We start from the raw sequence: 52,444 nt of genomic DNA, 5'->3' as shown, positions 1-52,444 counted from the left end.
TGGTAGTAATCCGTACTGAACATATTATACATTATTTTCAGTATAGTTGAGCTTATTATTGACTAGAGTCATGCTCTGCCGGGATCCCTTCTTCGTCGAGTATTTTATCTGCTTGGATCCCACTAGGGCTGAGCTGGGTCGGCTGGCCCCCAAATGCGAATTGAGCCATCGGCGCCACCACTGAGAAGGGTCTGCCCATATCGCTGCGCGACGCTTCCGCGACCGGGGCCAAACAGCAAGACGCTCACCATCCAAGTCTGGCCGCCCAGGGTGCGCAACTGTTCTCCGCTGCGCAGATCCCAGAGTTTGATCTGGTGGGCACGGTAATCGGTGCCGCTGGCGAGCAAGCGGCCATCAGGGCTGAGGGCAAGGGCGGCCAAGCCGGACAAAGTCTGGGGCAAGGTGCGCTCCAAGGATCCCGTGCCCAAGTTCCAGACCAAGATGCCACCGGTACTGCCGGCAAGCAAATAGCGGCCATCTGGACTCAGAAGCACCTGCTCGATGGGGTAGTCGGCCTTTAGGGTTTCCAGCAAGGCCCCGCTGCCAGGATCCCAAAGGTGAACGGTGGGATCTCCATTGGCGGCCACCAAGATCCAAGGGGGGATCCCTTCAGATTGGTGGGAAGTATTCATACGGGTAGGTCTTGGGCCAAAGGCCACTGCTGTAATGCCTGCCCTCTGAGGGGTCTCCTGGGCGGCGGCAGTGGGAGGCGCCAGGGTGCGGATCAACTGGCCGTTGTCGGCCTGCCAAAGGCGGATGGTGCGGTCGGCGCTGCCACTGGCAATCCAACGACCATCGGGGCTAATGGCGACACTGTTGATCAACCCGGTGTGCCCTTGCAACTGCAGCCGCGCCAGCACATCCCCAGGCGAGAGAGCCGGATCCCCCAGGGTCGCCAGATCCCAGACCCGTACCGTCTTGTCTGCCCCACCACTCACCAAAAAGGTACCATCTGGGCTGATTGCCAGTGCCTCAACGGATCCCTCGTGGCCTGCCCAGCTCTGGAGCAGTTGGCCAGCCTGGGGATCCCAAAGCCGGATCACGCCGTCGTCTCCCCCGGCAGCAAGGAGATTTCCATCCGGGCTGATGGCCAGAGCAGTGACGGCGACAGGGCCTTCCAGCGTAGCCTTGAGCTGCAAAGACTTGGCCCAGTCTGCCGGGTCGTTATCGCTACGCGACGCTTCCGCGACCGTGACGGCGGTGGGGACGGAGGCATGAGAACCGTTCTCGCGAGTAGGACGGAGTCCCAGGCCGTTGCGCTTTGCCGGGCCAGAGGATCCCGTTCTCGTGAGGGGGACAGAATCCTTGGGCTCCCCCCGCAGGCCAAGGTTCGCCCTCATCTGCCATACCCCTGCCACCGTCAACGCCAGCAAGGCCGCCAAGCTGCCTCCTGCCCAAACCAGTGGGATCCGGGGACGCGCCCGCAGCGATACCGGAGAACGCGGTGGGGTGGTTGGCTCCTGTAAGGGCTCGGCGGCGACAGGGCTGGGCTGGGACAGGAGTTCGGCGGCAGGGGGGCTCTCGGCGGGGGGCAAAGCCTGCAAAGCGGCCAGAGCTGCTGTTGCTGAAGGAAAGCACTGTTGTGGGTTGCAGCTCACCAAACGATCCAGAAAAGCAGCAAAAGGAGCGCTAGTAGAGGCCAGATCGTGCCAGCGCAACTCCCCCGTCAACGGGTCGCGAAACAGCTTCTGGGGCGGGATCCCGCAGAGGGCCTGCAGGGCAATCAGCCCAAGAGCATAGAGGTCGCTGCAATGCCTGGGGCCATAGGGGTTCCCGAAGCCAGAGCCGGAAAAAGCCAGACCCTGTTCCTCACCCCCCCACTTCAACAACACCCATCGGCCATCCGCCTGACGGTAGATCAAGCGAGAGGGCTGCAGGTTGCAGCAGCTCACCCCTTCCCCATTCAGGAAGGCCAAGGTTTGCAGCACATCCTGCAACAAGGCTCGTACCTCAGCCTCTGTCCAGTCGTGCCCCCAATGGCAGTGCATTTGGCGGGACGGAGTCGTTAGCTGGCCCCTCTCGGTTGCGTTACCTAGCAATAGAGCTTGTTCCAGGGTGGGCCCTTCAACCCATTCTTCCACCCAATAAAACTCCCCCTCTTGCTCAAAGCAGGCCAACAGGCGGGGGATACCCTCGTGGGATCCCAGGTGCTCCCGCAGCGCCACTTCTTGCTGAAAGAGATGCCGTAGCGAGGCGGAGTCCTCACTGTGTTCGCGGTGCGGAGCATTTTGGCCGGCCTGCCAGCGTTTGAGCACCACCCGAAGCCGCTCAGGATGATGGCCATCCTGTGCCAAGTAGGTTTGTCCGCTGGATCCCAGTGCTTCCAAGATCTGATAGCGGCCACCCAGGGTCTGCCCTACCATGGGGAGAGTGCGAACCTTTTCCTTCCGACCCATCATGCCATAGCGACGTGAGACTCAGGCTAACCGTTCACCCTTGCGTTCACGGTGCGGAGCGCCTGGGTGGGATAGAGTCCTCGCCGCATCAGTCCTCCACCGCCATGGCTGAGGTGAGCAGAGCAAAAAGCGAAAGGGGATCCCGACAGCCGCTTTCGGTCAACTTTCTCCCTGGAGCAGGCTGAGTTGCTCAGCGACCTGGGGGATGTTGTTGCAAAACCTGCTTCAAATATCGCCCTGTATGGGATCCGGGGTGCTCAGCCACCTGTTCTGGAGTGCCAACGGCGATGATCTGGCCGCCGCGGTCGCCGCCCTCTGGCCCCAAGTCAATAATCCAATCAGCACAGCGGAGAATGTCCAGGTTATGCTCGATCACCAGCACGGTGTTGCCTGTATCCACCAGCCGTTGCAGGACGTTCAAGAGCTTGTGGACATCGTAAAAAGACAAGCCGGTGGAGGGCTCATCCAGCAGATAGAGGGTTTTGCCGGTGGAGCGGCGGGCCAGTTCTGCGGCCAGCTTGACCCGTTGCGCTTCCCCACCGGAGAGGGTAGGAGCTGGCTGGCCCAGCTTGATGTAATCGAGGCCCACATCGGCCAAGGTCTGCAGGATCTTGGCGGCAGGAGGCAGGGCAGCGAAAAACTCCAGCGCCTCCCCCACCGTCATATCCAGGACTTCGGCGATGTTCTTGCCCTTGTACCTGATCTGCAGGGTTTCGCGGCTGTAGCGGCTGCCCCCACAGACTTCACAGGTGACGTACACATCGGGCAGAAAGTTCATTTCAATCACGTTCACCCCCTGCCCTTTGCAGGCTTCACAGCGCCCCCCCTTGACGTTGAAGGAAAAGTGGCCGGATGGGTAGCCTCTGGCCTTGGCATCCAAGGTTTGGGCAAAGGTTTGGCGGATGGGATCAAACAAACCCGTGTAGGTGGCAGGGTTGGAGCGGGGGGTACGGCCAATGGGAGATTGGTCGATCACGATCACCTTGTCGATGTGTTCGATGCCCTCAAGTTCTCCCATCTCCGCGGGTTGGGGCACCTTGTGTCCAAGATGGTGCTGCAGGGCAGGGTAGAGCAATTCGTTGACCAAGGTGGATTTGCCGGAGCCGGAGACGCCTGTAACACAGACCAACTTGCCCAGAGGGATCTCCACATCGATGTGCTTGAGGTTGTTTTTGTGGGCATTGGTGAGCTTGAGGGCAACCGCTTTCCCAGCCCGCCGCTGCGCAGGGGTAGGGATCCGCAGCCGCCCCGAAAGATAAGCTCCGGTGATGGAGCGCTCGCAGGCCATGATGTCCGCCAGGGATCCCTGGGCCACCACTTCCCCCCCGTGGATGCCGGCCCCAGGGCCGATATCGACGATGTGGTCGGCGGCACGGATGGTTTCTTCGTCGTGTTCCACCACGATCAGCGTGTTGCCCAGATCTCGCAGGCGAAACAGGGTTTGCAACAGGCGCTCGTTGTCCCGCTGGTGGAGGCCAATCGAGGGTTCGTCCAACACGTAGAGCACCCCCGTCAAGCCGGAGCCCATCTGGCTGGCCAGCCGGATCCGCTGTGCCTCGCCCCCGGAGAGGGTCATGGCCGGGCGGGCCAGCGTTAGGTAGTCCAGGCCCACATCCACCAAAAACTGCAGCCGGGTTTTGATCTCCCGCAGCACCAGCTCGCCGATCTGCACTTGTCGCGGGGTAAGTTTCAACTGCTCCAGGCGGTGCAGGCAGTCGCGGATGGAGATCTCGGTGAGATCGGTAATGCGGTAGCCGCCGATGCGCACGGCCAGAGCTTCCGGCTTGAGACGGGATCCCCCACAGGCGGAACAGGGACGGTAGGTGAGGTAGGCTTCCAGCTTTTGCCGATAGATTTCGGAAGTGGTTTCCTGGTAGTGCCGCTGCAATTGGGGAATCACCCCCTCATAGCGGCGATAGTACCCCCGGCCTCGGTACTGAGATTCTACCTCGGCGATGTAGACCTCCTGGTCGGCGCCGTAGAGGATGATCTGCTGTTGCTGGGGGGTGAGATCACACCAGCGGCTGCTGAGGTCAAAGCCAAAAGCCTTGGCGGCTCCCGCCAACAAAGCCAGATAGTAGGGGTTCTCCCGCTCTGCCCAAGGGGCGATGGCCGCGTACAAGGGGAGCTTGGGATCGGGCACGATCCGCTCGGGGTCGAAGATGGGCTCAAAACCCAGCCCGTGGCAGACAGGACAGGCCCCAATCGGCGAGTTGAAGGAAAACAGGCGCGGCGACAGCTCGCCCATCACCGAACCGTGCTCCGGGCAGGCAAATTGCTCAGAAAAGATCAGCTCCGTTGGCTTGCTGTTCAGGTATTGCCCCGCCGACTCGGCCACCTTTTGCAGCAGCTGTTCTCGCTCCTCTTCCCGCGGCAGCAGCTCCACCACCGCAATTCCTCCCGACTGGCGCAGGCAGGTTGCCAGAGAATCGGCCAGTCGCTCCGCTATGTCGGGGCTCTTGACCAGCCGATCCACCACAACCTCAAGGGTGTGGGTTTTGTTTTTGGCTAACTCGATCTCCTCGCTCAGATCCCGCACCTGGCCGTCGATGCGCACGCGCACAAACCCTTGCTGGCGCAAGCTTTGCAACAGGTTGGCATGGGTGCCCTTTTTCCCCTTCACCACCGGCGAGAGCAACTGAAACCGCGTCCGATCCGGCAGAGCCATGATCTGATCCACAATTTGATCCACCGTCTGGGGGGCGATCACCCGGTTGCAATGGGGGCAGTGCGGGATCCCAGCTCGCCCATACAGAAGCCGCAGGTAGTCGTAGATTTCGGTAACGGTGCCAACCGTCGAGCGGGGGTTGTGGCTGGTGGACTTTTGATCGATGGAGATGGCCGGACTCAGCCCTTCGATGCGATCCACATCCGGCTTGTCCAGTTGCCCCAAAAACTGCCGCGCATAGGCACTGAGGGATTCCACATAGCGCCGCTGCCCTTCGGCAAAGATGGTGTCGAAAGCCAAGGAGGACTTGCCCGATCCGGAGACGCCCGTGAATACCACCAGGCGATCGCGCGGGATCCGCAGCTCGACATTCTTGAGGTTGTGCTGCCGCGCCCCCACCACGTGAATTTCGTTTTGGCTGGACATCTCACCACCTTTTCGCGCAGCGTGTCACAGGTATCCCGTCGAGACCGGCGAGTAACAAAATCTTAACGATTCTTAGTTAACGATTCTAATGCTCTTCGCTTTGTCCAAAAGGGGATCCCAGGGAGGGCAAACCGGTAGCAAAAAAGACTTGGCTATGCTGGAAAGGATTGAATCCCAAGGGCCATGACCTGGACACTGCCATCCGTTCAAAAGGTGTTTGTTTACCTGTTGGTGGGGATCGCCTTCACGGCCCTTTGTCTGGGGGATCAGGCTCTGTCGCCACCGGTCATTGCCGTTTGCTTGGCCGCAGGGGCCTGCAGTTGGTTTTGGGAGCCGCCAAGGATTGCTTTTGCCCGCTATGCCCCCCTGTGGATGCCCCTGACGGTGGCGGTGTTGCTTAGCCTGCTGGCTTTGGTTATCTTTGGGATCCTTCCCTTTTCCGATGGGGCCATTGGCTTGGTGCTTTACCTAACGGGGGCCAAGCTGTTTCAGCGGGAACGGGCAGCCGATCACATCCAGTTGGCGGTGCTGTCTCTGCTGCTGATGGCCATTGCCACCCTGTTCAACGAAGACATCAGCTTTGGGCTGCTGTTTTTGCTGTACGTGGGGGTGGGACTGATCAACCTCACCCTTTACCACCTGCGCCTGCAAGCAGAGCAGCACCCGCAGGCAGCCAGCCAAACCCGTGGCATCAACCTCAACTTTTTGGGCTTTCTCGGATCCCTGGCTTTGCTGGCGGTGATCCTGTCCGTGGCTTTGTTTTTCTTGTTCCCGCGGGTCAGTTTAGGAATTCTGGGTCGCCAGGCCCGCTCGCCGGTGATGACCACTGGCTTTGCCGAGGAAGTCAGCCTGGGAGCATTCGGCACCCTCAAAACCGATAACACCGTTGTCATGCGGGTGGAATTTCCGGCAGGGGTGCCGCCCCGTGTGGAGTCCCTCTACTGGCGCGGGATCAGCTTCGATCGCTACGATGGACGGGCCTGGTCGCGAACGCTAGACCGCTTCATCCCCATTTTCCCCAACGCAGCAGGGGTATTTGATCTCTCTGCCTCCAGCTTGATCCCCACTGCTCCCGACCTGCTGCTTCTCCCCTTGGAGCAGCTTATCTATCTGGAGCCGCTGGTCACCAACACCGTTTTTGGGGTGGCCCCGCTGGTGGAGATGGAATGGCTGGAGCGGGGCGGAGCAGCGACGGTGCAACAAGCTTGGCAACGGCAGAATCGCCGCCTCATCCTGAGCGAGACCGGAGATGTTGGCCATTCTCTGCCTCGGCAGGTGCCCCATCTTTACCGCGCCCGGAGCCGGATCTCAAGGGAGTTAAGCCCGCGCTTGCGCCGGCTAGGCCACGCGGAGCTGTTCAGTGCTCTCGACCCAGTCCAACAGGCAGCCTATCTGCAGTTGCCAGCAGACCTGGATCCGCGCATTCCCGCCTTGGCTGAAGACGTTACCGCTGGGATCCCTGACGTTTTCAGCAAGATGACCGCCTTGCAGAATTACCTGCTGGAGAACTACGCCTATACCACCGATCTGCCGGATCCCGGCCCTGAACCGCCTTTGGAAGCCTTTCTGTTCACCCATCGGCGGGGCCACTGCGAATATTTCGCCACAGCCCTGACGATACTGGCCCGCAGCATTGGCATCCCGGCCCGGATGGTGAATGGCTTTTTGGGCGGGCGCTGGGTGGCGCAGGAAAATTATCTGGCAGTACGCAATGCCGACGCCCATTCCTGGACGGAGATCCCCTTTGGCTCCTACGGGTGGATCATTTTCGATGCCACACCGGCAGAGGCCAATGTCAGCCGGCGGGAAACCTGGTGGGATCCCCTTCAAGATTTCTACGACAGCTTGCGCTTCCGCTGGTTTAAGTACGTCATCCAGTACGACCTATCCACCCAGCGGCAGATCTGGCGGCAGATCCAGGAGCTGGCCAGCGCTGTAGCCGCCTCTCCGGATCGAGAGGATGCCGGTGCTGGCTTCCGTCGCAGCCTGGTTGCCTTGGGGCAAACGTTGCAGCAGAATGGCCTGCCGGTGTTGGGGGTGGTTTTGATCACCGGATCCATGGCCTATTGGGGTCGCCGCCGCCGCTATCGGGCTTTGCGCTGGCAGGATGGGGGGTGGATTCTGTTGGCCACTGCCGGCAATGGGGTTTTGCTGGGATCCCTGTGGCAGCCGCCCCCTGCATGGCCTACCTGGATGGTAGGGATCCTGCTGCCAGGGCTGACCTTTGCTCTGGTGCGCTGGAGTCCGGCAGCTCTGCCCAGATCCCAGCACCGGCGACAGGCGATCTCAAAGCTGTACCTGCAACTGCGGGAGGCTTCGACAGCAGTGGGGATCCCGGAGCACTTGGGGCCAGCGCAACGGGTTGAGCACCTGCGCCACTCCGATTTGCCACAAGCCCAGTTGGCCATCCGGTTCTTGGAGCGCTACATGGAGGTGCGCTTCGGTGGGATCCCGTTGGAGGTGGGGGAACTGCAGCGCTGGCAGCAGCAACTCAGACAGCTTAGGCAAGCATGGCAGCCACTGGCCAAAAACCCCGCCATCACCTCCAGAAGAGCCACTTGACCAGAGGGACGGCTGCGCCTTAGAACAGGTACCCCAAAAGCCCTGCGAGAAGCCTTGACAGTTATGAGACAGTTAAGAGATAGTTAACGTTAGTTATAGACCCCGTAAGCTGCACTGTCAGACGGGGAAATCGCTCAGTGGCGCACTCGCTTCAGGCACGTTTCGCGCTGCTGCATTGCTATGCCCTTGCAAACTCATCTGAAGCTGTGTTACGTTTTTTAACGTTCAGCTTCGAACGAGCAAGGGCGTGTTAGCTATGCGTAGCTATTCTTTGAGGGCGGCTTTGGCTGCAACTTTGTGTCTGCTGTCCTCGTCAGTTTTTTCCTCTAGTGTGGCTCAAGCGGCGCCTAAGCCAACCGGCAACGGTGCAATCTTCTTTCACCCAGATGGAACCTCAGCTTCCCACTGGGACATTACGCGCATTCTCCACTACGGCCCTGATGGCTTTCTGAACTGGGATCGTCTCCCCGTGATTGCCCCCTATCGCGGGCACCTTCTTGACCAGCTTGGAGGAACTTCCAACGCCGGAGCGGTGATCCATGCCACGGGAACCCGTGCCCACGCCAAGAGCTTTGGGTTGGATCCGGACGGCAAGGAGTATCCTTCTGCCAACGGTACCCTGAACACGATCATGGAAGATGCCGTGGCGGCAGGCTTGGGTACGGCTCTGGTGCAAACGGGATCCATCATTGAGCCGGGGACGGCTGCCTTCGTTGCCAAAGCTGCCAAGCGCAGCGACTATGAGGAGATTGCCCTGCAGGTGGTGGAGTCAGGGGTAGACATCATCCTCGGCGCTGGCGAGGAATGGCTGCTGCCGGAAGGTGTCCAGGGCCGCTTTGGCCAAGGGAAGCGCAAGGATGGCCGCAACCTGATTGAGGAGGCCAAGAAAAAAGGGTACGCCGTTGTCTACACCCGCGACGAGCTGCTGAAGCTGCCGGCTGATGTTTCCAAAGTTTTGGGGGTGTTCAACGTGGAGGACACCTTCTACGACAAGCCAGAGGAAGAGCTGCGCGCCCAAAACCTGCCCAACTACATTGCCAGCGCCCCCACCATTGCCGAGATGACCGAATTTGCCCTGGCGCGGATCTCCCGCAATCCTAAGGGCTTCTTCGCCGTCATCGAAGAAGAGGGCACTGATAACATGTGCAACAACCTCAATGCCTCTGGCTGCCTGGAGGCCATGAAGCGGGCCGACGATGCCATCGGGGTGATTCTCAACTTTATCGAGAAGAATCCCAAGACCTTCATGATTACCACCAGCGACAGCAACGCCGGCGGGATGCAGTTGGTGGATATCGAATCCGCCGAGGAGCCGCTGCCCCCTACTGACCCCGAAGGCAGTGGTGCCCCCATTGACGGAGTTGACGGCACGGGCACAAAGCCGTTTATTTCTGCTCCTGACAAGAATGGCAAGCGCTATCCCTTTGCCGTGGCTTGGGCTACCGGAGATGACGTCGGCAGTGGAGTCATTGCTCGCGCTGCGGGCTTGAACGCCCAAGAGTTGGTGCCGACCACCGGGATCCTGAACACGGACATTTATCGGATTCTCTACTTCGTGCTCTTCGGGGAGCGCATCCCCAGCGAGCTGAAGCCCTAGTGCTGCAGTTACCTGCTTTGGACGGGCATTTGCCTTAAGCTCTGGTAGCCACGGGGGATCCATTGGATCCCCTTTTTTTACGAGACTACACAACGCTTGGATTTCTATGATCGTTTGATCGTTGAACAGACTTGGAGTACCCCTGCTGCACCGCCTGGTAGCGCCGTTTGAACTCCTGCTGCTGCACCTTGTGATCCACGATGGGATCCGGATAGCCACAGCTTCGCCGTTCCCGCAAAGCCCAGGATCCCTTGGGGTCATCCCCCACCCACAGCAGAGCAGGCGTATCCAGCCCTGCCAGCTCCGGCAGATAGCGGCGGATGTACTCTCCTTCCGGGTCATAGCGGGCTGCTTGCGTGGCCGGGTTGAAAATGCGCAGGGGCTTGGGATCCGTTCCCACACCGGCGCTCCACTGCCAACCGCCGTTATTGGCCGCCAGATCCCCATCCACCAGCTTTTGCATAAAGTAGCGTTCTCCCCAGCGCCAATCGATGAGCAGATCCTTGGTTAAAAAGCTGGCTACAATCATGCGGCAGCGGTTGTGCATCCAGCCGGTTTCGTTCAGTTGGCGCATGGCCGCATCCACAATGGGGTATCCCGTCTGCCCCGCACACCAAGCCTGAAACCAGTCCTGCCGATTGTCCCACTCCAGTGCATCAAAGGCTCGTCGATAGGCTCCGGTTTCCACGTGGGGCCAGTGGGCCAAGACATGCTTGTAAAACTCTCGCCAGCACAGCTCCTGCCGCCAAGTTTGCAAGCTGCTTTCGGCTTCTTCGCTGCGCACCTCGGCCTCTACTTCTCGCGTGGCCTGCCAAACCTGGCGAATGCCGAGGGTTCCCCAACACAAGTGGGGGCTGAGCAGAGAAGTGCCCGGCTCAGCCGGGAAGTTGCGGGCTCGCTCGTAGTCCAAAATGCGCAAACCCTGACAAAAGTCTTCCAAAAGGGCTTGAGCCGCTGCTTCCCCCGCTGCTGGGATCCGCTGGTCGCAGACAAAGCCCAAATCTGCCAAAGTCGGTAGAGGCTGCGCTTTTAGTCCCGATACCGGCTGCAGACCCTCGGGGGTTGGGTAGGGATCCCGCTTGGGCAAGCTCGACCACCTGCGCCAGAAGGGAGTGAAAACCGAATAGGGCTCTCCAGCTTGGGTCAGCACTTCCCCCGGCCCATGCAGCAGCATGTCTTGGTAAGAGAAGGACTGGATCCCGGCTTCGGCCAAACCGGCCCGCACCCAACTGTCCTGCTGCAGGGCAAACAGCTCCACATCGGCATTCCAAAATACGGCCTTGGCTCCCAGGTCAATGGCCAAGCATCGCAACTCCACCAGGGGATCCCCCAGCCGCCAGATCAGCGGGATCCCCATCTGGGCGTAGCGCTCTTGGAGCTCTTGCAGAGCCTGAAGCAAAAAGGCCACCCTAGCTGGGGCCATGTCCGACCGTCTCAGCATCTGCGGGTCGAAAATGAAGACAGGCACCACCTGAGCGCTGCGCTGGGCTGCCTCATGCAGGGCTGTGTTGTCCTCTAACCGCAGATCGCGACGATGCCAAAGCAAAACGGGGGAAGTCATAGGCTGCCAAGCAATGGGATCCCATCTTGGCTGGTTTCCACCGCCTCTTTCAACTCACCCCCCCCAAGGCCGGGATCCTGGGCAGCCAGAAGCTACACTGCGTTGTAAAGAACCTTGAAGAACCCTATCAAAGCTCTAGACTGTCGAACACCCGACTGGGACAATAGCGGCAGCGCTCATCCGGCTTTTGCTGGCCATCGCTGTATCCCATCGCGTAAGCTGTATCCCCCAACATCACCACAAGCTGAGTCAGCTTCAGCGAGAGCAACGGGTCAAGCGGCTCCGTCACATTCAGCATGAACTGCTCAATGGAGCGCCGCAGCGCCTCTGGCATCTTGATCATCACGTCTCCATCCATCCATCGATGGCTTTAGGTATTCATACTCAAGGCAAGATGGACATGGACTCAGGATAAAGGTGGAAGGAAGAGATGCTCGTAGCATTGGCTACTGTTCTTGGGGCCAAGCTGGCGGGGGCTATGCTTCACACCGACCAGAGCAGGCTTGCGGATGATGTTAGCCTAGGTATCCAAAAATGGCGACAGCGCGACGAGTGGCACGGGTAGCAGAACTGATCAAACGAGAGGTCAGCCAAATCCTGCTCTCGGAGATCAAAGATGACCGGGTCGGGGCAGGGATGGTCAGCATTGTGGATGTCGAGGTTTCCAATGACCTGCAAAATGCTCGCATCTTCGTCAGCATTTATGGGGATGAGACAGCTCAACACCGGGCCATGGAAGGGTTAGCGGCGGCCACACCCTTTGTGCGGCGGGAAATCGGCCAGCGCCTCAGCCTGCGACGGGTGCCAACAGTGGTGTTTTTGCAGGATCGCTCTTTGGAGCGGGGATCCCGCGTTTTGGCTCTGCTTAACCAACTGAGACAGACCTCTGAGGCCCAGGAACCGGAGGGATCCCAAGCTGGGGTTGAGGACACCGCCGAGGGCGAAGAAAACGAATCGAGCGGCGAATAGTTGCACCATTTCGAGGGATCCGCGCTGGAGCTCAGCCTGCTTTGCACGAGAGAGCAAAGGATCTGCCTTGATGGCCACTAGATAGAGGGGCCTTTGCTTTGCAGCAATGCGGACAACATCCAAGAAAAGTTTTTGACGTTCGCGTAAGCGGGCCGGAGGCCCTGAAGTTCTTGGATTTGTTAGGCTTAAGGGAGCCATACAGCCCTTCCTCTGGTCATCCATCTGTACAGGACTCAATGTCTGCGGCACGCTTGCGCAAACCAGAGCGCTCTGCTCCAATGGGCAGCGGCGTTGTTGTGGTCAACCTGCGAAAGGGCTGTAAAGTTGCTGTTCATGCCTTTTCTGCCTTTTCATGGATGTTCAAAGCCCACTGCAACCGGATCCCTCTTTAGCGGGTGCTACTCCACTCCAAGCTCTGCAGGCCCTCAACCAGAGTGTTGCCGAAGCTCTGGTTTCCTGCTTGAAAGGGCAACCCCAACAGGCCACTCAGCACCTTTTGCTGGCTCTGCCGCAGCTCATGGCAGCTCTGGGGGCCTTGAGGCAAAAATCTTCCGTTCGCGTAAGCGGGCCGGAGGTCTTGGCCGAGCCTGCAGGCTGCCCTTCAGAAGCCCAGCCCAAGCGCATCCTTCACATCGAAGGCAACCGCGTGGAAGTGTGGGTGGATAACCAAATTCGCAGCAGTTGGAGCATTTGGTCGGTGGGAGATCTCAAGGAAGTCTGCCGGCTGGCAGAAGAGTTTGACTGTGGCCTCAGCTATTCTCTAGGAGAAAACTCAGAGTCTCAGTCGGAAATGCTGCTGTTGCCCCCCAATTCTGCTGGTGTGTCCGACCGACTCTCCAACCCCGTTCGCGCAAGCGGGCCAGACGCCTCAGGCTCCGCCGCCTAGTACCCTCAGCTTCGGTTGCTGCTTTTGCTGCTCAAATCCCCATGGCAGAACCCCAACGGCTACAGAAGCTCTTGGCTCAGCAGGGATTGGCCTCGCGTCGCCAGGTGGAAGCTTGGATCCTGGCCGGGCGCATTCGAGTGAACGGGAAGGTGGTCACTGAGCTGGGCTCCAAAGCCGATCCAGAGCGGGATCGCATCGAGGTGGATGGTCAGGTGATCCCTTTGACCAAGGATCTGGCGCGCCATGTTTTGCTCCTGCACAAGCCGGTGGGGGTTTTGTCAACCTGTGCAGATCCTTGGGGACGCAAGACGGTGTTGGATCTGCTCCCCCCACTCTGGAAACGGCAAACCCGCCTCTACCCGGTGGGCCGGCTGGATGCGGACAGCAGTGGCGCTTTGCTGCTCACCAATGATGGCGACTTGACCTTGAAGCTGACCCATCCGCGCTATCATCTGCCCAAAACCTACCGGGTACAGGTACAAGGGCATCCGAGTCAGGCCACTCTGCAACATTGGCGAGACGGAGTAGACTTAGAGGGGTACACCACTCTGCCGGCGGAGGTGGAGTTTTGTCCTGCCCCGGATTTCCGGCAAAGGGAGCATCCCAATTGCTCCTGGCTGAGGGTGGTGTTGTTTGAGGGACGCAACCGGCAAATTCGGCGGGTGGCGGAGCGTCTTGGGCATCCGGTGCTCAGCTTACATCGGGAAGCCATTGGCCCACTGGGCTTGGGCAACCTGAAAGCAGGCCAGTTCCGCCAGTTGGATCCCCATGAGCTCCAAGCTTTGCTGGCCCCTCTCACCGGGCACAGCAGCTCATCCTCGCTCGGGAAGCGCCCTCTAAGGCCTCCGGCCCGCTCACGCGATTAGCTCGTCAGAGTCTCTAACTGAGTGCAAACTCTCACAATAGCCTCCTTTCTTCCGCAGGTGGCCAAATGATGCAAGAGCCAGCACACTCTTTAGAAGCCCTGGGATCCCTGTTGCGGCAAACACGGGAGGCACGGGGACTGACGTTGACAGAAGTAGCTAACGATACCTTCATTCGCTGCCAATATCTGCAGGCGCTGGAGGAAGCTGACTTGAGCCGGTTACCGGAGCCGGTGTATGTGCAAGGGTTTCTCAAGCGCTATGCCGACTATTTGGGGTTGGATGGCGAAACCCTCTCTCGGCGTGCCTCTCCGCTTTTATCGGCCAAAACCCCCCGCGCGCCAGCTCCTCTTGCTGTTGTCGGCCAGCAACCTGCCTTTGCCCTGCGTCCTCTCCACCTTTGGGCTGCTTATGTGGTGCTGATTGTGCTGACGGTGGGGGGATTGTCGGCTCTTTTGGAAGGCACAGGCAATCCCTTTGGGCGTTGGCTGGTGAGCCTGTCAACGGTCAGTCGGGAGGGATCCGGCCAGCAACCGCCTGCTGCCAACTCCCCGGATCCCACTCTGTCGGCAGCTCAGCCCACGGCCCGCCAACTGTTTCCCACCCTCGACCAATGGACGCGCATCCAAGGCGTCTTCCCCGAGGTCTTGGAAGCTCACTTGGGGGGGGCGGGGCGCAAGCCGGTGCGTCTGGATATTCGCGTTGTGGAGCGCCCTTCCTGGTTGCGGGTCATCGCCGATGGGCAAACGGTTTTTGAGGCCACCTTACAACCGGGGGCCGAGTTGAATTGGGAAGCGGAGCAGTCAATCGTGTTGCGTACCGGCAATGCGGGCGGTGTGTTGGTGACCTTTAACGACCGGGAGCTTGGAGTGATGGGCCGATTTGGGGAAGTGAAAGAGCTGATGTTCGAGCCGGGGTTGGATATTCAGTCGCTGCAGTAGGAACCCAGCCAAATGATCATCCCGTTGCGCTTGGCGTTATCGGCGGCAGAGTAGGAGCAATCTCCCACCCTTGGGAGCCAAGCTGCTGCAGCAGGTGCCGGACTTTGTCGATGTCTTTATCGCCTGGCCGACGTTCCACACCACTGGAGAGGTCGATGCCGCTTGGCTGCAGGTGGCTGAGCGCCTGCAGAACATTGTCCGGGTTCAGCCCACCGGCCAGTAGCCAAGGCAAGGGCAGAGCCCGCTCACGCGAAAGGCGAGCAAGTTCTGGCCAATTCAGGGTTCGCCCCGTTCCACCCGCCTGTTGGGGGTGATAGGCATCCAAAAGCAGCATCTCCACACAGTCTCGGTAGAGATTGGCCACTTCCAGATCTTGTGGCTGGCGGACGCGCAGGGCCTTGATGCGGCGGATCCCGGGAAGCCATTCCCCCAATTGCTGACAATCTTGCGGGGATTCTTGGCCATGCAACTGGACAGCCGTGAGGCCCACCGTTTCCACCCAGGCGGCGATGGCGCGGGGATCCTGATCCAGGAAGACCCCCACCTTTTCCACAGGGCCGGGCAGGGATCCCACCCAACGGGCCATTTCCGAGAGGGGCAAATAGCGGGGTGTATTGGGCACCGCAATAAACCCAAGGGCACTCACCCCCAGCGCGGCGATGGCCTCCGCCTGATCCTGACGGGTGATGCCGCAGATTTTGACAAACAACCGGCCCATTGGGAGCACCACCAAAACAATTGGCTGCTGGTTCTTGGATGGTTCTGAGAGCGCTGATACATCTACTTTTGTTCAGGGCGCATTTGCAGAGGATCCGGCTGTTCCGGGTGAAGCTTGTTGATCCGGCGCACCATTTGCCACAGCCGTCCGAAGTTGCGCTGGTTGAAGTGCATCACCAGCCGTGGCAGATGGGCAATATCTTCCTCGGCTTCCTCCGGCAAAGCCCCAGTTTGCTCGATCCGGCCCGAATCGAGAATGTCGGCAAACTCTTCGTTTAAAATCTCTAGGGCTTCCGGTGAAAGTTTGGTGTTCAAGCGCAAAACCAGGAGCTCTCGCACGTAGCGATTGCTGTGAAAGACGCGATAAAAATCGACAATCTGCTGACAGGCATCTCCCACATCGTCGGTTAGGGTGTAGAGAAAGAGATCCTCTGGGCTGATCAGGCCGCGACCGAGCAGGTGCTCCCGCACGTATTCGTCCCATTCTTTCCAGTAGCAGCCACCTGTTCTGTCTACCAGCACCAAGGGCATGAGCTTGGTTTTTCCGGTTTGCATTAGGGTTAGGCATTCAAAGGCTTCATCCTGAGTGCCGAAACCGCCAGGAAAAAGCACTAGCGCGTCGGTTTCTTTAACAAAAAAGAGCTTGCGGGAAAAGAAATACTTGAAGTTGATAACCCGATCGCTGGCAGCAATGACGGGATTGGCCATTTGCTCGAAGGGAAGCTGGATGTTGAGCCCAAAAGAGTTCTCCAGCCCTGCCCCTCGATTGCCGGCTTCCATGATGCCGCTGCCGCCCCCCGTCATCACCATGAACCCCCGTTGACTGATGCAGTGGGCGAACAACTGGGCCTGGCGATATTCGGGACTTTCTGGCCCTAGCCGTGCCGACCCGAAAACGGTGATCTTGCGTTGATGAGCGTAGTTTTGGAAGGCGGCAAACCCCTGCTCCAGATCCTCAAGAGTGGCCGCCAAGATCTTGGCATCCAAACGGCTCAGCTCTAGGGATCCCATGCGCTGCAGCGACTGCAAAATACGCAGCCAGGCTGTCCGGTTGGGGTGATGCTCCAACTGCTTTAGGCGAGTCTCAGCGTTGGAAAAAACCTCTCGCAGAAGGGAAGAAACAGAATCGGTCAAGCTGGGATCCTAAAGTTCTCTGGGATTCACTTTAATCAGTTCTCAGCACAAAATATCAACCAGGTTCCAATGCAGAACCCAAAAGTTACATTCTGAAACATCCAGGCTCCTGGCCTCAGGGCTGTCCTCAGGCTTCGGCAGGTGTGTCGAAGTGCTTTTCCAGGATCGTGGTCAGAGTTGCCTTGGGTACGGCGCCGACCACCACATCCACCTTCTGGCCGCCCTTGAACAACATCAGGGTGGGAATGCTGCGAATGCCGTACTGGCTGGCAGTTTGAGGGTTCTCGTCAGTATTAATTTTTACAACCTTAACTTTGCCGACATACTGCTCAGCTATCTCCTGAACCACAGGAGCCACCATCCGGCAGGGGCCACACCAAGGTGCCCAAAAATCGACCAAAACCGGAATATCGCTGCGCAGCACCTCTGCCTCAAAGGTAGCATCAGCGATATCTATTGCTGCAGACATGCTTGGAGAACTCCTGAAACAATACCTATCATGGTTTCTAATCTTAGCACAGCTCTCTGGCTGCTGCTGACCGAAAACTCGGCGTCGCAGGCCCCGGCATTCATGCCTGGGGATAAGTCACCGTCTCATGACAGGACGGGAGACTCGCTCCACCCGCTTATGGAAGGGTGCAGCGTTAAAGGTGAAGTAGAAGTATCTGGGGTGTTTTGGCATCTCAGTAGTTGAGGAGATGGCGTCCCCCACGAGGATATAGGCCCTCGTGTAGCCCATTGCAACGAAGCGCGAGGAGCGTGGAGCGATGGAAAAAATCCCCCGGCTTTAGCCGTGGGGAGAACGTTAACGATCTGGCTGGACTGGCCGGATTAGCATTGGTGAGCTGGGATCCCTTAGACAAATACCATTGGCTTATGACGGATTTTCTCGAAAGCAGCCGCATCAAAACGGTAGAGGGTTGCCGGTCTGCCTGTTCCTTGGGAACTTTTCTGGCCGGTATCTTGCAAGATACCCAGTTTCAGTAGGCGGGCGCGAAAATTGGAGTAGTCGGAGAACCCCTCGCCCAAAACGGTGCCGTAGAGCTGATAGACCTCCCCTAGCGTGAAGGTGGCGGGCAAAATGTCAAAGGCAATCGGGCTGTACTCCAACTTGGCGCAGAGGCGACGGCGGGCATAGCGGCAAATCTCTTCGTGGTCAAAGGCTAAAGAGGGAATTTGGTCGGCGGGATACCAGGCAATGCCCTCCACTCCGTCTGCCAGCAATTCAGCATCCTGGAACCGCACCAGGGCAAAGTAGCTGACCGACAGGTAGCGCACTCCATAGCCATCCTCGGCCTCGCGGGGATCCCGCTCCGGCCCCCCAAAGGTGTAGAGCTGCTCCAGATAGAGGTTCCTAACACGAATCTTCTCGGCCAAGATGCGATAAGCCGCTGCTTCCAAGGATTCTGAGCGCCGCACCAGCGTTCCCGGCAGAGCCCAGCAACCGCGGAAGGGATCCTCCCGCCGCCGCACCAGCAGCACCAGGAGGCGATTCTGCTCAGTGTCGATGGAGAAAATGACCGCATCCACGCCCACCCGGAACTCCGCCAAGGCGATCCGGTTCTCCGATGGGCCTGCCACGATGCGGGATCCCTGCATAGCTTGGCACTGAATCCTCCACCAACAGCCTACCCAGTTTGTCCCTCCAGAGGGAGCTACCAGCCTGGACCACCGTCTTGCCAGTCTAAGCCCTATCTGGGGCGAAGGCTTTCGTGTCGCGGGGAAGATGGGTTGCTAAAGGTGTGCAAAAGAACCCCGACTCAGGCAACACTTTTACTTTTTGCGCGATTTGGCTCTTTTTCAGCCACGGAGGACCCCTCAGCGAGGGGGAACAGCCGACCTTGCCCAACAGCAATGTGAACCCGCGCGCCCACAGGCAGGGCTTCCCGGGCTAGGGCGTGCAATTCTTTGCCGGCTGCTGTGATCAGGCAATAGCGGTACTCTCGCCCCAAAAACTGCCGATCCCGAATGACAATGCCTCCCTGAGGATCAGGATGCAAATGCAACTCCTCCTGTCGAACCATCAACTCTGCGCAGCGCAAGCTGGGGTCGGGCTGATCCCTCAAAGCCTGGAATGGGATGTGCAGCAGCTCTTCAGCCTGCCAACCAAACTCCCGCCGCTCACAGCGCAGAAAGTTGGCCTGGGTAATAAACTCTGCCACAAAGCGGGTAGCCGGCTCCCGATAGACCTCCTCCGGGGATCCCCATTGCTCAATACGGCCTTCCCGCATCACCGCCACCCAGTCGGAAAGGCAGAGAGCCTCCTCTTGGTCGTGGGTGACAAAAATGGCCGAGGTCTGGGTTTGCTTGAGGATTTTGCGGATTTCTTCCCGCAGGTAGTAGCGCACCTGCACATCCAAATTGCTCAGGGGCTCATCCAACAGGATCAAGCTAGGCCTGGGGGCCAAAGCCCGCGCCAAAGCCACCCGCTGCTGCTGCCCGCCCGAAAGCTCGTGGGGATAACGATGGGTGTAGTCTTCCAGGCCCACCAACCGCAACACCTCGTAAGCGCGTTCCCGCGCCTGTTGGGCAGCGCCTCGCAACTCAGCTCGCAACTCAGTTGAGGAGGAGCGATTGCCACCCCCTGCCGCCGACGCAAATGGGGTAGTGGGTCGGAGGCCAAACATCACATTGGCCAACACGTTCAAGTGGGGAAACAGGGCAAAATCCTGAAACACCAACCCCACTCCCCGTCGCTCCGGTGGGATCCACTGCCCCTCCCCAGCCACAACCTGCCCCCCCAGCAGGATCCGCCCGCTATCCGGCTGCTCAAATCCGGCAATGGTGCGCAATAAGGTGGTTTTCCCACAACCTGATGGGCCCACAATGCTGAGGATGTCTCCTTGGGGCAGGCGAAACTCGACTTCCCGCAAAACCAACTGCCGCTGGCCGGGAAACCCCTTGCTGATGCCCTCAAGCTGAAGGATGTAGGAGGGATCCTCCCGCGCGGCAGTGGGGCTTGGAGAAAACAAAGACTCAGCCATGACGGTTGTTGTTGCAAAAGATTTTCACTATTTTTACCACACTACCATGTCCCCGGATCCCGTCCAACCGGATCGAGATCCAACAGCCAGCAGCCAGATCTTGAGCAGGACAGAATAAGGTTTCTACGCCTCGCCCTGATTCCAAGCGAAGCAGCGGAAAATCAGTGTTAAACTTAGTTAACGAAGTTTCTCAGGTTGGGCGGCGCTTGCTTGTGTGGCGCACTCCAGAGGCTTGTTCTAAATGAGTTTTGAGACAAAGTTTCCCGAACGTGCTCTGATTACAGGGGCCAGTCGAGGGATCGGCAGAGCGGTAGCCCTAGCCCTAGCCCGACAAGGGATAGCGGTGGCTCTGGTGGCCCGCTCCCAACCTGATCTGCTAGCGGTGCAGGCCCAAATCCAAGACCAGGGGGGTAAGGCAGCGGTTTTTCCCATGGACTTGGCCGACCTAGCGGCTCTGCCCCAGCAGTTGCAGGCTCTCCTGGATCGATTTGGCGTCTGCGATGTCTTGGTCAATAATGCGGGCATGGCCCACGTTGGCCCTTTGGCCACCTTACCTTTGTCGGATTGGCAGCGAGTGATCGACTTGAACTTGACGGCAGCTTTTCTGTGTGCCCAAGCCGTACTTCCCGGAATGCGCCGGCAGCGCTGCGGCACGATTGTCAACGTCATCTCGATTGCGGGCAAGCGAGCTTTTCCCAACTGGGGAGCTTACTGTGCCAGCAAGTTCGGCCTAATGGGCTTTTCTCAAGCTTTGGCCGAAGAGGAACGACAGCATGGCATTCGGGTCACCAGCCTGTGCCCTGGTGCCGTGGACACGTCCCTCTGGGATACGGGCACGGTAGGGGTCAACTTCGACCGTTCCAAAATGCTCTCGCCGGAATGGGTAGCCGATTTGATTACCTACATTGTTCGGTTGCCCACAGGCGCGGTGGTGGAAGATCTCACCTTCATGCCTGCGGTGGGAGCCTTTTAGACCTGGCTGGTTTGGGGTTGCCCGTGACTTGGGAGGGTTTTGGCTATCGCAGCCTTTGACTGGATGCCACCTGAGCTGAGTTGCATGCACCGAGTTCTCTTAGCCTTTCGTTAACCAAGGAATATCCTGCTATGACCCTTGCGAAACCCGGATCTGGCTCGCAATCTCGAATGGATGACAAAGCCCATTTCAAGTCTCGGGTGATTCGAGATCGAGCCACTTTTGCGGAAGAAGAATTGGGTAGCTCGGATGTCTCAGATCCGGCTATGGTGGCGGCGGTGGAGACGCTGCTGCGGGGGATCGGGGAGGATCCCCAACGGGAGGGGCTGCGAAAAACCCCGCAACGAGTGGTTGCGGCTTTGAAGTTTTTGACCAGTGGGTATCGGCAGTCTTTGGAGGAGCTACTGAACAGTGCCATCTTTGATGAGGGCCATGACGAGATGGTGCTGTTGCGGGATGTGTCTCTGTTTAGCCTGTGCGAGCACCATCTGCTGCCCTTTATCGGCAAAGCCCATGTGGCCTACATCCCCAGGCAAAAGGTGGTGGGCCTAAGCAAAATTGCCCGTATCGTCGAGATGTACTCCCGCCGCCTGCAGGTTCAGGAACGCCTGACACGGCAAATTGCTGAGGCCTTGATGGAGGTGCTGGATCCCTACGGGGTGGGGGTGGTTATCGAGGCTACCCACATGTGCATGGTGATGCGGGGGGTACAAAAGGCCGGCTCCTGGACGGTCACCAGCTCGATGGTGGGGGTGTTTCAAGAGGATCCCCGTACCCGCGAAGAGTTTCTGAGTCTCATTCGCCATCCGTCCAATTTTTAGGGAGCTTCCCGGAGCTTTGCCGGTGGTTGGGTTGAGTTAACCCTCTGCTCAGGCTGGGAATACTAGCCTAAGATTGACTCAAACCCTGCCAGAAGCGAGGCCCGTCATGAGCGAGGTCAGCCCTGAAAATCAATTTCCCACCGACGTGGAGTCCGATTGGAAGCCCCCGGCTCCGCCGGTCATGCAGCGTCCGCCTCGTCCGGCTGCTCAAACGCCCCCGGTGGAGCCTCCAACGCAACTGGATCCGGTGCTCGGTTCAGCTTCCCAAGGGATGGGATCCCGGCCTGTCAACGCCAAAAGCCCCCCCAACCCCATTCTGGGTCGGCCCCTTCCTCCTGGTGTGGCTGTCGCTCCCCCTCAGGTACCGGTGCCTGTGCCGGGCTCTGCCGCTTCTCCTCAGATGCCCCCGCCCACCCCGGCTCCGGCTGCTGCTGCTCGGCCTCCAGTGCCGCCGCCCAGCCCCAATCCTGCTGCCCCGCCTTTTGCGCCACCAGCTCGCCCAACGGCTGCCGGTCGGATCCCAGTGGCTCCAGCTGCTCCTGCGGGCCTGACCCTGCGCCAACTGGTGCAGGAAGCCTATGACAAAGGCTACTCCGATATTCATTTGGGGGTAGGAGAAGTGCCCCGCTTTCGGGATCGGGGGCAAATGCTTTTGACCAACTACCCGGTCACCACCACCGAGATGTTCTATGGCTGGCTGCGGGAAAGCCTGCCGGAGAGCCAAATTCGCCAGTTTGAGGAATGTTTGGAACTGGATACTGCCATCCAGTACGAGGGTTTGGTGCGGTGTCGGGTCAACTGCTTTGTTTCCCTGCTTGGCCCGGCTATGGTGATGCGTCTGATCCCGTTGAAAATTTTGACGCTGGAGCAGTTGCGGGCGCCGGAAGTCTTGAAGCGCATTGCCGAAGAGCACAAAGGCTTGGTTTTGGTGACCGGCCCCACCGGATCCGGTAAGTCCACGACCTTGGCGGCGATGGTGGACTACATCAATTCCAACTTTCCCAAACACATCATTTCCATTGAGGATCCCATCGAGTTCGTCCACCAGAGCAAGAAATCGATGGTGCGGCAGCGGGAGGTCGGGATCCACACCCTGGAATTTGCCAATGCCCTGAAAGCCTCTCTGCGGGAAGATCCGGACATCATCCTGATTGGGGAGATGCGGGATCGAGAGACGGTGGATATTGCCCTGAAGGCCGGCCAGACGGGCCACTTGGTCTTTGGAACCCTGCACACCAACAGCGCCGTCCGCACCATCGAGCGTCTGCTGGGGATTTACAAGCCGGAAGAACAGGAGCCGATGCGTCTGCAGCTGGCAGAAACCCTGGTGGCGATCATCGCTCAAACCCTGGTGCGCACCACCGATGGCAAGCGAGCTGCGGCCCACGAGATCATGCGCAACACCGATGCCATTCGCGACTACATCAAGCGGGGGGCGGTGGATGAAATTGAGGAGCTGATCGCCGACGGCTCCTATGAGGGCATGTGTACGATGAATCAATCCCTGTTTAGGCTTTACCAAGAGGGGCGGATTACCGAAGAGGTGTGTCTGGAGGCTGCCCCACGCCGCAATGAGATGGCCCAATGGCTGCGAGGCCGGATCTAGGGCCAGTCTCGAGATGGAGTCACGCCAAAGTGCTTGAGGGAAGGTTTGCCCTATCCTAAACTGGGAGCAGCCGGCGGCGCTGGCTTGCCGAGCTACCTGCTCATCTCTTGGGCCGACCTTGGGCTGGGGGGATGGGTTGCGAATTGATGAACCGAATTGAAAGCAAGTTAGAAAACAGGAGAATCCCTACCGTGAGCGTGATCAACCAGATCATCGAGACCGCGGATGACCAGCTGCGTTACCTCTCAGTTAGCGAACTGGAAGCCATCAGGAATTACATGACCACCGGCGAGAGGCGCTTGCAAATCGCTCAGGTGTTAGCAGAAAACAAAAAGCGCATCATTGACCAGGCCCAGAAGCAGCTATTCGCCAAGCGGCCCGAGTACGTGCAACCCGGTGGCAATGCCTACGGTGACAAGCGCTACAACCAATGTTTGCGAGATTACGACTGGTATCTGCGTCTGGTGACCTATGGCATTATTGCCGGCAGCAAAGAGCCGATTGAGTCTATCGGCCTGATAGGGGTGCGGGAAATGTACAATGCCCTCAACGTACCCATCGCCGGCATGATCGATGCGATTGTCTTTTTGAAGGAAGCTGCCCTCAGCTTGTTGGAGCCGGCGGCAGCTGCTGAAGCCGCCCCTTACTTTGACTACATCATCAATGCCATGAGCTAGGGAACTACAGGGATCCCAAGGCAGCCCGGGCATGTACGGCCACCTGTTCTTGGGAATCCTGGGCCAGCCGGGTCAGTCCGGCGCGAGCGGCTTCTGTTCCCAACTTGGCCAGGGCAATGCAGACGCGGTAGCGCAGTTGCCAGTCGTCGGAATCAATGAGGGGATCCAAATAGGGAATGGCCCGCGGATCCCCCAGATCGCCCAAGGCAGCGGCAGCGGCTGTGGTGATCAGCTCGCTCTTGTCCTGCAAAGCTTCCACCAGAGTGTCGAAGGCGGCAGGGTTCCCCAGCTCTCCCAGGGCAGCGATGATGCTAAACCGTACCAGCCACTCCGTTTCTCGCCGATAAGCTTCCAGGAGATCGGCCAGGGCCTGTGGCTGCTTGAGATCCCCCAGGGCAGCGGCGGCAGCAGCCCGCACATCGAACTCCGGATCCTCTCGCAAAGAGCGCTGCAAAATGGGCAACAGTAGGTTCGGATCGACGCCAGACAGGGTGCCCATCTGGCTGATGGCAGCATAACGGACGCGGGCATTCTCGTCGTGAATCGCTCGCTGCAGCAATGTCAGGGCTTCTGGCCCAGGCAGTTCTCTGGCTTTGTTGACAGCGCGCAGCCGATTTCCCAAGTCTTGTGAGTTCAACAGCTCCAGCAAAGCGGGCAGTGCCGGAGGATCCCCAGAGGTTGTTGTCATATCCCATTCTCTCCATAACCCTCCTCGGCCATAGCGAGGGAGGAAAAGCCGATGTTATTATCTTGAAGCAGTGCATCCAGTCCCTTGATCTTATGGCCTTATTGCAACAAGAGAAGCAGCAGATCATTGAGAGCTATCGACTGCACGACACCGACACCGGTTCTGCCGAGGTTCAGGTGGCTCTGCTCACCAGTCGCATCAACCAGCTCTCTCAGCACCTTCAGAGAAACCCGAAAGATTTCAACTCCCGCCGCGGCCTGTTGATGATGATCGGTCGTCGCAAGCGTTTGCTCAACTACATCGCCAAGCATTCTCCTGACCGCTTCCGGGAGCTGGCCGAACGGCTGAACATCCGGGTGAAAAAGTAGGCAGCCCATCCAAAACGCTATCGGAGATCTGTCTTCGTGGGCAAATCCAGCCGCCAGTCCAAAACCTTTCGCCGTCGCTCCCCCTCCGCCTCTGTTGAGGTGGAGAAGAAGCCGGCCAAGAAGGAGCCTGTTGCCGTGATTCCCCCTGAGGTCAGCCGGCGGATGGTGCGGCGGATTCTGGTGTTTTCTGGGATCCCTTCGGGGCTAGGTCTGAGCAGCTTTTTTGTGAATTACTATCTCTTGACCAACCATGTGGTCGCTCTGCCCCCCTACTTCACCTTGGCAGAGTCGCTAACTTTGTTTGGCCTTGGTTTTTTGGGCATCAGCTACGGTGTGTTCTCAGCTTCCTGGGATCCCGAGCCGGGATCCCTGCTGGGAATTGGAGAGTTTCGGCGCAATTTGGGCAACGTCATCCAACAGTGGCGGGAATCTGCTGCCCGATCTTCTGAATCTTCCGACTCTGGAGAAGCTTGATTCTTCTCCCATCGCCTTTTCCAGGCCGGTTGCTGCCTACAATCAAGAGGGATCCCATCCATCCCGGCGGCAGCGGCTACCCCCAGTTCTCCAGCATGAAAATAGCCTACTTCGACTGTGCGGCGGGCATTGCCGGCGATATGTGTCTAGGAGCCCTGCTGGATTGCGGGGTGCCTTTGGAGTACCTCAACCGTCAGCTCCAGGCGTTGGGCATCGAGGGGGAATATAGCCTGCAGGTGAGCCGGGTGCAGCGGTGTGGGCAGCCTGCTCTGCAAGCTGTGGTGGAGGTACTGGGATCCCAGAGTGGGGGATCCCCTGCTCGGCATTGGGCAGAGATTCAGGCTTTGATCGCGGGATCCCAGCTTTCCCCAGCCATTAAGGCCCGCAGCTTGGCGGTGTTTGAAAAGTTGGCGCAGGCGGAAGCAAAAGTCCATCAGATGCCTGTGGAAAAAGTGCACTTTCACGAAGTGGGGGCAGTGGATGCTTTGGTGGATATTGTCGGCACTTGCATTGGCCTGGATTGGCTGCAGGTGGAGCGGGTGTTGTCATCCCCCCATCCTATTGGGGGCGGCTGGGTGAGCACAGAGCATGGCAAATTGGCCGTGCCGGTGCCGGCGGTGATCGAGTTGTGGGAAATGGGCCGCGTGCCGGTGTTCAGCAACGGGGTGGAAGCCGAGCTGGTGACCCCCACAGGAGCAGCCTTGGCTGTGGCGTTGGCGGAAGAGTTTGGCCCCTGTCCGCCGATGCGGGTGGAAAAAGTGGGGCGTGGGGCCGGTGCCCAAGAGCTGCCCATTCCCAATGTGCTTCGTCTGTGGATTGGGGAAGCCAATGGGGGAGAGCTAACGGAAACGGTATCGGTGTTGCAAACCCAAATCGACGATCTCAACCCCCAAGTGATTGCCTACACCTGCGAGCAGTTGTTGGCCCTCGGGGCCTGGGACGTGTTTACCCAGCCGATCACCATGAAACAGGGGCGGCCGGGGATCCTGCTTACCGTCATCTGTCCGCCGGATCGGGTGCCGGAGTGTCAAGATCTCATCTTCCGGGAGACCACCACCCTGGGCATTCGCCACTTCCAACAGCAGCGCACCCTGCTGGAGCGGGTTATCGAGCGGGTGGAAACCCCTTACGGCCTGGTAGACATCAAGGTAGCCCGCCACCATGGCCGCATCGTCAACGCTCAGCCGGAGTTTCGCGATTGTGTGGCCCGCGCCCAGGAATTGCACGTGCCGGTTCAGACGGTGTGGCTGGCGGCCCAATCGGCTTGGCAAAGCCGGTTGCAAGGTTGAAGGGACACCGAACCTGTTCCACCCCCAATGAATCCGCTCCTGTTGAACACAGCTTGGCACCCATGGCCTGCTAGCCTGGGAGATGTCGATCTTGCTCTCTCCGCCGACCACAACAATGGAATCCCAAACCTCTCAATTTAACTTTGACCGCAAACTGTGGGATCGGTTTATCACCGTGGCCCAGCCCTACTTTTACCCCAGAGTACGCTATGGGGGCTGGATCTTTTTGGGCTTGCTGGCAGCGGCCATGGTGTTTGTGGTTGCCCTGATGTTCTTTGTGGAGATTGGGGTAACTTTGGTCGGTCAGGCCCTGTTCCCAGAGTTTTTTACCAATGTGGCAGCCGGATTGGTGGCGCAAACGAAGAGAAACTTGTCCTCGCCAGTGCTGTGGGTGGCCTCGGTCAGCTTGGCTCTGAGCAGCCTTTGTTTTGGGGCGGCGTGGCGGCAGCTTCGCCAGCGCTGGTTGCAGTGGGCGCTGCTCACCTTTTTGCTGTTTCTGTCGCTGACGGTAAACCGGCTGAACGTGATGATTAGCTTTATCTTTCGGTTTATCGACACAGCTCTGCAGCAAAAAGAAGAGCCCACTTTCTGGCAGTTTTTGATTATTTATGGAGTGCTGATTATCTCAGCCATTCCGATTTTGGTGATCTACCGCTACACTCGCCTCAAGCTAGGGCTGTTTTGGCGAGAATGGCTGACCGATCATTTTCTGGATCGCTACTTCGATCAGCGGGCTTACTACGAGCTGGATTCCAACGCCGCCAACACCGAAATCGACAACCCCGACCAGCGCATTTCCGAGGATGTCCGCTCCTTTACCGGCACCACCCTCTCCTTCCTGTTGGACATTCTCGACTCGATTCTCACCCTCTATGCTTTTACTGGCATTCTCTATGGTATTTCTCGTCCGTTGGCGTTGGGTCTGGTGGTCTATGCCACTATCGGTACTGCCATCGCCATTTTGGCCGGTCGCAAGCTGATCAAAATTAACTTCGATCAACTGCGCTATGAAGCCGATTTCCGCTACAGCTTGGTGCATGTGCGCGACAACGCCGAGTCCATCGCCTTTTACCAGGGAGAGGATCAAGAACTCAGGCAGATTTTGCATCGCTTTGGTGCGGCCTTGCGCAATTTTAACTTGCTGATCATCTGGCAGGCCATCATCGATATTTTCCAGTACGCCTACAACTATTTCACCCGCATTGTGCCCTATGTCATCGTGGCTCCCCTTTATTTCAGCGGCGTGCGAGACTTCGGCACCATCACCCAGGCCACCATTGCCTTCAGCCAGGTGTTGAGCGCCCTCTCCATTGTGGCCAACCAGATTCAAAGCATTTCCAGTTTTGCCGCTGGGATCAACCGCTTAGGCTCCTTTCACGAGTCTCTGGAAGATCCGGCGCTGCGCCACACCGGCGCTCGGGAAAGCAACATTCAAACTCGCATTGCCCAGCAATTGGCGCTAAACCACGTCACTTTGCTCACCCCCAATTCAGAACGAACCCTGGTGCGGGATCTCTCCTTCGCCTTGGAAGCCGGCCAGCGGCTTTTGATTGTCGGTGTTAGCGGCAGCGGCAAAAGTTCCCTGTTGCGGGCCATTGCCGGCCTATGGACCAACGGCCAGGGATCCATCGCCCGCCCAGATACTCAGGAGATGCTCTTTTTGCCCCAGAAACCCTATATGCTGCTGGGATCCCTGCGGGATCAACTGCTCTATCCCAAACGCCGCCGAGACCTCACCGATGAAGATCTCATCCGAGTCTTGGCCCAGGTGAACCTGGGAGACTTGCCGGAGCGGGTGGGCGGCTTTGATGTGGAGAAAGACTGGGCCAGCACTCTCTCCCTAGGGGAACAGCAGCGTCTTGCCTTTGCCCGCATTTTGATCACCCAGCCCCGCTACGCCATTTTGGACGAGGCCACCAGCGCCCTGGATGTGGCCAACGAAAAACTGCTCTACCTGCAGCTGCAACACCTGAACACCACCTACATCAGCGTCGGCCATCGTCCCACCCTCTTGGCCTACCACGACCTGGTTTTGGAGCTGCAGGGGAATTGTGCCTGGCAACTGTGGTCGGTGCAGGAGTACGGTGCCCGCCTAGCCCTGGCCAGCTAGAAGCGCCGACGATCTCAAGCTGACTCAAATGACAAGTTTTGCGGGTTTGGGACAAAACCCGGATAGGAGGCTGACTTTTCCAACTGGACGCCGCCCAAGGGAGGTGATAGCCTGTTATTCACAAGTATTCCGACCGGTTTACCGGAGATCACCAATGCCCCCCATGATCCCATCCGAGGCCAAGCGCTCCAAGGTGGAGCAGATCAAGGCAGACAGCCACTTTCTACGGGATCCCCTTCAGCAGGAGCTGGCCCAAGACACCACCCACTTCAGCGAAGCAGCGGTGCAGGTGCTGAAGTTTCACGGGGCTTACCAGCAGGACGACCGGGATCGGCGGCAGCAGCGAAAGCAGGAGGGGCTGGAGCGGGCCTATTCGATGATGTTGCGCACCCGCATCCCAGGGGGACACGTGCCCCCCCAGCTTTACTTGACCCTGGATCGGCTGGCCGATGAGTACGGCAATGGCACCCTGCGAGCCACAACGCGGCAAACCTTTCAGTTGCATGGGATCCTCAAGAAAAACCTCAAGGCCACCATAGCCAGCATTCTCAAACAGATGGGATCCACCCTGGCCGCCTGCGGCGATGTCAACCGCAACGTGATGGCACCGGTTGCCCCCTACAAAAATCGCCCTGCCTATCGCTATGCCCAAGAGTATGCCCGCAAGCTGGCGGATCTGTTGGCTCCGAAGACCTCTGCCTACTACGAGATCTGGGTGGATGGGGAGCCGGTTCCCATCCCACCGGTGGATGAGGAAGTGCGGGAAGCAGAGCAGTTTGTGGGCAACGGGGTGCGCCTGGAGGGGCCAGAACCTCTGTATGGCCCCGTCTATTTGCCCCGCAAGTTTAAAACCGCCATCGCCGTAGCCGGGGAAAACACGGTAGATGTGTACTCCCAGGACTTGGGCTTGATTGTGCTCACGGATCGCAAGGGCAACTTGAAGGGCTTCAACATTGTGGTGGGTGGGGGCATGGGGCGTACCCACGGCAAGGAAGAAACCCAGCCCCTTTTGGCCCAAAAGCTCTGCTTTGCCCCGCCGGAATCGGTGTATCGGGTTTGCCAAGCGGTTTTGGCCGTGCAGCGAGACTACGGCAACCGCTACGACCGCAAGCAGGCGCGGTTGAAATACTTGGTGAGAGACTGGGGGATCCGCAAGTTTCGCCGCGTTGTCGAGGAGTATGTGGGGGAAAAATTGCCCCGGTTTCGCCCCCTACCCAAGTTTGTTCCCAACAGCGACGACTACCTGGGCTGGCACGAGCAGGGGGATGGCCGTTGGTTTTTGGGCATTTCCATCGAAAATGGCCGTATCCAGGACACCCCAGAGCGACAGCTCAAGACGGCACTGCGCCGGATTGTGGAGGCGTTTTCTCTGGACATGCGGCTGACCCCCACTCAGGACGTGATCTTTATTGACATCGAGGATGGCCAGCGGGAGGCCATCAACCAGATCCTCAAATCCCACGGGGTGCTTTCCAAGGAAGAGATCCCCCAACTGGTGCGGCTGTCGATGGCCTGCCCTGCCCTGCCCACCTGTGGGTTGGCGATTACCGAGTCGGAGCGGGCTTTGCCGGGGCTGGTTCGCCAGTTGGATCGGCTGTTGCAGGAGCTGGATCTGCAGGATTCGCCCTTTTTGGTGCGCATGACCGGCTGCCCCAACGGCTGTGCCCGACCCTACTTGGCGGAACTGGGATTGGTGGGATCCGCCCCCGATGGCTACTACCAGCTTTGGCTGGGAGCCAGCCCGCAGGGGGATCGCCTGGCGCAAGTGTTTCAGGATCGGGTACACATCAGCCAGATCGTGCCGCTCATGAGAGTTCTCCTGCAGGCCTACAAGCAGGAGCGCCGTCCTGGCGAGAGCTTTGGAGATTACTGCCACCGGATGGGGATCCCCTATTTGCAGGCCCAAGTTAAGCAAAGGGATGGCGTTTTTGCCTGAAGGGATCCCTCAAAAACGAGACCAAGCCTGTAGCCATTCCCGGAGCGCTTCCAGCCATCCAATCGGTTCGGGCTTGGCTGCTTCTGGAGCTTCCTCCTCGCCAGCCGGCAAGCTAACTTGGTCAGGGTGCACCCTGTAAACTCGGATGGGTTTGGCGTTGGGAAAAGGTTTCACCGAAAGAGGCTCCACCTGCAGGAGTTGCCCTTCCACGGCTCGATACACGGCTGCCGAGATGAGCAACCGAAAGCTCTGTTCCTCAGTCTGTTCCCCCCCTTGCGAAACATCCTCAACCGACTCCAGCCAGGTGGCAAACTGAACCGACTTCCCGAAGGCGGACAACCGCTGCGGATCTTGGGGATCGAGGGGCAGCAAAAGGACTGGGCCGTAGTGGATCCCGAGGGTGAGCTTAACCTGGGGGTAGGAGAGTTGCCGCAGAGACCTGTTCAACTCCGCCACCGACTGTCCAAGCGCCAATCCCGCCTGCAGTGCCTGCTGTACGGCCAGCTCGGGTTGTTTTAAGCCAAACAAGGCCAAACTTCTCAGCCCACTCTGGTTGGCCAGTACTCCCCCATATTGCTGCACCAAGGCCCCCATTTGGGCGAAGTAGCGACCCAAGGTGTAGACAACATCGTAGGGAAAGTTCTCCTCGTCGAAGTTGGCCGTCCCCCGCAGGGAAGCGCTGAGAATGGCGGCGGTGACTTGGCTGCCGACCGAATGGGCCTGCAATTGATGTTGAGCTACTTCCACATCTGCTTTATCGATCACCAGCCGTTGCAGGGTGACATCTCCAGTGATGCGGGTTTGACAGGCCAGACGAATATGTACAGGAAGGTCTAGCCGTTGAGCTAACTTCTTCTCGGCAGGAGTCATGCTGCGGCAGTTTTGGCTGCCTTCCAAAATCAGGATGCGACAGGTGGAGCAGGCGGCATTGCCCCCACAGGCATGGACATGGTGCACCCCCGCCTTGAGCAGATTTTCCAGAACCGTGAGCAGGGGATTGGCTTCCAAGGTGAGGTTGTCGGGGTAACAGGTGATCCGCATGGTTAAGAGGGAGTGAGGGGTGGCAAAAAGATTCAGCACTACCTAAATTCAGTACGGCATTGCCCTCCCCTTGGATGCTGTTTTCAAAAGTTTTGGGTATTGGGTAACCTCACCCCGCAGCCTGCCCCGGCGCCGATGATAGAGTACAGAGGAGTCTTCTGCGCGAGCCCTTTATGCCTCAGTCCAAACCCCAAGAATCCCCAGCCCGCAAGCTCCTCAACATTTTGCTGCTGGTGGTGGGCACGGTAACTTTCTTGGGCTTCTCCTTTGGCCCGCTATTCCAGGCCCTCGGGCCTTCCGAATCTCCAGAGGCCAGCCTGGTAACCGAGCAACTGCGGGCCCAGGCAGACGGCTATCGCGTCGTGCTGGAGCGGGAGCCGGATAACCCCATTGCCCTGCGGGGGTTGATCGACACCCAACTGCAGCTCAACGAGCCGCAAGGGGCAATCGAGCCGCTGAAGAAGCTGGTGGAACTGGAGCCCGAAAATCGGCAACTGCGAGCTTTTTTGGCCGAAATCCAGCAGGATACGGGGGATTTTGAAGGGGCGTTAGAACAGCTCCAGCTCCTTCACGACAGGGATCCCAAAGATGGGCAAGTGCTACAACAGTTGGTGGATGTGCAGCTAACCCTGGGCCGCACCTCTGAGGCCATTGCCCTGCTGGAGAAGCATCTTGAAGAAGTGCCGGAAGATCTTGAAGAAGTGCCGGAAGATAATGATGTACGTTTGCGCTTGGCTTTTGTCTACGCCCGCAACAACCAGACTGAGAAAGCTGTAGTCCTCTACGACAAGTTGATTGCGGCGGATCCCAGTGATTTCACCCCCGTGTTGGGCAAAGCCATAGCCCTCAGCTCCGCCACCGATGAAAACCTACGGGCAAAAGCACCTGAGTTGTTTGAGCAAGCAGCGCGGTTGGCCCCACCCCAAGTTCGGGAGCAGATTCGGCAACAGGCAGAAGTTTATGCCCAGGTGAACCGGCCCCAGACGGTCGAGAACCAAAACAGCAACCCCTCCCCCTGAGCAGGTTTTCAACCGTTAGGCTAATCCAGGTGTTGAGAAGCTGATCCCTGACGGTTCTCAGTTGACCCGATAGGGAGAGCTACGGAAAAGACTCAAGTGCCTTTTCTACAGAGGGGTAGATCTCGTAAATGGCATCCAAGCCGGTGATGGAGAAGAGCAGCTTGACCTGCTCCTGCAGGCTGCAGAACTTGAGTTGATAGCCCGAAGCGCGGCAATGGCGATGCGCCCAAACCAGAACCGACAACCCCATGCTGTCGATCAGGCTAACCTGACTAAGATCCAACAAGAAATGTCCCGGTTTCTCGGTGAGAATTTGGCTTAGCTCTTTCCGTACCTCGCGGGCAATCGCGGCGTTGAGCCTTTCACTGTGCAATTTCACAACTGTAACAGGGGATCCCTTGTGGCTGAGCCGGATGAAGACATCCATGAAGAGCCCGGCAGGTTTGAGGGGGAATGAGCACAGGCACGATGCAACCAGACTGATTTTGAATTGCTAAATCACCATGAGTATGAGTTTGTCCTCCCTGGGCTTCTCTTGCAAGCATTCTTGGACACTTTTCCCTTACAGGTTAGAACTGGCATGAACGGGATCCCTGCCTGGGCTGGAGATGCTGCCGCCCTGAGTCTATTGGTTATGCAAGTGCCGATGCTGGCGGTGCTGCTGGCGCGGCTGCTGCCCTCTTTGCGGCGCCCTTCCCCTCTGCCTCCCGGTCAGCCTGGGATCCCTTTGCAGCCGGGCTTGGTCAGCGTGTTGTTGCCCACCCTCAACGAAGCGGAACGCATCGATCCCTGCCTGGAAGGATTACACCAACAGAGCTCCGTCCTGCGGGAGGTGCTGGTGGTGGACAGCCGCTCTCAAGATGGCACCCCCGAAAAAGTGCTGCAGATGGCCAAGCGGGATCCGCGCTTCCGTCTGGTAACCGACGATCCCCTCCCCGGCGGATGGGTGGGCCGCCCCTGGGCTTTGCACTACGGATTTCTCCAGTCGGATCCGGCCTCTGAGTGGATCCTGGGCATTGATGCCGATACCCGTCCCCAGCCAGGCTTGGTGGAGCGCCTGCTGGAAACCGCCCAGGCCCAAAGGCTCGACCTGATCACCCTGGCACCGCAGTTTATCTTGCAGCACTGGGGGGAAGGCTGGCTGCAACCGGCTCTTTTGGTGACCCTGATCTATCGCTATGGGGCAGCCGGAGACAGGGCTACCCTGCCAGAACGGACGATGGCCAATGGGCAATGTATGCTAGTGCGCCGGTCGGTGCTGGAAGCCATGAACGGCTACACGCTGGCGCGGGCCTCCTTCTGTGACGATGTCACCTTGGTGCGGCAGATTGCGGCAGCCGGCTTTAAAGTAGCTTTTTACGACGGTCGGCACCTGCTCAAGGTGCGCATGTACACTTCTTTTGGCGAAACTTGGCGAGAGTGGGGCCGATCCCTCGATTTGAAAGATGCCACCCCTGTGGCCCAGTTGTGGGGGGATATAGCTCTCCTCGTCCTCACCCAAGGGATCCCTGGGCTGGCGGCGGTGGGTTTACTGGGCATGATCGGCTTAGGGCTTTCCCTCTCCCTGACGGAGCAATTGCTGTTGGGGCTGAACTTGGGGTTGCTTGCCCTACGGTTGGGTGTGCTCGTGGGGATTCGCGGCTCCTATCAAGACCCCCCCTGGACGTTTTGGATCTCTCCGCTGGCGGATCCCTTGGCAGTCTTGCGGGTGATCCTGTCTGCTCTCAGCCGACCCCGGTCTTGGCGAGGGCGCACCTACTGGGGAAATGGGGGGATATCAACAGATAGTCAACAATAGTCGGTTGCCGCATCAGGATCCAACCCCAGTTCCCGCAACTTTGCCGCTAGGCGTCGTTGCTCCGAGCGGGCTTGTTCGAGAGCTGCCTCTGCCGCCTCGGCCCGTTGCCGTTCCTGTTCAGCCCGCTGCCGCTCCTGTTCGGCCCGCTGCCGCTCCTGCTCTATATGTTCACTCCCCCACAGCAGCAAACTCCCATCGGCAGTCCACCACCGCAACCAGTTGGCTTTGGTCTCGGCTTTTTGTCCCCGCCACACCCCCAAAAACAAGCCAATCTCCGGGATCCAGTAGCGACGGTTTTCATCCGCCGATACAGGGGTATAGCGGCCATTCTCCAGGCGGTAGACATCCAGCTCACCGGTTTTGGGATGAAAGATTACATAGACAGGCACCTGCAAAATGCGCTCGTAGAAATACCATTTTCCATAGGGATAGTGGGGATTGATGGAGTACTCGCCGCCCTCGGTTTCGGAGATGAATTCCATCACAATCGCCGGGGGATCCCCTTCTAGGTGGGGGGTATAGCTGCGGCGGATCTCTCCTTCGGGAATCGGCTGTACTGCGGGCACATAAACCCAGTCGGGGGCTTTCACCACCACCTTGTCCCCGACAGTGCTGCAAAGGCCAAAGTTGGAGGCGATCAAAGCCTGGGCAGGGATCATCTGAGCGAGTTCCAATGCCTCACGCAGAGCAGCAGCCAAAAGGGGCTGTAAGGTGCTTTCCACAGGCTCATCCGGCAAGGGAAAGTCTTCCGGCAGTTTTTCCCATCGAATGGGAGGTAGGGGCGGGGTGAGCCGAACAGGAGAGAGGGTCATGGCTTAGGATACTCATGGTGATAAGGTACATGAATGCCTTTTGAATAACTCAAAGCACTTGCTGATATCAACCCCAGGCAATTCCACAAGGCTGTTGCAGGCTAGGACGGATTCAGTCATCTCGACTGCCAATCCATACGGTTGAGATATGCTTGGGGGCAATGAGCAAGTTTTTCGGCGTCTTCCTTGGATTCAGCAAGAGAGCGTATGCCAGAGCCTGAACCCTCTTCTGCCCACATTCTGGTGATCGAAGATGAAGCTAAGCTGGCTCGTTTTGTGGAAACGGAGCTGACCTGTGAGGGATATCGAGTCAGCGTAGCCAGCGATGGCATGGCCGGGTTGAGGGCAGCCTGCGACCAAAACCCCGACTTGGTGCTGTTGGACTGGATGTTGCCCGGCATCTCAGGTTTGGAAATTTGTCGGCGACTGCGCTCAACGGGCAACCGCGTGCCGGTGGTGTTGATGACCGCCAGAGATGAGGTGTCGGATCGAGCAGCGGGGTTGGATGCCGGGGCGGATGATTACGTGGTCAAACCCTTCAGCATTCAGGAGCTGCTGTCTCGGATACGGATCTATTTGCGGCAGCCAAGGCGATCCCGCGATGGCCAGTTGGTGTTCATGGATCTGATTCTGGATCCCGTAACGCGGGAGGTCACTCGGGGAGAGCGGCAAGTGGAGTTAACAGCCAAAGAATACGACCTGCTGCGCTACTTGATGGAACACCCTCGACAGGTGCTCACCCGCCAGCAGATTTTGGAGCATGTGTGGGGGCTGGACTACATGGGCGACTCCAACATCATCGAGGTCTACATTCGCTATTTGCGCCTCAAGATCGAAGGCCAAGGGGAAAAGCGCCTCATCCAGACCGTGCGTGGGGTGGGCTACGTGCTGCGGGAGTAGGGGTATGGGGTCCAAAACCCCCCAGTGGAATCTTGCCTGTGAGGTTAGTTGAATTGAGGGATTTTGGGGTGCAGAGCGTGTTGTTGATGAACCTATGGAGTGCAGGGCTGTTGGGTCTCACCTTCAGCTCACCTGGAGAATTTGTCTTCCGTTTTCCCCCTGGCACCCCGCTGGTGGGAGGGCTGGGCCTGCGCTGGTATGGCCTATTGATGGCAGTGGCCGTGTTGGTCGGCTTGATCTTGACCAAAGCACTGGCCGAATCCCGTCATTTGGAGAAAGAACCCGGCAAAGCCGGCGAACGGGTGGAGCTACTGGCCCTGTGGCTGGTGGTGTCTGGGTTTCTGGGGGCCAGACTCTACTACGTCATCACCCATTGGTCAGAGTTCAGAGATAACCCCCTCTCGGCCTTCGCCATTTGGCAGGGGGGCCTTATCATCCATGGCGGGGTGCTGGCCGGTGCTCTGGCTCTCTACTTCTATTGCCGCGCCACCGGGATCCACGGCTGGAAGTATGCCGATGTTCTCACCCCTGGGTTAATTTTGGGCCAAGCCATTGGGCGCTGGGGCAACTTTTTCAATTCCGAGGCCTATGGTGCCCCTATTCCCCCGGACAGCCCTTGGCCGCTGCGGGTGTACATTCCTCCCCAAGCTCGCGAGCCGGAATACAGCCAGTTTGAGTTTTTCCACCCGATCTTTTTCTACGAGAGCATCCTCAATCTGGCCCTGTTTGCTCTGTTGATGGGGATGTTCTGGCGATTCCCCAAGCTTAAAGATGGCACTTGGGTTTGGACGTATGTGGTCGGCTACAGCTTGATTCGCATCCCTTACGAAATCTTGCGCGTGTCGGCGGTGGCCTATCTGCCGGGAACTTCCATCAAAGCCGCCTATGTAGCCAGTGGCTTGGGCTTGGTGATCGGGATCGGCATGTTGATCTACATGTACCGGCTGCGCTTCGACCCCGATTTGGAACAACTGGCAGCGTGGTTATCGGAGCAAGCGGGATTAGCGCCAGAAGCAGCCCAAAACCTTCTGGAACGGGCTTGGGCTATTCAACAGAGACATCGCCGCGCCGACCTGTTGGATCGTGTCACCCTCGCCATGCCCCACTTTCCCGGCACCCTTGCCCCTCACCTGTCTCTTGGCCAACGGGAGCTGCTCATGCGGCAACTGTTTTGTCGCCTGGAAGGCAGGGATCCCTCTGAGGAAGGGCTGGCCCAAGCCAGTTAGTGCCGTGGCCATCAGGCTGAATCAGGGTCATTCCCTCACCCCCAAGGAGAAAGCAGGGCCAGGGAGCAAAACCTTTAGGCCAGCAGACCTCGGGCCAGCAAACCCGCCCCCCCTCCCATCAACACCAACAGCCAAGTGGGCTGGCGAAAGCGCATCAAGGCAATGAAGGCCGCTACCCCGATCCCCAAAGCCACCAGCGAAGCGGGAGTTGTTTGTTGTAGCAGCGCATTTTGGGCCAAGGGCACTGTAGCCGCAGCAACAGCCCCCAGGGCCGTTGGGGTAATTGCCTGCAGGGATCCCTTCACCCAAGCATTGTGCCGTATGCGCAACAGAACCGGAGCTGCCAGCAAAATAAAGGCAAAAGAAGGGGCAAAGATGGCCACTGTTGCCGTCAGGGCCCCCAGCACCCCTGCCACCTTGTAGCCGATAAAGGCTGCCGTCAGCACCACCGGGCCAGGAGTAAATTGCCCAATGGCCACCCCATCCAAGAACTCTGTCGGCGTCAACCAGCCCAACTGATCCACCACCTCGTCGGCGATGAAGGGGATGATCACCAGCCCTCCCCCGAAGATGGCGCCGCCTACTTTCAGGAAAAACAAGGTCAAAGGCCAGAAATAGGCACCAATCCGCTCCAGACCCCAAAAGCTGCTCAGGATAAGGGTTTCCGGTGGAACCGTGGCCACTACCGTCTGGGCCAACGTCAATACTGGCCAAGGGAGTAAAATCGGGATCCCCGATAGTGGGCCTTTTTTGGGCCCATACAGCAGCAGCCCCACCAGAGCCGCCAGCCCGAACAGCAACAGGATATTCACCCCCCCAATCAGCAGCAGGGCAAAGGCCGCCACCGCGATCAGCCCCCGGCTCCAATCCTTCACAGCTTTACGGCCCAGTTTCCAGCAAAAGGCCAGGATAATGGCGATCACCACCGGGGCCACCCCAAAAAACATCCCCTCTAGCTGCGGCACCCCCTGAAAGCGAAAGTAAAGCCAAGAAAAAATCACCTCGATCACAAAAGCAGGGGCAATGAAGCAAATCCCCGCCAGCACCGCCCCCAACCAGCCTGCCCGCACATAGCCGACATAGATCCCCATCTGGGTAGAAGCTGGCCCTGGCAACATTTCACATAGGCCCACCCCTTCGGTAAATTGTTCCTGGCTCATCCAGCCCCGCCGGATCACCGCCTCATCGTGTTGCATGGCGATGTGGGCTTGGGGGCCGCCGAAACCCAGGGATCCCAGCCGCAGGAATACCACGGCAATCTCTTTCAGGCGCGTTGAAAGGGAGGGCAAGTTGTCGGGGGCGTTTTCCGGCCTGGGGAACTGACCGGGAGCAGACTCAGAAGACATGGGCAAAGCCCGGCAAGACAACCCCGCCTATCCTGCCATCTGTCCGGGATCCCTTCAAGAGGACAACACTCGCCCGTTTATCCTTTCACCCAAACTGCCCCCTCAGGTCTTCAGGCTTCGCAACCACTCTTCCAGAGCGCGGATCGGCGCGGGATCCCGGTAGACGCGATCTTGACGTGCTTTCACCTGCTGGCCCATTTGCTCTCGCCACTCTGGATCCAAGCCCAACCGACTGGCAATCTGGACGTATTCATCGAGGTTATGAGCGATGGTATCGAGAATCCCCATCTGCTGCAGGATGGCGTAGGTGTGGCGGCCCCGCATCAGGGATCCGGGCAAGGTGACGATGGGCAGGCCGTGGGGCAGGGCTTCCAGGGTGGTGTTGCCCCCTGACCAGCCGAGGCTATCCAGGTAAATATCCCCCAGGGCATTGTAGGCCGCATATTCTGCGGGGGAGAGTTCTGGTAAGAGCACCACATACTCTTCAGCGGCCAGGTCATAGGCTTGAAAGGCCCGCCGCATCCGTTGCCAAAAGCGCTCGCGGATCCCTTGGGAGAAGCGGCCTCGCAAAAATAGAAATTGACACTTCCCCACTTTCCGGGCGATGCGAGGGAACACCTCGTCGTGCTGGGGCAGGTATTTAAACAGGGATTGGGCGCAGAGATAGAGCACCCTATCGGGATCCACCCCCCAAGCTTGCCAATCCACTGGGGCCGGGAGAATATCCAGGGGAACATAGTAGGTGCCGATTCCGGGCAGGGGAAGCAGCCGTTCGCAGTAGTGGCTGGCCCCTTCTGGCGGCTCCATGAGCTCGCTGCTCAGGAAAACATCGATGGTGGGCAGCCCAGAGGTTTGTGGATGTCCCCAGGCCATGGCCTGCACGGGGGCCAAACGCAAGGCGGCCAACGGGGCGCAGACGGGATCGATCCCCACTTCGGGATACAGGATCACATCCAACTGGGCTTCTCGAATGGCCGTCTGCCATTCCTCCAAGCTGCGGGATCCGGCCACAAAGCGCTCGAAATAGGGGGGTAGGGATTGGGTGATTTCATCGTGAACGGGAGAGGTGTGGAAGCCGTAGAGAGCCACTTGGGAGCGATCCAAAGCTTCTACCCAGCCGCGAGTCAGGATCTTCCAAACGGAGTGATCCCGAAACAGGCCGGAGACAATGCCCACCCGCAGCTTGTCGGCGCGTTGCTTGAGCAGCAGAGGGGGGTGGGGGTAGCGGGCTGCCATGACCTCACAGACCAGGGATCCGTAGAGCTGCTGCAGATCGCGGTCGTTCTGGCCTTGGTAGGGCAAAAAGAAGGGTTGGACGGAGCCGATCCCGGCAGCCGCTTGCTCCAGGGTTATCGGATCCCGCGGCAGTTGTTCCCAGCGGGCCTTTACCTGTTGTAGGGCTTGGCGGTAGCGCTCCCGGGCCACGGGAACTTGGTCTGCCGAGGCGTACAGCAAGGGCAACTGGCTCACACACCACCCCAGGGCAGCGGCCAAGTCGGCAGGATCGGCCTGCCAAAGGCGGTAAAACAGCTCCGCCGCTTTTTCCTCTTGGCCACAATCCCGCAGCACAATGGCCAAGGTGTAGGCAGCATCGGCAAAGTCCGGCTGCAGCTCTAGGGCCTGTCCTAAGGGGACAAGGGCCGCCTCCAAATCTCCCTGCTGCCGCAGCACCAGCCCCAACTGGTAGAAGACTTCTGGATCCGGCCCCCCCTGCTCTAGGGCCAGTTGCAGGTGAGTTTTCGCCTCCGCCAGCCGCCCCGCCTGCTTGAGGGCAATCCCCAGGTTAAAGTGGGCATCGGGGAACCAAAGCTGTTGGACAAGGGCCTGCCGGATCAGGGCAATTGCTTCCTCTAGGGATCCCTGTTGCTGCCGACAGACCCCCAAGAGGTGCAGCGCCTCCGGGTGAGTGGGCTGGGCTTGCAGCACCTGCTGGTAAAGCGAGACGGCCTGTGGCCATTGCCCCGCTTGGTGATGGCGAACGGCCTGGGCCAACAGACGCTGCAGATGCTCTCCTTTGCCCTTTCCAGCTCTGCTTGGGCCAAAGCCTTTCCCCGGTCTAGGCATGGATGGCAGTGCGCTCCTCGCGCGGGCGGATCCTGAGCCTGTGCCCCATCAGCCGTTGGGGAAATTGAGAAAGCCCGCCAAAGCCGGGGCAATCGGCAGCAGGGTCATCACCATCAAAAAGAGGGCCAGCAAAGCCAGCGCATCCCGCTGGCCATCGGTCTCTGTGATTTCATCCTGAGGGGGACGCTCTGGCTCGCGAGCAATGAACAGGATCAGCAGCGCCCAATAGAGGGCCAAGACGTTGCTAAAGGAAGCGACCGCCAGGGCAATGAGGGTGATGAAGGTGGCGCGGGCCGCCGTCTTCCGCCCGTACACCGCCTGCACAATGCGACCTCCATCCAACTGGCCGGCAGGCAGCAGGCTCAAGGCCGTTATCGCCAGGCCGATCCAGCCCACGGCGACGAAAGGATGAATGGGGATCAGCTCCGACTGAAACTCGGATCCCAGCACCAGCCGGGCCAGAGTGCCCACTAGGATGGAGCTGCGGAATATCTCGGTAGGCACATACAGCCCTCCTGAGCCGGATAGCTTCAGGCCAGCCAAGAGCACCAGCAGCGACAGGATCCCGCTCGCCGCCGGGCCAGCAAAGGCAATGTCGAACAAAGCCTTGCGGTTGGGCACTGGCGATTGGATGCGGTTCAGGGATCCCAGCGTGCCAATGCCCAAGCTGGGGATAACAAAGGCAGGGCTGAGGCGCACCCCGTACTTGCCCGCCATCCAGCGGTGTCCGGTCTCGTGCACCAGCAAGATGGCGAAGATCCCGGCTGCCACCGGCAGGGCTTCCACCCAGCGCCCCGGCGCATCCAACAGCCGGAAGCCCAAGAGATTGGCCCCCACCTCCAACGTGGCGACGAAGCTGAAGACCAGCAACGCCCCCGCCAGGATCTGCGCCCCCACGGAAGCGCGGTAATTGACGATGGGATCCGGCAAGACCACCACCGCCGGCTTTTCCGCCGGATCCTCCACCAAAAAGAGCTGGTAGCGACTGCCCACCTGCTCTTTGAGCTTCTCCACCAGCAGGGGTACCACCACCTCCGCCTCCTGGCGCAGGTTGCCCTTAAAAATCGCCCCTTCCCCATAGGGGACGGTCTCGGTGACGAAAAAGGTATCGAGGCCGAAAATAGACTGAATGGCCTGCAGATCCTCAGCCGAGATCCGCTGCAGAACCGCAGGCGCTTCCAAAGGCGCCTCCCCTGCCGAAGGGGCTTCCCCCTGCTCTTCCAGACGAGCCAACTGCTCGCGACGGGCCTGCAGCTCCTGCTGGGCCAACTGGCGGGTCTTGCGCCCCACAGCAATGTAAAGCCCTGTAAAGACCAACAGCAACACCAGGAAGCCTGCAAAATTGAGGTAGATCCCCAGCAGCAGCAGCCCCAGGAAAACCACCCACGGCAACAAGAGCAGGGATCCCTGCAACCACACCCAGACGGCCAAGGATCCCCGTCGGCGAGCCCGCCAAAATCCCCAACCCAAAAAGGCCAGCGTTCCCAGCAAAAAGAGGGGAGTAATCTCGGTGGCGATGTTCATGGTCTACCTGTGATGGCCTACCTGCAAGAGTGCTCCACACCCCTGACGCGACTGAGGCGAGGCAGCAGACAGCTTAAGCAGAAACAGCCGCTCCCTCAAAACGGGGCTCAGGCTGCTCCCACAAGTAGAAGCCGGCACGGCGGGGCTTGAGCAGAAACAGCCGCAAAAACTGATAGAAGTTATTCAGGTAGAGGGGCAGCTTGCGCAAACCCTTGAAGGGGCCGGATCCCCGGGCAATCTCCCTCAGCTTGGCGTTGTTGGCCACACACTTCTGCAGCCGCCGCACAAACTCAGGGTTTTCCACATCCAACACCACCGGAAACACCTTGGCCGCCTCGCGGTTGGTCTTGTAGATCACCTCCATGTCATAAGCATGGGGATCCAAGCCGATGAGGCGGTAGAAATCGGGGCGCTCTCCCACATCATTGAGGTACATGGTGGCGAACACCGACAGCAAGAAGAAGCGGCACCACAGCTTGGCCACCCACCCCTGCAGCAGCCTGGGCTGGCTCAGAAGCATCAGCGCGAAGAAATCGCCGTGGCGGTTCTCGTCCTGGCACCAGTTCTTGAAGAAGTTGAAGATCGGGTAAACGCGATCCTCGGGGTGGGCCTCCAGGTGGCGGTAGATGAGAATGTAGCGCCAGTAGCCAATCTTCTCCGAGAGATAGGTGGCATAGAAGATGAAACGCGGCGCGAAATAGGTGTAAGACTTGTGCTTAGTGAGAAAGCTCAGGTCGAAGGCCATGTTGAAGTCGCCCATGGCGCGGTTCAGAAAGCCGGCATGGCGGGCCTCATCGCGGCTCATCAGGGCAAAGCACTCGGCCAAAACGGGGTTGGTCTCTTTTAGCTTGCGCGACAGCTCCTTGTAGAGGAGAAAACCGGAGAACTCGGCTGTACAGGAGCGCTCCAAGAACTCCACAAACAACCGGCGCGCCTGCGGATCCAGGCGGCTTTCCCAGTCTTGGTTGAACTCCTCACCCCGGACGAAGTGATGGCGGTTGTAGTCGGCGCGAAACTCCTGCAGGATGGCCCGGAAATCGGCCTCTCGATCCCCTAAGCCCATTTTGCCGATGGCCTCGAAATCGGTGGTGTAGAAGCGCGGCGTCAGGATGGTCTCGGTGGGCACTCGCGCTTGAGTTTGAGCAGCTTGCGAACTGGGACTCATAGTGATTTAAAGCGGATGAAAAGGCCAGGTATACTCTCGCAGTTTACCAGCCTCTCTGGCCGTCGTGGGGATAAGAAGTGTTACCGGCAGGCTCTGAGAGATCCTTAAGACTCCACTGCCAGCGGCTGGGATCGCAAGGGATCCGTCAGCTCGCTGCCCTCCTCCGAAGGCGGGATCACCTGCCAAAACAGGGGCAAGCAGGATTCCCAATTTTGCAGAATGCGCTCCGCTTTGGGGGAATGGGTGCGGCGATAGTGCTCCTGGATCAGGCTCTTCAGTTGTGCCTCTGCTGCCGCCGTCTGCACCCGCTGAATGCGCACGATCTCCCCGTTGACCTTGGCGGGAAAGTCGCCCTGCTCATCCAGCACATAGGCCAGGCCGCCGGTCATCCCAGCCCCCAAGTTGCGGCCCACCCGCCCCAGCACCACCACCACACCACCGGTCATGTACTCGCAGCAGTGGTCGCCGGATCCCTCGATCACCGCCTGCGCTCCCGAGTTGCGCACCGCAAAGCGTTCCCCCGCCTGGCCGTTGGCAAACAGGGATCCGCCCGTGGCCCCGTACAAACAGGTGTTGCCCAGGATTACATTTTCCGCCGGATCGCGGGGCGCCTCAGGGGGAGCCAGGATGACGATCTCGCCGCCGCACATGCTTTTGCCCACGTAGTCATTGGCTTCTCCTGTCAGGGTCAGGCGCATCCCCGCCAGCGTAAAAGCGCCAAAGCTCTGGCCGGCGCTGCCGACAAAGCGCAGATCCAACTGCCCCCCCTGTTGGGCAAAGCCGGTATCTCCGTACAAGCGGGCCAAGGTTCCGGCAATGCGCCCGCCTACGCAGCGGTCGGTGTTGGCGATAGGGATCTCCACCGTGGCCGTGCCGCAGGTCTCCACCGCCTTCTGCACCTCCGGCTGAGCCAGGATCTGCTCATCCAGCACCGGGCCGTTGGCGTGAACCGGCTCATGCTCCAACCAGTCGGGCAGGGTGTTGGGATCAAAACCGGGGGGAGTTCGCAGCAGACACTCCAAGTTCAAGGATTGGGTCTTCTGCAGAACCGCATCGGCGCGCGGACAGAGCAGATCCACCCGCCCGATCACCTCCTTCAGAGAGCGGTAGCCCAGTTGGGCTAAGACTTGGCGCACCTCCTCCGCCACAAACGTGAAGAAGGTCACCACGTGATCCGGTGTGCCGGGGAAGCGCTTGCGCAGCTCTTCCTTCTGGCTGGTCACCCCCACCGGGCAATTGTTGGTATGGCATACCCGCGCCATGATGCACCCCTCCGCAATCATGGCCACCGTGCCAAAGCCAAACTCTTCTGCCCCCAGCATGGCCGCCATCACCACTTCCCAACCCGTGCGAATGCCGCCATCCACCCGCAGGATGGAGCGCTGCCGTAGGCCGTTTTCCAGCAGGGTATGATGCACCTCCACCAGGCCCAACTCCCAAGGTGCCCCGGCATGTTTGATGGAGCTCAAGGGGGAAGCCCCTGTGCCCCCTTCATGGCCGGAGATTTGGATGATGTCGGCGTTGGCCTTGGCTACTCCTGCCGCCACCGTGCCGATGCCCACCTCCGCCACCAGCTTCACCGACACCTGTGCCTGGGGGTTCACCTGGTGCAAGTCGAAGATCAACTGCGCCAGATCCTCGATGGAGTAGATGTCGTGGTGGGGCGGCGGCGAGATCAAGGTCACCCCCGGCTTGGAGCGGCGCAGCTTGGCGATGTAGGGGCTGACCTTTTTGCCCGGCAGTTGCCCGCCCTCGCCCGGCTTGGCCCCCTGGGCAATTTTGATCTCAATTTGCCGCGCGTTGAGCAAATACTCCGGTGTCACGCCAAAGCGGCCCGAGGCCACCTGCTTCACCGCCGAGCTGGCGTTGTCCCCCATGCGCAGCCCCTTCAGGTGGGGAAAGCGGGCCGAGGTGCCATCTGGGCCTACATCGGTGATGGGGAGGTATCGTTCCGGATCTTCCCCGCCTTCACCGGAGTTGGACTTGCCGCCGATGCGGTTCATGGCAATGGCCAGGGTCTCGTGGGCCTCGCGGCTGAGGGCCCCCAAGGACATCCCACCTGTGGCAAAGCGTTTGAAAATCTCCGACACCGGTTCCACTTCCTCCAAGGGAATGGGATCCCGGTCGCTGCGGAAATCCAGCAGGTCTCGCAACGCGGTGGGGGTGCGGCTGCGCAGGTGCGCCCTGTAGATCTCATAGTGGGCAGGCTGACCCGATTCGATGGCCTTGTGCAGCAGTTTGGCCATTTCTGGACTGTTGATGTGGTATTCGCCTTTGGGCCGCGCCTGGATAAAGCCAAAGTTCTCCAGCTTTTTCGAGGTGAGTTCGGGAAAGGCCCGCTGGTGATTCACCATGCCCTCGCGGGCCAGATCCGCCAGCGTCATGCCTCCCACCCGCGACACCGTGCCGCGGAAGGCCAGATCGATCACCTCTTGACTCAGGCCAATGGCCTCGAAAATCTGCGCTCCGTGGTAGCTGGAGAGCAGAGAAATGCCCATTTTGGAAAGAATCTTGAGCAGCCCTGCCTCAATGGCGGCGCGGTACTTCAGTTGCACCTCGGCCAGGGAAAGCTGGGGCAACTTGCCGGCAGCCATCTGGGTTTGCGTCTTGGGCTTGTGCCACCACTGCCGCACAGCTTCATAGGCCAGATAAGGACAAACGGCGCTGGCCCCGTAGCCGATCAAGCAGGCAAAGTGGTGGGTGCTCCAGCATTGGGCAGTCTCCACCACCAGGGAAGCGCGTAGGCGCAGCCCCTCCTGGATGAGGTGATGGTGGATGGTGCCCACCGCCAACAGAGGTGGGATCAGAGCCTGCTCGGCATCAAGGCCGCGATCCGAGAGGATTAAAATCTCAGCTCCCCCCCGCACTGCCTGAGCCGCCTGCTGGCAGAGAGCCCGTACCTGGACCTCCAGTCCTTCTGGGCCGGCAGCCACCGGATAGAGAATCGGGAGCGTGTGGCAGGGAAAAGGGGTATGCTGCAGAGCGGCCAGCTCCGCTTCGTTGAGCACCGGGCTGCGCAACTGCAACAGGCGGGCATGCTCAGGGCGGATCTCCAGCAGGTTGCCCTTGGATCCCAGATACACATCCAAAGACATCACCAAGCTCTCCCGCAGGGGATCGATGGCGGGGTTGGTGACCTGGGCAAAGCGCTGCTTGAAATAGTCGTAGAGGGGATGAGGCTGGGTGGACAGCACAGCCAGCGGCGCATCATCCCCCATGCTGAAGGTGGGCTCCTTGCCCGTAGCCGCCATCTCCTCAATGATCATCTCCACATCTTCCGAGGAGTAGCCGAAGGCAGTTTGGGCTTGGAGCAGTTGTTCTTCCGAGAGGTGAGGGGTATTTTCAAAGCCCTGGGTGCTGAGCTGAACGCGATGGGCTTTGAGCCACTCGCCGTAGGGGTGTTGGGCCGCCACCTGGGTTTTGATCTCCCAGTTTTTGCAGATGTGCCCGCTCTGCAGATCCACCGTCAGCATTTGCCCCGGGCCTAGCCGCCCTTTTTCCAAAATGTCGGTCTCCGGCAGGGCAACCACCCCGGCTTCTGAGCCCACCGCCAGCAGCCCATCGCGGGTGATCGCATAGCGGGCGGGACGCAATCCATTCCGATCCAAGGTGGCGCCGATGGTTTTGCCATCGCAGAAAACCACCATCGCTGGGCCATCCCAGGGCTCCTGCAGGCCGCCGAAGAACTCGTAGAAATCCACCACTTCCGGGTGATCCTGAAGCTCCGGCTGGTTGCGATAGGCTTCCGGGATCAGCACCATCATCGCCTGCTGAGTGGAGTAGCCGGACTGAATCAACAGCTCAAACACGGCGTCCAGGCCCGCCGAGTCGCTGGTGCCGGGGTCAATAATCGGCTTCAGATCCTCGACCGCTGTACCCCAGCGGGGATGGGAAAGGGTCTGTTCGCGGGCGGCCATCCAGTTGACATTGCCCAGGTAGGTGTTGATCTCGCCGTTGTGGCAAAGGTAGCGAAAAGGCTGGGCCAGGGACCAACGCGGCAGGGTGTTGGTGCTGAAGCGGCGATGGTAAGTGGCGTAGGCAGTGGTGTAGAGGGGGTTTTGCAGATCTCGATAAAACCGGCCCAGAACCGCCGATTGCACCATGCCTTTGTAAACGATGACCCGGCAGGACAAAGAGGCAAAGTACAGGGCATAAAAGCCAAACTGAGCCTCCACCCGCCGCCGAATGCGCCGCCGCAACAGATAAAGCTGCTGCTCCAGGGTATCTCCGCTCAGGCTGGGATGGGCAAGGATCAACTGCCAGATAGAGGGCATGGTCTGCCGCGCCATCGGCCCCAGGCAATCGGGATTGACCGGCACCTGCCGCCAAGCCACCCGCTGCCAGTCGGTGGTGGCCAAGTATTCATCGATCACCTGCTGCACCGCCTGGCACTCAGCAGGATCCTGAGGCAAAAAGACCATCCCCACCGCGCTGTAAGCGGGATCCAAAGCTCGAATTTCTTCCATTTCTGCTTGCAACAGCGACCAGGGGATCGCCGTCGCAATGCCCGCCCCATCGCCGCTCTGGCCGTCGCCGCCACAGCCACCCCGATGCTCCATACAGGTGAGAGCCTGAAGGGTTTTCTGCAAGAGGTCGTGGCTGGCTCTTCCCCGCTGATCCACCAAAAAGCCGACCCCGCAAGCATCCCGCTCTTGAAAGTGCCAGTTTTCCTGCAGGATAGGAACCGAGACCTGAGAGCGATGGGGATTCATAGGAGTCAAAACAGTTTGGAATAAATCACGCTTTTAGAGGTGGAAAACCAGCATATCGCACTCCAATCCGACAGGAAAAGGGGGCAGCCCCAAGTTAGGGCCGGATTTTGCCAGTAAGGCAACAGAATGTTCCAGCGGAAGGAAGCAGCGAAGTAGAGTTCAAAAAGGCTCACTATGAACAGATTTTTCGAGCTTCTTCTGCAGGCTTCTCCGGCAGACTTTGAGACGATCTGAGAAAACCGAGGCATAGGCGCCAGCTCACGGCCAACTGGCTCTGTGGAGAACTGCGATCAATCGCTATCTGAAAAAGTCAGAAAACGTATCCCGCAGATCCGAAAGCCGATCGTTGAAGCAAGTCAGCCGATCCCCTGCGGAGTTCACCAGCGTCAGATCTGCCCGACCGGTTGCCCCTTCGGATCCCAGTAGAGGAACGCTCATGCGGCTGGGATCGGCGGGATTTTGGGAGACGCGGATCACGGCTCGATCGCGGTTCAATTGATAAGCCTCGGCCACATAGCGGATGGGCTCGCTCAAGATGGGATCCACCGGCAGCTCTGGGGCCGGCAGGAGATCCACCAGCTCGGTGAACGTGCCACTCCGCAGGCCCACCACGGCAGCAGCTCCCAACTGGTTACAAATGGCAATGAGAACCGGCTCTTGGGCAGTGGCGGTGAGGTTGGCCAAGGTGACGGTGACCGTGGCACGGCTGGCTGCTGCCGGATAGGTGACCTCAAAGGTGCGGGCAAAGGCATTGCCCAGCTCGTCGCGGGCGCGGAAGCGAAGCTGCCCGGTGTAGGGCAGGATGGAAGAAAAATAGATGCCAAAGCGGTCGCTGGGGCCCCGTCCGGGGATATTGGCTTGTCCGGGAACATAGGCAAGGGCAGCCCGACTTTGCCACTGATTGGGCGGGGCGTAGGGCAGCAGCGGGCCACTGGTGAAGCTGGGGGGTTCTTTGGGGGGCAGATCCGGCTGGCCATCTCTGTTCAAATCCAGGCCATTGCCCAAAAAGGCCACCGAGCGCTGTAAGAGGATGGGGCGGTTTTGGTTATCCAGAGGGGGATTCCGCCTCTCTGCCAGCCCGGCGTTGTCCACATAGACATTGAGGGGGCGATTTAGGATTTGGTTATCCCGTTGCCGCCGCATGTTGAACTGTAGGTAAGGCCCCACTGCGCCCGCTGCCGGGGATCCCCCTGTAATTTCAAAATCATCTGCCCGCAGAAAGACATTTTCCAGTGGGCCCAGGGGAGTGGTTCCCTCGCCGCAACCGACCAAGCTGAGCGCCAAGAGCGCCAAAGTTATATAAGCTACAGCAGGGCAACCTTTTGCGGTGGGGGAATCCGAGCCCCCACAAGAGGCACGCTTTGGCTTCAGCATTCATCTCCTCTCCACAGATCCACAACAAACACCTTGGCGAGGGTTCGACCCAACCGGACTAGGTTGAAGGATGGGCAGGGATCCCCCACCGGATTCGCCTGAACCACTATACCGTGAGCCTCGGTTCAGCTCCCACCATCCCTAGGGGGTTGGCGGCAAGGGGCAAGAAATGGGGGCGATCGCCACCCCTCATCTTCTGTAGAGGCTTGATAGCCTAGAGGGAGCGAAATGTGAATGCCCATGTCAAGTACTCCCGCAGTCTTGGTACAGCAACTTCAGAAGCGCTACGGATCCACAGTGGCCGTGGCGGATGTCTCCTTTCAGGTGGAACCCGGCCAGATCTACGGCATTCTCGGCCCCAATGGAGCGGGCAAGACCACCACTTTGCATTGCCTCTGCACCTTGCTCCGTCCCGACTCAGGCCGGATAGAGGTGTACGGGATCCCGGCCAGCGAAAACCCCAAAGCGGTACGAGAAAAACTGGGGTTTGTCGCCCAAGAGGTGGCCTTGGATAAGGTGCTGACCGGGCGAGAATTGTTGCAGTTGCAGGCCGACCTCTACCACCTGCCGCGCCCCCTGGCCCAAGAGCGAATCGCTGCCGTCCTGGAGCTGCTGGGGCTGACCGACCGTGCCGACCAGCGCATCGGTACCTACTCCGGCGGGCTGCGCAAACGCTTGGATCTGGCGGCAGGACTGCTCCATCAACCCCAGGTGCTGGTCTTGGACGAGCCCACGGTGGGCCTGGACATTCCCAGTCGGTTGGCCATCTGGGATTTTCTGCGCCAACTCAAGAACACAGGGATCACGGTGGTGCTCAGCAGCCATTACCTGGAGGAGATCGACCTGCTGGCGGATCGGGTAGCCATCATCGACCGGGGCAAGGTGCTCGCCGAGGGAACCCCAGAGGAGCTGAAAACCCGCGTCGGCGGCGAGCGCATCACCGTCAAGCTGCAGGAATTTGCCCCGGCAGAACTGGCCCAGCGGGGTGCCCAACTGCTGGGATCCCTGCCCTTTGTCCAGAAGGTGGTGATCAACAGCGCCCAGGGCAACGCCCTGAACCTGGTGGTGCAGCGGAATGGGGAGGATCCCCTCAGCCAGATCCGCGCTCACTTGCAAGCTCATGGGCTGGAGGTGTTCAGCAGCACCCAATCTCGTCCCAGCTTGGATGATGTGTATTTGGCGGCAACCGGGCAAACCCTCATGGATGCGGAGCTGGCCGCTGCCGAGGCCAATCTGGGCAAAAAGAAAAAGTAACTTCATCCCCTCATGATCGAGCCCCATTGATCCCTGTACAAAGGCATATCGAGATATTTATTGGTTGTATTGGTTGATGGATTAGATACTGCATTCATTCATCACACATTCATTGATCACAACTCTACAGGAGCTTGGGTATGACCTCTGCCTCTTCCCCGGTTCAATCTAACCCGATCCCCCTTTTGACGGCTGACTTTTGGCAGGAGACCTTCGCCCTCACGCGCCGCTTGTTTATCCAACTGCAGCGTCGCCCCACAACCTTGCTGGTTGGCATTATCCAGCCGTTGCTCTGGCTGATTCTATTTGGAGCCTTGTTTCAGAATGCTCCTGCCGGCATTTTCGGGGCCGGACAAAACTACACCCAGTTTTTGGGGGCGGGAGTCATCGTGTTTACGGCTTTTGGTGGAGCCTTGAATGCCGGAGTGCCGGTGATTTTCGACCGAGAATTTGGCTTTTTGAACCGGTTGTTGGTGGCTCCCCTCACCTCTCGTTTTTCCATTGTTCTTGCTTCTAGCCTGTTTATCGTCAGCTTGGCGTTGCTGCAGACGGCAGTCATTGTGGGGGCAGACTACGCCCTTGGGGCCGGGATCCCCGACGGGCCAGGCTTGGCGGTGGTGGCCTTGATCGTGGGCCTGTTGGTCTTGGGCTTCACGGCCCTGAGCTTGGGCTTGGCCTTTGCCATGCCGGGGCACCAGCAATTGCTGGCTTTCATCTTTTTGGTCAACTTGCCCCTGATCTTTTCCAGCACGGCCTTGGCTCCCCTGAGCTTTATGCCCACCTGGCTGCGTTGGGTGGCCAGCCTCAACCCCCTCACCTTTGCCATCGAGCCCATTCGCCATGTCTACCGCAGCGATAGCTGGAGCTGGGCCGATGTGGTGCTGCAGGCTCCCTGGGGCGATCTCACCCTGGCGGGATCCCTGGGCCTCTTGACGGGGTTTGTCGTAGTGTCGGTTCTGCTGGTGCAGGGGGTGTTGCGCAAAAGTTTGGCCTGAGCCTCTCTGCCCAGGCTGTGCCCCTCAAAGCCATCGGCGGGAAGCGGACTTCTCCATAGCCGCCTGTGCCTGCTGCACCAGAGCCAGGGGGCTGTCCTGGGCTGGGGAAACGCTGAGAGAAGGAGTAAGGCTGCGAGCCTGCAGAGCCATGTGGAGCTGCAGTTCGGTTACGTACTCCCGCAGGCCAAAGTTAGACCCAGAAGAAGAAGGAGCCGCTGAAGAGGGGTGAGACACAGACATCACGGCAAAGAGTCCTTCGCGAAATGGCCACTGTTGCTCTGCTAAGGTATCACGCCCACCCCTTTTCCGAAGCTTCCAAAATGTTAGCTTTGATTAAGATTTGCAACCGTTTGGCCATGGTGGTGCTCAAGGATTGGCAGCGCTCCAAGTTGGATCCCAGCGACGATGCCCTCTTTTACAGCTATCCTCGCTTCGTGACTCATGTGGATTCTGGCTTCATCGGCCAGCTCACCGATCTATACCGCGAGCATTTGCGGCCCCAGACCCGCATTCTCGATCTGATGAGCAGTTGGGTCTCCCATTTGCCACCTGAGATGGAGTTTGCCCA

General features: G+C 59.1%; 42 protein-coding genes and 1 pseudogene (1 of these 43 running past the window's edge). 23 read left to right on the top strand and 20 right to left on the bottom strand.

The genetic code is table 11. From position 1 onward, the window contains the following. Nucleotides 1-122: 122 nt before the first annotated feature. Both NW870_RS02845 and uvrA read right to left on the bottom strand, forming a co-directional pair. On the bottom strand, nucleotides 123-2,363 hold the full coding sequence (locus NW870_RS02845) for a hypothetical protein (protein ID WP_414373798.1): 2,241 nt from the start codon (nucleotides 2,361-2,363) through the stop codon (nucleotides 123-125). 223 nt (nucleotides 2,364-2,586) lie between these two features. Continuing rightward, entirely contained in the window at nucleotides 2,587-5,490 is a 2,904-nt protein-coding gene (uvrA, locus tag NW870_RS02840) for an excinuclease ABC subunit UvrA (protein ID WP_414373796.1), read from the bottom strand. Nucleotides 5,491-5,673: 183 nt separating this feature from the next. Between uvrA and NW870_RS02835 the strand changes: the two genes are divergently transcribed. Together NW870_RS02835 and NW870_RS02830 are read left to right on the top strand one after the other, a co-directional pair. Then, a complete protein-coding gene (locus NW870_RS02835) occupies nucleotides 5,674-8,052 on the top strand; it encodes a transglutaminaseTgpA domain-containing protein (protein ID WP_414373794.1) in 2,379 nt (792 codons plus the stop codon). Nucleotides 8,053-8,308: 256 nt separating this feature from the next. After that, nucleotides 8,309-9,649, top strand: coding sequence for an alkaline phosphatase (locus NW870_RS02830; protein ID WP_414357653.1), 1,341 nt, complete (start codon nucleotides 8,309-8,311; stop codon nucleotides 9,647-9,649). 85 nt (nucleotides 9,650-9,734) lie between these two features. On the opposite strand, the gene NW870_RS02825 is transcribed toward NW870_RS02830, so the two are convergent. Next, nucleotides 9,735-11,210 carry a cryptochrome/photolyase family protein gene (locus NW870_RS02825; RefSeq protein ID WP_414373793.1) on the bottom strand — a complete coding sequence of 492 codons (1,476 nt, stop codon included), beginning with the start codon at nucleotides 11,208-11,210 and terminating at the stop codon, nucleotides 9,735-9,737. A 127-nt stretch (nucleotides 11,211-11,337) separates the two neighbouring features. Continuing rightward, on the bottom strand, nucleotides 11,338-11,553 hold the full coding sequence (locus NW870_RS02820) for a hypothetical protein (RefSeq protein WP_414357659.1): 216 nt from the start codon (nucleotides 11,551-11,553) through the stop codon (nucleotides 11,338-11,340). 191 nt (nucleotides 11,554-11,744) lie between these two features. Here NW870_RS02820 and rbfA point away from each other — a divergent pair, with 191 nt between their 5' ends. The 5 genes and pseudogenes from rbfA (at nucleotide 11,745) to NW870_RS02795 (ending at nucleotide 14,869) form a co-directional block, all read left to right on the top strand. Further along, nucleotides 11,745-12,179 carry a 30S ribosome-binding factor RbfA gene (gene rbfA, locus NW870_RS02815; RefSeq protein ID WP_414328963.1) on the top strand — a complete coding sequence of 145 codons (435 nt, stop codon included), beginning with the start codon at nucleotides 11,745-11,747 and terminating at the stop codon, nucleotides 12,177-12,179. A 352-nt stretch (nucleotides 12,180-12,531) separates the two neighbouring features. Continuing rightward, entirely contained in the window at nucleotides 12,532-13,065 is a 534-nt protein-coding gene (locus NW870_RS02810; protein ID WP_414357651.1) for a hypothetical protein, read from the top strand. Between the two features lie 41 nt (nucleotides 13,066-13,106). Continuing rightward, nucleotides 13,107-13,931: a pseudouridine synthase gene (locus NW870_RS02805; protein ID WP_414341863.1), complete on the top strand. Its 825-nt coding sequence runs from the start codon at nucleotides 13,107-13,109 to the stop codon at nucleotides 13,929-13,931. A gap of 65 nt (nucleotides 13,932-13,996) precedes the next feature. Then, nucleotides 13,997-14,209: pseudogene (locus tag NW870_RS02800) on the top strand (helix-turn-helix domain-containing protein); the annotation flags it as partial. Nucleotides 14,210-14,341: 132 nt separating this feature from the next. Then, nucleotides 14,342-14,869, top strand: a complete 528-nt coding sequence (locus NW870_RS02795) for a DUF4115 domain-containing protein (protein ID WP_414357658.1) — start codon at nucleotides 14,342-14,344, stop codon at nucleotides 14,867-14,869. A 16-nt stretch (nucleotides 14,870-14,885) separates the two neighbouring features. Here NW870_RS02795 and NW870_RS02790 read toward each other — a convergent pair whose 3' ends face one another. From NW870_RS02790 to NW870_RS02770, 5 genes are all read right to left on the bottom strand, one after another. After that, nucleotides 14,886-15,587 (bottom strand): phosphoribosylanthranilate isomerase, encoded by a 702-nt coding sequence (locus tag NW870_RS02790; RefSeq protein WP_011431865.1) that lies wholly within the window; start codon nucleotides 15,585-15,587, stop codon nucleotides 14,886-14,888. A gap of 62 nt (nucleotides 15,588-15,649) precedes the next feature. Then, the gene (locus NW870_RS02785; protein ID WP_414373791.1) at nucleotides 15,650-16,720 is read right to left on the bottom strand and encodes an LOG family protein; all 1,071 of its coding nucleotides are present in this window, start codon (nucleotides 16,718-16,720) and stop codon (nucleotides 15,650-15,652) included. Nucleotides 16,721-16,847: 127 nt separating this feature from the next. Then, nucleotides 16,848-17,189, bottom strand: coding sequence for a thioredoxin (trxA, locus tag NW870_RS02780; RefSeq protein WP_011431863.1), 342 nt, complete (start codon nucleotides 17,187-17,189; stop codon nucleotides 16,848-16,850). A 386-nt stretch (nucleotides 17,190-17,575) separates the two neighbouring features. Then, complete coding sequence (locus NW870_RS02775; protein WP_414373789.1) at nucleotides 17,576-18,319, bottom strand: NUDIX hydrolase; 744 nt, start codon at nucleotides 18,317-18,319, stop codon at nucleotides 17,576-17,578. 161 nt (nucleotides 18,320-18,480) lie between these two features. Beyond that, nucleotides 18,481-19,704 carry an ABC transporter ATP-binding protein gene (locus NW870_RS02770; RefSeq protein WP_414373788.1) on the bottom strand — a complete coding sequence of 408 codons (1,224 nt, stop codon included), beginning with the start codon at nucleotides 19,702-19,704 and terminating at the stop codon, nucleotides 18,481-18,483. 241 nt (nucleotides 19,705-19,945) lie between these two features. Between NW870_RS02770 and NW870_RS02765 the strand changes: the two genes are divergently transcribed. The 4 genes from NW870_RS02765 (at nucleotide 19,946) to apcD (ending at nucleotide 23,781) form a co-directional block, all read left to right on the top strand. Then, complete coding sequence (locus tag NW870_RS02765; protein ID WP_414341872.1) at nucleotides 19,946-20,677, top strand: SDR family oxidoreductase; 732 nt, start codon at nucleotides 19,946-19,948, stop codon at nucleotides 20,675-20,677. A 131-nt stretch (nucleotides 20,678-20,808) separates the two neighbouring features. Further along, nucleotides 20,809-21,498 carry a GTP cyclohydrolase I FolE gene (folE, locus tag NW870_RS02760; protein ID WP_414329555.1) on the top strand — a complete coding sequence of 230 codons (690 nt, stop codon included), beginning with the start codon at nucleotides 20,809-20,811 and terminating at the stop codon, nucleotides 21,496-21,498. A gap of 271 nt (nucleotides 21,499-21,769) precedes the next feature. Then, nucleotides 21,770-23,104 (top strand): type IV pilus twitching motility protein PilT, encoded by a 1,335-nt coding sequence (locus NW870_RS02755; RefSeq protein ID WP_414341906.1) that lies wholly within the window; start codon nucleotides 21,770-21,772, stop codon nucleotides 23,102-23,104. 191 nt (nucleotides 23,105-23,295) lie between these two features. Then, nucleotides 23,296-23,781, top strand: a complete 486-nt coding sequence (gene apcD, locus NW870_RS02750; RefSeq protein ID WP_011431857.1) for an allophycocyanin subunit alpha-B — start codon at nucleotides 23,296-23,298, stop codon at nucleotides 23,779-23,781. A 4-nt stretch (nucleotides 23,782-23,785) separates the two neighbouring features. Here the strand turns inward: apcD and NW870_RS02745 are convergent, their stop codons facing one another. Then, nucleotides 23,786-24,469, bottom strand: coding sequence for a HEAT repeat domain-containing protein (locus NW870_RS02745; protein WP_414329553.1), 684 nt, complete (start codon nucleotides 24,467-24,469; stop codon nucleotides 23,786-23,788). Nucleotides 24,470-24,561: 92 nt separating this feature from the next. On the opposite strand from NW870_RS02745, the gene rpsO reads away from it, so the two are divergent. The 5 genes from rpsO to NW870_RS02720 all read left to right on the top strand — a co-directional run bounded on the left by rpsO (nucleotide 24,562) and on the right by NW870_RS02720 (nucleotide 30,646). Continuing rightward, nucleotides 24,562-24,837 (top strand): 30S ribosomal protein S15, encoded by a 276-nt coding sequence (rpsO, locus tag NW870_RS02740; RefSeq protein ID WP_011431855.1) that lies wholly within the window; start codon nucleotides 24,562-24,564, stop codon nucleotides 24,835-24,837. Between the two features lie 36 nt (nucleotides 24,838-24,873). Next, nucleotides 24,874-25,311: a PAM68 family protein gene (locus NW870_RS02735; RefSeq protein WP_414373786.1), complete on the top strand. Its 438-nt coding sequence runs from the start codon at nucleotides 24,874-24,876 to the stop codon at nucleotides 25,309-25,311. Between the two features lie 95 nt (nucleotides 25,312-25,406). Then, on the top strand, nucleotides 25,407-26,600 hold the full coding sequence (gene larC / locus NW870_RS02730) for a nickel pincer cofactor biosynthesis protein LarC (protein WP_414373805.1): 1,194 nt from the start codon (nucleotides 25,407-25,409) through the stop codon (nucleotides 26,598-26,600). A gap of 82 nt (nucleotides 26,601-26,682) precedes the next feature. Continuing rightward, the gene (locus NW870_RS02725; protein ID WP_414373784.1) at nucleotides 26,683-28,710 is read left to right on the top strand and encodes an ABC transporter ATP-binding protein/permease; all 2,028 of its coding nucleotides are present in this window, start codon (nucleotides 26,683-26,685) and stop codon (nucleotides 28,708-28,710) included. Nucleotides 28,711-28,864: 154 nt separating this feature from the next. Beyond that, nucleotides 28,865-30,646: an NADPH-dependent assimilatory sulfite reductase hemoprotein subunit gene (locus tag NW870_RS02720; protein ID WP_414373782.1), complete on the top strand. Its 1,782-nt coding sequence runs from the start codon at nucleotides 28,865-28,867 to the stop codon at nucleotides 30,644-30,646. Nucleotides 30,647-30,655: 9 nt separating this feature from the next. Here the strand turns inward: NW870_RS02720 and NW870_RS02715 are convergent, their stop codons facing one another. Next, nucleotides 30,656-31,726, bottom strand: coding sequence for a 2Fe-2S iron-sulfur cluster-binding protein (locus tag NW870_RS02715; RefSeq protein WP_414373781.1), 1,071 nt, complete (start codon nucleotides 31,724-31,726; stop codon nucleotides 30,656-30,658). A gap of 134 nt (nucleotides 31,727-31,860) precedes the next feature. Here NW870_RS02715 and NW870_RS02710 point away from each other — a divergent pair, with 134 nt between their 5' ends. Continuing rightward, entirely contained in the window at nucleotides 31,861-32,706 is an 846-nt protein-coding gene (locus tag NW870_RS02710; protein WP_414373780.1) for a tetratricopeptide repeat protein, read from the top strand. Between the two features lie 79 nt (nucleotides 32,707-32,785). On the opposite strand, the gene NW870_RS02705 is transcribed toward NW870_RS02710, so the two are convergent. Continuing rightward, nucleotides 32,786-33,133, bottom strand: a complete 348-nt coding sequence (locus NW870_RS02705) for an STAS domain-containing protein (protein WP_414332321.1) — start codon at nucleotides 33,131-33,133, stop codon at nucleotides 32,786-32,788. 153 nt (nucleotides 33,134-33,286) lie between these two features. Between NW870_RS02705 and NW870_RS02700 the strand changes: the two genes are divergently transcribed. Next, on the top strand, nucleotides 33,287-34,504 hold the full coding sequence (locus NW870_RS02700; RefSeq protein WP_414373779.1) for a glycosyltransferase: 1,218 nt from the start codon (nucleotides 33,287-33,289) through the stop codon (nucleotides 34,502-34,504). On the opposite strand, the gene NW870_RS02695 is transcribed toward NW870_RS02700, so the two are convergent. Continuing rightward, on the bottom strand, nucleotides 34,495-35,316 hold the full coding sequence (locus NW870_RS02695) for a Uma2 family endonuclease (RefSeq protein ID WP_414357528.1): 822 nt from the start codon (nucleotides 35,314-35,316) through the stop codon (nucleotides 34,495-34,497). The two genes, NW870_RS02700 and NW870_RS02695, sit on opposite strands and share 10 nt — an antisense overlap. A 207-nt stretch (nucleotides 35,317-35,523) precedes the next feature. On the opposite strand from NW870_RS02695, the gene NW870_RS02690 reads away from it, so the two are divergent. Beyond that, entirely contained in the window at nucleotides 35,524-36,216 is a 693-nt protein-coding gene (locus tag NW870_RS02690; RefSeq protein ID WP_414373777.1) for a response regulator transcription factor, read from the top strand. A gap of 86 nt (nucleotides 36,217-36,302) precedes the next feature. Beyond that, nucleotides 36,303-37,442 carry a prolipoprotein diacylglyceryl transferase gene (lgt, locus tag NW870_RS02685; RefSeq protein ID WP_414373775.1) on the top strand — a complete coding sequence of 380 codons (1,140 nt, stop codon included), beginning with the start codon at nucleotides 36,303-36,305 and terminating at the stop codon, nucleotides 37,440-37,442. A 74-nt stretch (nucleotides 37,443-37,516) separates the two neighbouring features. Here the strand turns inward: lgt and chrA are convergent, their stop codons facing one another. From chrA to NW870_RS02655, 6 genes are all read right to left on the bottom strand, one after another. Further along, on the bottom strand, nucleotides 37,517-38,788 hold the full coding sequence (gene chrA, locus NW870_RS02680; protein ID WP_414373773.1) for a chromate efflux transporter: 1,272 nt from the start codon (nucleotides 38,786-38,788) through the stop codon (nucleotides 37,517-37,519). A gap of 102 nt (nucleotides 38,789-38,890) precedes the next feature. Then, on the bottom strand, nucleotides 38,891-40,852 hold the full coding sequence (locus NW870_RS02675) for a tetratricopeptide repeat protein (protein ID WP_414373772.1): 1,962 nt from the start codon (nucleotides 40,850-40,852) through the stop codon (nucleotides 38,891-38,893). Nucleotides 40,853-40,900: 48 nt separating this feature from the next. Further along, a complete protein-coding gene (locus NW870_RS02670; RefSeq protein ID WP_414373771.1) occupies nucleotides 40,901-42,376 on the bottom strand; it encodes a site-2 protease family protein in 1,476 nt (491 codons plus the stop codon). Between the two features lie 73 nt (nucleotides 42,377-42,449). Next, complete coding sequence (gene acsF / locus NW870_RS02665; protein ID WP_414373770.1) at nucleotides 42,450-43,541, bottom strand: magnesium-protoporphyrin IX monomethyl ester (oxidative) cyclase; 1,092 nt, start codon at nucleotides 43,539-43,541, stop codon at nucleotides 42,450-42,452. A 104-nt stretch (nucleotides 43,542-43,645) separates the two neighbouring features. Then, complete coding sequence (locus NW870_RS02660; RefSeq protein ID WP_414373768.1) at nucleotides 43,646-48,253, bottom strand: glutamate synthase-related protein; 4,608 nt, start codon at nucleotides 48,251-48,253, stop codon at nucleotides 43,646-43,648. A gap of 297 nt (nucleotides 48,254-48,550) precedes the next feature. Beyond that, nucleotides 48,551-49,627: a hypothetical protein gene (locus NW870_RS02655; protein WP_414356803.1), complete on the bottom strand. Its 1,077-nt coding sequence runs from the start codon at nucleotides 49,625-49,627 to the stop codon at nucleotides 48,551-48,553. A gap of 234 nt (nucleotides 49,628-49,861) precedes the next feature. Between NW870_RS02655 and NW870_RS02650 the strand changes: the two genes are divergently transcribed. Together NW870_RS02650 and NW870_RS02645 are read left to right on the top strand one after the other, a co-directional pair. After that, a complete protein-coding gene (locus NW870_RS02650) occupies nucleotides 49,862-50,881 on the top strand; it encodes an ATP-binding cassette domain-containing protein (RefSeq protein WP_414373767.1) in 1,020 nt (339 codons plus the stop codon). Nucleotides 50,882-51,021: 140 nt separating this feature from the next. Beyond that, nucleotides 51,022-51,876, top strand: coding sequence for an ABC transporter permease (locus tag NW870_RS02645; RefSeq protein WP_414356806.1), 855 nt, complete (start codon nucleotides 51,022-51,024; stop codon nucleotides 51,874-51,876). Between the two features lie 24 nt (nucleotides 51,877-51,900). Here the strand turns inward: NW870_RS02645 and NW870_RS02640 are convergent, their stop codons facing one another. Beyond that, the gene (locus NW870_RS02640) at nucleotides 51,901-52,116 is read right to left on the bottom strand and encodes a hypothetical protein (RefSeq protein WP_414356808.1); all 216 of its coding nucleotides are present in this window, start codon (nucleotides 52,114-52,116) and stop codon (nucleotides 51,901-51,903) included. A gap of 116 nt (nucleotides 52,117-52,232) precedes the next feature. Here NW870_RS02640 and NW870_RS02635 point away from each other — a divergent pair, with 116 nt between their 5' ends. Continuing rightward, a protein-coding gene (locus NW870_RS02635; RefSeq protein WP_414373803.1) for a class I SAM-dependent methyltransferase crosses the window boundary here: on the top strand, nucleotides 52,233-52,444 show its beginning. The gene runs 439 nt beyond the window's last position; the window shows 212 of its 651 coding nt (coding positions 1-212); the start codon lies at nucleotides 52,233-52,235; its stop codon lies beyond the right edge, outside the window.

The sequence above is a fragment of the Synechococcus sp. R50.1 genome (assembly GCF_047462115.1).
In the GTDB taxonomy this organism is placed as follows: Bacteria; Cyanobacteriota; Cyanobacteriia; order Thermostichales; family Thermostichaceae; genus Thermostichus.
The sequence above is the reverse complement of the archived record's forward strand: the minus strand, read 5'-3'. Positions and strand labels throughout refer to the sequence as shown.

Excerpts from the sequence above, each read along its gene's own strand:
- NW870_RS02845 (WP_414373798.1), bottom strand. The coding sequence starts at position 2,363 with ATGGTAGGGCAGACCCTGGGTGGCCGCTATCAGATCTTGGAAGCACTG.
- uvrA (WP_414373796.1), bottom strand. The coding sequence starts at position 5,490 with ATGTCCAGCCAAAACGAAATTCACGTGGTGGGGGCGCGGCAGCACAAC.
- NW870_RS02835 (WP_414373794.1), top strand. The coding sequence starts at position 5,674 with ATGACCTGGACACTGCCATCCGTTCAAAAGGTGTTTGTTTACCTGTTG.
- NW870_RS02830 (WP_414357653.1), top strand. The coding sequence starts at position 8,309 with ATGCGTAGCTATTCTTTGAGGGCGGCTTTGGCTGCAACTTTGTGTCTG.
- NW870_RS02825 (WP_414373793.1), bottom strand. The coding sequence starts at position 11,210 with ATGACTTCCCCCGTTTTGCTTTGGCATCGTCGCGATCTGCGGTTAGAG.
- NW870_RS02820 (WP_414357659.1), bottom strand. The coding sequence starts at position 11,553 with ATGATCAAGATGCCAGAGGCGCTGCGGCGCTCCATTGAGCAGTTCATG.
- rbfA (WP_414328963.1), top strand. The coding sequence starts at position 11,745 with ATGGCGACAGCGCGACGAGTGGCACGGGTAGCAGAACTGATCAAACGA.
- NW870_RS02810 (WP_414357651.1), top strand. The coding sequence starts at position 12,532 with ATGGATGTTCAAAGCCCACTGCAACCGGATCCCTCTTTAGCGGGTGCT.
- NW870_RS02805 (WP_414341863.1), top strand. The coding sequence starts at position 13,107 with ATGGCAGAACCCCAACGGCTACAGAAGCTCTTGGCTCAGCAGGGATTG.
- NW870_RS02790 (WP_011431865.1), bottom strand. The coding sequence starts at position 15,587 with ATGGGCCGGTTGTTTGTCAAAATCTGCGGCATCACCCGTCAGGATCAG.
- trxA (WP_011431863.1), bottom strand. The coding sequence starts at position 17,189 with ATGTCTGCAGCAATAGATATCGCTGATGCTACCTTTGAGGCAGAGGTG.
- NW870_RS02775 (WP_414373789.1), bottom strand. The coding sequence starts at position 18,319 with ATGCAGGGATCCCGCATCGTGGCAGGCCCATCGGAGAACCGGATCGCC.
- NW870_RS02770 (WP_414373788.1), bottom strand. The coding sequence starts at position 19,704 with ATGGCTGAGTCTTTGTTTTCTCCAAGCCCCACTGCCGCGCGGGAGGAT.
- NW870_RS02765 (WP_414341872.1), top strand. The coding sequence starts at position 19,946 with ATGAGTTTTGAGACAAAGTTTCCCGAACGTGCTCTGATTACAGGGGCC.
- folE (WP_414329555.1), top strand. The coding sequence starts at position 20,809 with ATGACCCTTGCGAAACCCGGATCTGGCTCGCAATCTCGAATGGATGAC.
- NW870_RS02755 (WP_414341906.1), top strand. The coding sequence starts at position 21,770 with ATGGGATCCCGGCCTGTCAACGCCAAAAGCCCCCCCAACCCCATTCTG.
- NW870_RS02745 (WP_414329553.1), bottom strand. The coding sequence starts at position 24,469 with ATGACAACAACCTCTGGGGATCCTCCGGCACTGCCCGCTTTGCTGGAG.
- rpsO (WP_011431855.1), top strand. The coding sequence starts at position 24,562 with ATGGCCTTATTGCAACAAGAGAAGCAGCAGATCATTGAGAGCTATCGA.
- larC (WP_414373805.1), top strand. The coding sequence starts at position 25,407 with ATGAAAATAGCCTACTTCGACTGTGCGGCGGGCATTGCCGGCGATATG.
- NW870_RS02725 (WP_414373784.1), top strand. The coding sequence starts at position 26,683 with ATGTCGATCTTGCTCTCTCCGCCGACCACAACAATGGAATCCCAAACC.
- NW870_RS02720 (WP_414373782.1), top strand. The coding sequence starts at position 28,865 with ATGCCCCCCATGATCCCATCCGAGGCCAAGCGCTCCAAGGTGGAGCAG.
- NW870_RS02710 (WP_414373780.1), top strand. The coding sequence starts at position 31,861 with ATGCCTCAGTCCAAACCCCAAGAATCCCCAGCCCGCAAGCTCCTCAAC.
- NW870_RS02705 (WP_414332321.1), bottom strand. The coding sequence starts at position 33,133 with ATGGATGTCTTCATCCGGCTCAGCCACAAGGGATCCCCTGTTACAGTT.
- NW870_RS02700 (WP_414373779.1), top strand. The coding sequence starts at position 33,287 with ATGAACGGGATCCCTGCCTGGGCTGGAGATGCTGCCGCCCTGAGTCTA.
- NW870_RS02695 (WP_414357528.1), bottom strand. The coding sequence starts at position 35,316 with ATGACCCTCTCTCCTGTTCGGCTCACCCCGCCCCTACCTCCCATTCGA.
- NW870_RS02690 (WP_414373777.1), top strand. The coding sequence starts at position 35,524 with ATGCCAGAGCCTGAACCCTCTTCTGCCCACATTCTGGTGATCGAAGAT.
- lgt (WP_414373775.1), top strand. The coding sequence starts at position 36,303 with ATGAACCTATGGAGTGCAGGGCTGTTGGGTCTCACCTTCAGCTCACCT.
- chrA (WP_414373773.1), bottom strand. The coding sequence starts at position 38,788 with ATGTCTTCTGAGTCTGCTCCCGGTCAGTTCCCCAGGCCGGAAAACGCC.
- NW870_RS02675 (WP_414373772.1), bottom strand. The coding sequence starts at position 40,852 with ATGCCTAGACCGGGGAAAGGCTTTGGCCCAAGCAGAGCTGGAAAGGGC.
- NW870_RS02670 (WP_414373771.1), bottom strand. The coding sequence starts at position 42,376 with ATGAACATCGCCACCGAGATTACTCCCCTCTTTTTGCTGGGAACGCTG.
- acsF (WP_414373770.1), bottom strand. The coding sequence starts at position 43,541 with ATGAGTCCCAGTTCGCAAGCTGCTCAAACTCAAGCGCGAGTGCCCACC.
- NW870_RS02660 (WP_414373768.1), bottom strand. The coding sequence starts at position 48,253 with ATGAATCCCCATCGCTCTCAGGTCTCGGTTCCTATCCTGCAGGAAAAC.
- NW870_RS02655 (WP_414356803.1), bottom strand. The coding sequence starts at position 49,627 with ATGCTGAAGCCAAAGCGTGCCTCTTGTGGGGGCTCGGATTCCCCCACC.
- NW870_RS02650 (WP_414373767.1), top strand. The coding sequence starts at position 49,862 with ATGCCCATGTCAAGTACTCCCGCAGTCTTGGTACAGCAACTTCAGAAG.
- NW870_RS02645 (WP_414356806.1), top strand. The coding sequence starts at position 51,022 with ATGACCTCTGCCTCTTCCCCGGTTCAATCTAACCCGATCCCCCTTTTG.
- NW870_RS02640 (WP_414356808.1), bottom strand. The coding sequence starts at position 52,116 with ATGTCTGTGTCTCACCCCTCTTCAGCGGCTCCTTCTTCTTCTGGGTCT.